Origin of the sequence: Microbulbifer flavimaris (assembly GCF_001641755.2) — a bacterium.
GTDB classification, from domain to species: domain Bacteria; phylum Pseudomonadota; class Gammaproteobacteria; order Pseudomonadales; family Cellvibrionaceae; genus Microbulbifer; species Microbulbifer flavimaris.
In genome coordinates, this window is record NZ_LRFG02000001.1 from 1,038,087 (window position 1) to 1,091,832 (window position 53,746).

General features: G+C 57.1%; 50 protein-coding genes and 5 tRNA genes (1 of these 55 running past the window's edge). 14 read left to right on the plus strand and 41 right to left on the minus strand.

What is annotated here, in order from left to right; genetic code table 11:
* The 17 genes from AWR36_RS04570 to AWR36_RS04645 all read right to left on the minus strand — a co-directional run.
* A protein-coding gene (locus AWR36_RS04570; protein ID WP_067081556.1) for a hypothetical protein crosses the window boundary here: on the minus strand, positions 1–1,277 show its 5' portion. The gene continues 475 nt to the left of window position 1, outside the view; 1,277 of the gene's 1,752 nt are visible here — the first part of the coding sequence; the start codon lies at positions 1,275–1,277; its stop codon lies off the left edge, out of view.
* A gap of 122 nt (positions 1,278–1,399) precedes the next feature.
* Positions 1,400–4,078, minus strand: coding sequence for a glycosyltransferase (locus AWR36_RS04575; RefSeq protein ID WP_082679378.1), 2,679 nt, complete (start codon positions 4,076–4,078; stop codon positions 1,400–1,402).
* 21 nt (positions 4,079–4,099) lie between these two features.
* Positions 4,100–4,384 carry a hypothetical protein gene (locus AWR36_RS04580; protein WP_067081562.1) on the minus strand — a complete coding sequence of 95 codons (285 nt, stop codon included), beginning with the start codon at positions 4,382–4,384 and terminating at the stop codon, positions 4,100–4,102.
* Positions 4,381–5,160: a hypothetical protein gene (locus AWR36_RS04585; protein ID WP_141398468.1), complete on the minus strand. Its 780-nt coding sequence runs from the start codon at positions 5,158–5,160 to the stop codon at positions 4,381–4,383. Before AWR36_RS04585 ends, AWR36_RS04580 begins: the two co-directional genes overlap by 4 nt.
* Complete coding sequence (locus tag AWR36_RS04590; RefSeq protein ID WP_067081569.1) at positions 5,157–6,014, minus strand: sulfotransferase family protein; 858 nt, start codon at positions 6,012–6,014, stop codon at positions 5,157–5,159. The genes AWR36_RS04585 and AWR36_RS04590 overlap by 4 nt, the downstream gene beginning before the upstream one ends.
* Positions 6,015–6,020: 6 nt before the next feature.
* Entirely contained in the window at positions 6,021–7,310 is a 1,290-nt protein-coding gene (locus AWR36_RS04595) for a polysaccharide pyruvyl transferase family protein (protein WP_082679379.1), read from the minus strand.
* A 30-nt stretch (positions 7,311–7,340) separates the two neighbouring features.
* The gene (locus AWR36_RS04600) at positions 7,341–9,176 is read right to left on the minus strand and encodes a glycosyltransferase (RefSeq protein WP_067081575.1); all 1,836 of its coding nucleotides are present in this window, start codon (positions 9,174–9,176) and stop codon (positions 7,341–7,343) included.
* Positions 9,177–9,216: 40 nt separating this feature from the next.
* A complete protein-coding gene (locus AWR36_RS04605) occupies positions 9,217–10,236 on the minus strand; it encodes a mannose-1-phosphate guanylyltransferase/mannose-6-phosphate isomerase (RefSeq protein ID WP_332835509.1) in 1,020 nt (339 codons plus the stop codon).
* Positions 10,206–10,373 (minus strand): hypothetical protein, encoded by a 168-nt coding sequence (locus tag AWR36_RS16460; RefSeq protein WP_332835510.1) that lies wholly within the window; start codon positions 10,371–10,373, stop codon positions 10,206–10,208. Before AWR36_RS16460 ends, AWR36_RS04605 begins: the two co-directional genes overlap by 31 nt.
* Before the next feature lie 104 nt (positions 10,374–10,477).
* Positions 10,478–11,350, minus strand: coding sequence for an NAD(+) kinase (locus tag AWR36_RS04610; RefSeq protein WP_067081578.1), 873 nt, complete (start codon positions 11,348–11,350; stop codon positions 10,478–10,480).
* Between the two features lie 404 nt (positions 11,351–11,754).
* Positions 11,755–12,861 (minus strand): dTDP-glucose 4,6-dehydratase, encoded by a 1,107-nt coding sequence (gene rfbB / locus AWR36_RS04615; protein WP_067081581.1) that lies wholly within the window; start codon positions 12,859–12,861, stop codon positions 11,755–11,757.
* Positions 12,854–13,783 carry a dTDP-4-dehydrorhamnose reductase gene (gene rfbD, locus AWR36_RS04620; protein ID WP_067104468.1) on the minus strand — a complete coding sequence of 310 codons (930 nt, stop codon included), beginning with the start codon at positions 13,781–13,783 and terminating at the stop codon, positions 12,854–12,856. The genes rfbB and rfbD overlap by 8 nt, the downstream gene beginning before the upstream one ends.
* 13 nt (positions 13,784–13,796) lie before the next feature.
* Positions 13,797–14,354 (minus strand): dTDP-4-dehydrorhamnose 3,5-epimerase, encoded by a 558-nt coding sequence (gene rfbC / locus AWR36_RS04625; protein WP_067081584.1) that lies wholly within the window; start codon positions 14,352–14,354, stop codon positions 13,797–13,799.
* A 2-nt stretch (positions 14,355–14,356) separates the two neighbouring features.
* Positions 14,357–15,256 (minus strand): glucose-1-phosphate thymidylyltransferase RfbA, encoded by a 900-nt coding sequence (gene rfbA, locus AWR36_RS04630; RefSeq protein ID WP_197409220.1) that lies wholly within the window; start codon positions 15,254–15,256, stop codon positions 14,357–14,359.
* Positions 15,257–15,359: 103 nt separating this feature from the next.
* The gene (locus AWR36_RS04635) at positions 15,360–16,310 is read right to left on the minus strand and encodes a 1-aminocyclopropane-1-carboxylate deaminase/D-cysteine desulfhydrase (protein WP_067081590.1); all 951 of its coding nucleotides are present in this window, start codon (positions 16,308–16,310) and stop codon (positions 15,360–15,362) included.
* Positions 16,311–16,351: 41 nt separating this feature from the next.
* Complete coding sequence (locus tag AWR36_RS04640; protein WP_096866611.1) at positions 16,352–17,149, minus strand: RES family NAD+ phosphorylase; 798 nt, start codon at positions 17,147–17,149, stop codon at positions 16,352–16,354.
* Positions 17,146–17,511 carry an MbcA/ParS/Xre antitoxin family protein gene (locus tag AWR36_RS04645; RefSeq protein WP_197409221.1) on the minus strand — a complete coding sequence of 122 codons (366 nt, stop codon included), beginning with the start codon at positions 17,509–17,511 and terminating at the stop codon, positions 17,146–17,148. The genes AWR36_RS04640 and AWR36_RS04645 overlap by 4 nt, the downstream gene beginning before the upstream one ends.
* Positions 17,512–17,713: 202 nt before the next feature.
* On the opposite strand from AWR36_RS04645, the gene AWR36_RS04650 reads away from it, so the two are divergent.
* Positions 17,714–18,694, plus strand: a complete 981-nt coding sequence (locus AWR36_RS04650) for a zinc-dependent alcohol dehydrogenase family protein (RefSeq protein ID WP_067081596.1) — start codon at positions 17,714–17,716, stop codon at positions 18,692–18,694.
* Between the two features lie 672 nt (positions 18,695–19,366).
* Here the strand turns inward: AWR36_RS04650 and AWR36_RS04655 are convergent.
* The 7 genes from AWR36_RS04655 to AWR36_RS04685 all read right to left on the minus strand — a co-directional run bounded on the left by AWR36_RS04655 (position 19,367) and on the right by AWR36_RS04685 (position 24,279).
* Positions 19,367–19,443 (minus strand) — tRNA-Asp (locus tag AWR36_RS04655).
* Between the two features lie 26 nt (positions 19,444–19,469).
* Positions 19,470–19,545, minus strand: a tRNA-Val gene (locus tag AWR36_RS04660).
* A gap of 149 nt (positions 19,546–19,694) precedes the next feature.
* Positions 19,695–22,058: a DUF6351 family protein gene (locus AWR36_RS04665; RefSeq protein ID WP_067081599.1), complete on the minus strand. Its 2,364-nt coding sequence runs from the start codon at positions 22,056–22,058 to the stop codon at positions 19,695–19,697.
* A gap of 970 nt (positions 22,059–23,028) precedes the next feature.
* Positions 23,029–23,655 (minus strand): adenylyl-sulfate kinase, encoded by a 627-nt coding sequence (gene cysC / locus AWR36_RS04670; RefSeq protein WP_067081602.1) that lies wholly within the window; start codon positions 23,653–23,655, stop codon positions 23,029–23,031.
* A 158-nt stretch (positions 23,656–23,813) separates the two neighbouring features.
* Positions 23,814–23,889, minus strand: a tRNA-His gene (locus AWR36_RS04675).
* Positions 23,890–24,106: 217 nt separating this feature from the next.
* Positions 24,107–24,183 (minus strand) — tRNA-Arg (locus tag AWR36_RS04680).
* Positions 24,184–24,202: 19 nt separating this feature from the next.
* Positions 24,203–24,279: transfer RNA gene (locus AWR36_RS04685), tRNA-Pro, on the minus strand.
* 313 nt (positions 24,280–24,592) lie between these two features.
* Between AWR36_RS04685 and folD the strand changes: the two genes are divergently transcribed.
* From folD to AWR36_RS04700, 3 genes are read left to right on the plus strand one after another with little or no spacing between them, the layout of a single operon-like run.
* The gene (folD, locus tag AWR36_RS04690; RefSeq protein WP_067081604.1) at positions 24,593–25,438 is read left to right on the plus strand and encodes a bifunctional methylenetetrahydrofolate dehydrogenase/methenyltetrahydrofolate cyclohydrolase FolD; all 846 of its coding nucleotides are present in this window, start codon (positions 24,593–24,595) and stop codon (positions 25,436–25,438) included.
* Between the two features lie 29 nt (positions 25,439–25,467).
* Positions 25,468–26,160, plus strand: coding sequence for a 16S rRNA pseudouridine(516) synthase RsuA (gene rsuA / locus AWR36_RS04695; RefSeq protein ID WP_067081607.1), 693 nt, complete (start codon positions 25,468–25,470; stop codon positions 26,158–26,160).
* A 41-nt stretch (positions 26,161–26,201) separates the two neighbouring features.
* On the plus strand, positions 26,202–27,239 hold the full coding sequence (locus AWR36_RS04700) for a class I SAM-dependent methyltransferase (protein ID WP_067081610.1): 1,038 nt from the start codon (positions 26,202–26,204) through the stop codon (positions 27,237–27,239).
* Positions 27,240–27,247: 8 nt separating this feature from the next.
* On the opposite strand, the gene AWR36_RS04705 is transcribed toward AWR36_RS04700, so the two are convergent.
* The 10 genes from AWR36_RS04705 to AWR36_RS04750 form a co-directional block, all read right to left on the minus strand.
* Positions 27,248–27,703 carry a hypothetical protein gene (locus tag AWR36_RS04705; protein WP_067081612.1) on the minus strand — a complete coding sequence of 152 codons (456 nt, stop codon included), beginning with the start codon at positions 27,701–27,703 and terminating at the stop codon, positions 27,248–27,250.
* Positions 27,704–27,773: 70 nt separating this feature from the next.
* On the minus strand, positions 27,774–28,544 hold the full coding sequence (locus tag AWR36_RS04710; protein WP_067081615.1) for a methyltransferase domain-containing protein: 771 nt from the start codon (positions 28,542–28,544) through the stop codon (positions 27,774–27,776).
* The gene (locus AWR36_RS04715) at positions 28,544–29,014 is read right to left on the minus strand and encodes a GAF domain-containing protein (RefSeq protein WP_067081618.1); all 471 of its coding nucleotides are present in this window, start codon (positions 29,012–29,014) and stop codon (positions 28,544–28,546) included. The genes AWR36_RS04710 and AWR36_RS04715 overlap by 1 nt, the downstream gene beginning before the upstream one ends.
* 249 nt (positions 29,015–29,263) lie before the next feature.
* Positions 29,264–29,731: a tol-pal system YbgF family protein gene (locus AWR36_RS04720; protein ID WP_067081621.1), complete on the minus strand. Its 468-nt coding sequence runs from the start codon at positions 29,729–29,731 to the stop codon at positions 29,264–29,266.
* Between the two features lie 139 nt (positions 29,732–29,870).
* Entirely contained in the window at positions 29,871–33,518 is a 3,648-nt protein-coding gene (locus AWR36_RS04725; protein WP_067081624.1) for an ATP-binding protein, read from the minus strand.
* Entirely contained in the window at positions 33,508–34,302 is a 795-nt protein-coding gene (locus AWR36_RS04730; RefSeq protein ID WP_231745241.1) for a DUF4194 domain-containing protein, read from the minus strand. Before AWR36_RS04730 ends, AWR36_RS04725 begins: the two co-directional genes overlap by 11 nt.
* A gap of 7 nt (positions 34,303–34,309) precedes the next feature.
* On the minus strand, positions 34,310–35,776 hold the full coding sequence (locus tag AWR36_RS04735; RefSeq protein ID WP_067081627.1) for a Wadjet anti-phage system protein JetA family protein: 1,467 nt from the start codon (positions 35,774–35,776) through the stop codon (positions 34,310–34,312).
* A 14-nt stretch (positions 35,777–35,790) separates the two neighbouring features.
* Positions 35,791–35,979, minus strand: a complete 189-nt coding sequence (locus AWR36_RS04740) for a DUF3012 domain-containing protein (RefSeq protein ID WP_067081630.1) — start codon at positions 35,977–35,979, stop codon at positions 35,791–35,793.
* Between the two features lie 81 nt (positions 35,980–36,060).
* Positions 36,061–37,437: a cysteine--tRNA ligase gene (gene cysS / locus AWR36_RS04745; protein ID WP_067081633.1), complete on the minus strand. Its 1,377-nt coding sequence runs from the start codon at positions 37,435–37,437 to the stop codon at positions 36,061–36,063.
* A gap of 268 nt (positions 37,438–37,705) precedes the next feature.
* Complete coding sequence (locus AWR36_RS04750; RefSeq protein ID WP_067081636.1) at positions 37,706–39,379, minus strand: glutamine--tRNA ligase/YqeY domain fusion protein; 1,674 nt, start codon at positions 39,377–39,379, stop codon at positions 37,706–37,708.
* Between the two features lie 241 nt (positions 39,380–39,620).
* Here AWR36_RS04750 and AWR36_RS04755 point away from each other — a divergent pair, with 241 nt between their 5' ends.
* Genes AWR36_RS04755 through AWR36_RS04765 form a run of 3 tightly spaced genes read left to right on the plus strand, consistent with a single transcriptional unit; the run spans position 39,621 to position 42,071 of the window.
* Positions 39,621–40,130, plus strand: a complete 510-nt coding sequence (locus AWR36_RS04755) for a peptidylprolyl isomerase (RefSeq protein ID WP_067081639.1) — start codon at positions 39,621–39,623, stop codon at positions 40,128–40,130.
* Between the two features lie 9 nt (positions 40,131–40,139).
* A complete protein-coding gene (locus tag AWR36_RS04760; protein ID WP_067081642.1) occupies positions 40,140–40,868 on the plus strand; it encodes a UDP-2,3-diacylglucosamine diphosphatase in 729 nt (242 codons plus the stop codon).
* Positions 40,869–40,916: 48 nt separating this feature from the next.
* Positions 40,917–42,071, plus strand: coding sequence for a saccharopine dehydrogenase NADP-binding domain-containing protein (locus AWR36_RS04765; RefSeq protein WP_067081645.1), 1,155 nt, complete (start codon positions 40,917–40,919; stop codon positions 42,069–42,071).
* A gap of 7 nt (positions 42,072–42,078) precedes the next feature.
* On the opposite strand, the gene AWR36_RS04770 is transcribed toward AWR36_RS04765, so the two are convergent.
* Together AWR36_RS04770 and AWR36_RS04775 are read right to left on the minus strand one after the other, a co-directional pair.
* Entirely contained in the window at positions 42,079–42,711 is a 633-nt protein-coding gene (locus AWR36_RS04770; RefSeq protein ID WP_067081648.1) for a malonic semialdehyde reductase, read from the minus strand.
* Between the two features lie 46 nt (positions 42,712–42,757).
* The gene (locus tag AWR36_RS04775; protein WP_067081651.1) at positions 42,758–43,246 is read right to left on the minus strand and encodes a DUF3429 domain-containing protein; all 489 of its coding nucleotides are present in this window, start codon (positions 43,244–43,246) and stop codon (positions 42,758–42,760) included.
* A 63-nt stretch (positions 43,247–43,309) separates the two neighbouring features.
* On the opposite strand from AWR36_RS04775, the gene AWR36_RS04780 reads away from it, so the two are divergent.
* The gene (locus AWR36_RS04780; protein ID WP_067081655.1) at positions 43,310–43,576 is read left to right on the plus strand and encodes a DUF3081 family protein; all 267 of its coding nucleotides are present in this window, start codon (positions 43,310–43,312) and stop codon (positions 43,574–43,576) included.
* Between the two features lie 14 nt (positions 43,577–43,590).
* On the opposite strand, the gene miaE is transcribed toward AWR36_RS04780, so the two are convergent.
* Entirely contained in the window at positions 43,591–44,214 is a 624-nt protein-coding gene (gene miaE / locus AWR36_RS04785; RefSeq protein WP_067081658.1) for a tRNA-(ms[2]io[6]A)-hydroxylase, read from the minus strand.
* Positions 44,215–44,287: 73 nt separating this feature from the next.
* Positions 44,288–45,049, minus strand: a complete 762-nt coding sequence (locus AWR36_RS04790; RefSeq protein ID WP_067081661.1) for a hypothetical protein — start codon at positions 45,047–45,049, stop codon at positions 44,288–44,290.
* Positions 45,050–45,228: 179 nt separating this feature from the next.
* Between AWR36_RS04790 and AWR36_RS04795 the strand changes: the two genes are divergently transcribed.
* Positions 45,229–46,176: a hypothetical protein gene (locus tag AWR36_RS04795; protein ID WP_231745242.1), complete on the plus strand. Its 948-nt coding sequence runs from the start codon at positions 45,229–45,231 to the stop codon at positions 46,174–46,176.
* Positions 46,177–46,233: 57 nt separating this feature from the next.
* On the opposite strand, the gene AWR36_RS04800 is transcribed toward AWR36_RS04795, so the two are convergent.
* The 3 genes from AWR36_RS04800 to AWR36_RS04810 are packed head-to-tail and all read right to left on the minus strand — an operon-like array spanning position 46,234 to position 48,110.
* Positions 46,234–46,674 (minus strand): hypothetical protein, encoded by a 441-nt coding sequence (locus AWR36_RS04800; protein WP_067081665.1) that lies wholly within the window; start codon positions 46,672–46,674, stop codon positions 46,234–46,236.
* Positions 46,671–47,609, minus strand: a complete 939-nt coding sequence (locus AWR36_RS04805) for a lipid kinase (RefSeq protein ID WP_067081667.1) — start codon at positions 47,607–47,609, stop codon at positions 46,671–46,673. The genes AWR36_RS04800 and AWR36_RS04805 overlap by 4 nt, the downstream gene beginning before the upstream one ends.
* A gap of 45 nt (positions 47,610–47,654) precedes the next feature.
* The gene (locus tag AWR36_RS04810; protein ID WP_067081670.1) at positions 47,655–48,110 is read right to left on the minus strand and encodes a DUF1289 domain-containing protein; all 456 of its coding nucleotides are present in this window, start codon (positions 48,108–48,110) and stop codon (positions 47,655–47,657) included.
* Positions 48,111–48,413: 303 nt separating this feature from the next.
* Here AWR36_RS04810 and acnB point away from each other — a divergent pair, with 303 nt between their 5' ends.
* The 5 genes from acnB to AWR36_RS16525 all read left to right on the plus strand — a co-directional run bounded on the left by acnB (position 48,414) and on the right by AWR36_RS16525 (position 53,556).
* Positions 48,414–51,029, plus strand: coding sequence for a bifunctional aconitate hydratase 2/2-methylisocitrate dehydratase (gene acnB, locus AWR36_RS04815; protein WP_067081673.1), 2,616 nt, complete (start codon positions 48,414–48,416; stop codon positions 51,027–51,029).
* Positions 51,030–51,484: 455 nt separating this feature from the next.
* Positions 51,485–51,886, plus strand: coding sequence for an MAPEG family protein (locus AWR36_RS16490; RefSeq protein ID WP_082679382.1), 402 nt, complete (start codon positions 51,485–51,487; stop codon positions 51,884–51,886).
* Positions 51,887–52,008: 122 nt separating this feature from the next.
* Positions 52,009–52,440: a hypothetical protein gene (locus AWR36_RS16055; protein ID WP_141398469.1), complete on the plus strand. Its 432-nt coding sequence runs from the start codon at positions 52,009–52,011 to the stop codon at positions 52,438–52,440.
* A gap of 14 nt (positions 52,441–52,454) precedes the next feature.
* Positions 52,455–52,916, plus strand: a complete 462-nt coding sequence (locus AWR36_RS04825; RefSeq protein WP_067081676.1) for a hypothetical protein — start codon at positions 52,455–52,457, stop codon at positions 52,914–52,916.
* A 175-nt stretch (positions 52,917–53,091) separates the two neighbouring features.
* Positions 53,092–53,556: a barstar family protein gene (locus AWR36_RS16525; protein ID WP_456299104.1), complete on the plus strand. Its 465-nt coding sequence runs from the start codon at positions 53,092–53,094 to the stop codon at positions 53,554–53,556.
* Positions 53,557–53,746 lie beyond the last annotated feature (190 nt).

A 53,746-nucleotide genomic window follows, 5' to 3' on the forward strand; every position in this document is an offset into this window, starting at 1 on the left:
ATCAGCGTGGGATGCACGGAGCAATACTCTTCCAACAGAGCCTGGTCGAAATTCAGTGGTAGAAGCCGCCGGCGCAAGCCCACAATGGCATCCTGGTCCCGTGTAAATGCCCAGTCGTTAGACAACTTGAACGTGTGAACCTGGTAACCGTCAAGCTCCGCCATCCCGATGAAGGTGGGGATGATGCCCTGTGATTCGAGCTCCGGGTAGAGCTCAAGTTCATTTTTGGCGGTTCTCGCCTTGTTCAACTCATATACCTTGAGGACCAGGGTCTCATCCGGAGCTTCCGCCCCTGCTGAGGCCAAGCTGCACTGGACAAGGCTCATCCAGGGCAAGGGCGACTCCACCCATCCGCACCCCCGCAACCGACCGGAATCCATACCCAGTGAATCCATTACACGGGCTACAAATGCCGGTAACGATTCTCGAGACACGCTGTCGATAAAAGCCCGCGATCTCCCTGCCCCCTGGGGCAGTGCGGCATGCCCACGGTAAAAGAGCTTCTGGATAGCCGCCTTCTTCTTCCTGAACCAGACAAGGTCCCCCACCTTCTGCGACAGTGCGGCCAGTAACCGCCTGCTGAGGATGATAGCGACGATCGCCTGCAAGAATTCCGGTGGCTGCTCGGAAAGGATGAATGCGTAAACCAGGTAGCAGAAGCAGGAAATAAAGACCAGGTTGGAGACCTTGCCCAGGACCGCCGGCGGGCGGGCGAGAAAACTTTCAGCAAACCGCTTCGAGACAGAAGCCAAAGCGATGACTCCCAGTACTGACAGAGATACGGCCAAAGCAAAGAACAGGAGGAACTCGGAATATACTAGCCCGATAACACCGCTCAGGGCGACAAGGAGTAACGAACCGCCTCGTGCGTCCACTATTCCAGTGTATACAGATGTCAGGAAGTCACTGTCTGCGAACCGGCCTTTTTTATGCTGAACGGCAAATTTCTCTGTGTAGCTCTCGGCAGACTTTTTCAGGTACCAGTCTGCTATTAGAACCACTATATGAAGCACAACAATAAGTCCCGTGAGGATCCCGGCCCATTCCGGCCGCGAAAAGCCAGGCAAGACCTTGTCAAACATAACCGGCATCTCTGGTGCGGCAATGATAAGGACAATCTTGATGGGCAGAATAAAGACAAACAGCTCGAGAATGCTTTTGACAAAGCCGACAACGACGTCAAAGAAGAAGCGTACCGGCGCCACGGCTACAAATTCCCGGCAGATCTTCCTGCGATTAGAGAAAAGCGCCGCGGTGTTCTTCGTTAGACGTATCATACAAAACCACTCATTTTATCAATGCCCCTAGGGCAAAGACACACTCAATCAAATAGCCAGGGCCTGTCTAATGACAGGCCCTGGGATTCGGTCAGAAGCTAACAGGGAACAGCCGGCGGCTCCTAAACCTGGCTTTCACAGGCAAAATGCTGCTCGATGGCTGCCCGAACGACACCAGCACCAAAGTATTTCGCCACATAACCGGGGCGTACCGCCAGTTGGCGCACGCACCGGCTTTCATCCGTGTACAGGCCAAGCAGCTTGCTCGCAAACTCTTCTGCCCCCTCGGCAATGTCCATTACCTGCTCGGGCACGGGGATACCCTCTGCGCCAATGGGTGTTGTAATCAAGGGTACCGCTGACTCTATCGCTTCCAGTACCTTCCCCTTAACGCCAGCACCATAGCGGAGCGGGACAACGCAAACTCGAACCGAGCGGTAAAGCGACTCCAGCTCCCCATCACTGACAAAACCATGTACGACAATGTTCTCTGACGCGAGATTACTAATCGCTTCTGGCACATTTGAGCCAACCACGTGCAGGCGTATATCCGGGTCAGCAAACAGGATCTGGGGCATTACTTCCGCGGCAAACCAGAGGACGGCGTCCACATTCGGCGTATGGGTAAAGCCACCCACGAAAAGCAGGTCCTTGCGGGCCGCGAAGTCGAAGGCATCCACATCCGGCGCGTTCAGCACATACAGCGGCAGCTGGGCGACATTCGTCCCCGGTGATATCTCCTGTACCGCCTTCACCTCTACATCAGAGGGGTAAAGCACTATATCCACCTGGTCAAAAATCCTGGTTTCACGCTTCTTCCAGTCAGCAGCTACCTTCAGCAACTTGTTGTCGTCAGTGATCGCGGCCTCGCGTTCAGTGCGCAGGTAGTGCAGATCGTGACCAAAATAGACCAGTCGCGGGCAATTCTCGAGCGACTTGATCTCATCGATGAAGTCTTCAGTGATGTGCGGCCGATGCAGGTAGATTACATCAATAGACTTTCCGTTCTCGTCCAACCAGAGCTTCCAGTTGCGCGCAAAGCGTTCACCATAGAGCACCTCTACCCCCAATTGCTGCAGGGTTTCGGTGTACGGCTGGTGAGGGAAAAAGTTCGCGCCAAGGAACTTCACCCGGTAGCCCATATCGACCATGCTTTTTACATAGAGGAATGTAGAGCGCGAGCCGGCATCCTTATCGTAGAAAGGTACATAGTGGTCAATAAAAAGTACGGTAGTGCCGCTGTTGTAGCGCTCACGGGCATCAAAGACGTCTGTACCCAGATCGCGGTTCCCGGTGAGCAACTCGCCACGCCACTTCTTCCTGAACACGCCCTGATTGATACGCTGCTGTTTCTTGATACCGGAGTTCAGGTCATTTCCGTGACTTACACCTTCAAAGTGAACCACTTCGGATGCAGGCTGGTAGATGGTTCGCAGCCCCAGCTTACGGATCTCAAACGCCAGGTCTGTATCCTCATAATAAGCCGGGCGGAACTGCTCATCGAAGCCACCAATACGGTCCCAGACATCTTTCCGGAATAGGATACAGGCACCGGAGATGTAATCGGTATCACGGACATAGTTGAACTCAGGGGCGTCCGCAGATTGGCCGCGACCATAATTCCAGCCACTTCCATCACGCCAGATGATGCCCCCAGCCTCCTGTAGTAAGCCATCTTCGAATAAAAGTTTTGGGCCAACGAGACCAACCCGTTGATGCTGATCAAATGTGTCTAGTAGAGCCGTTAACCAGCCTTGCTGGGGGTTGGTGTCATTGTTCAGGAGCAGGACAAACTCGCCACGCGCTTGGCATACAGCGGCGTTGCAGTTCCCCAGAAAACCTTGATTCTTTTTGTGGCGTACAACGCGCGCATTAATAACCCGGTCCGCAATTCTCGTCGTACTGTCGCTGGAACAATCATCTGCAATGATCACTTCATAGTCGACATCGGCAGTATTTTCGAGAACAGCCTGTAAGCACGAAATTGTCGTCGCATACTGGTTGTAAACGGGAACGACGATTGAAACCCGGGGAGAGTCAACACTGGGGAAAGTCAGTTGAACCGAAGGCGCCTCATCTTCAGTGACGGAAAACGTCTCTGGCTTCTTGCTCGTAGAAGTATCCACCGGAAAACGCTGGTCGATCCAGGAAAGGCTGTTCAGCGAGTCCGCACCTACCAGTACCTGAACCAATCTCTTGAGGCGGGCCCAATTAAGTAAACGTAAACTTGCGACAGGGTTTCGAACGAAATACCTCCAGACCTGTAGTAACATACCCAGGCGGCCTTTCATTTGTTTTTGCCCATGTGTAGAACCAGTTTCCTGTGCAAGCTGGAAGTCCTTGAGATCTCTGAAAAGTGAATTCAATGGTGCTGCTGAGGGTTTGCGCAACGTCACCACGTATAGCGCCAACTCGAAAAACTGAAGCAGTAGTCTCTGGGGCCAGGCATAAAGAGCATGGACTCTGGCATAAAAATTCTGGAGCTCGGAAAACTGCCGAGCGTTACGAGACTCCAGCTTTTCAAGGTGCGAATCATCAAGACTTGCTGGTAGCTTGGGGCCAGAATGTGCCCTGCGTGTCCTGACAACTACCGCTTCGAGCGCCGTCGGGTCCTGAAGGTAATTACGACCTGACAGGCGATCCAGATAACGGGACAATCGCCCCAATCGAGAGTCGGGTAGTGCCTTAAACAAACCTGTCAAATCACAGAGCTGAGCCTGTAGCCTGAGGTTGATCTCCTCTTGCTCGATCTTTTGTTGAGGGCAACTGGGCACCTTACCGGGGGATTCGTGACTACTCATATACCTATGCCACCGCGGTACTCAGTGTTTTCTACTATCGGCAAGTATCTGCTGAAAGTCGAGATCATGCTCCTTCTGAAAGCTCAGCGCTGCTTCGTAAAGCCGTGTCAGCTCGCTTTTCGCCGCGGGGCGCAGAGTCATGTAACGGAATGCACGCTCCAGGTGACCGACGAAGCGACCAAGAAGCGAGCGGCGGAAAGCATAAACTTTGGCGTAACCCAAAGCCAGCCTAGCGAAAAGGTAATCCCCCTTTTCCTGTTCCGACTTGCACCTATTTTTCAGCCACTCATCTTCGACAACCCTCAAAGCTCAACCTCCTTTGGAACAACATTCATGAATTTATCGGTAGCAAATTGATAAAAATCCAAGTCTAACTTATTACATGACTCCAACTTGCGAAACAAATCAGCACCCAATTCGGACTTAATAATAGAGATCTTTGAGTCTACAGAAAGTTCACTAACGTCCGTGACATTTATCTTTCGATGAACTATCTCAAGTTCCGGAAAATGATATTTTAGGTAAAAGTGCATTCGCTCAAGGGATACTTGAAAGTGCTCAACAAGCCCAAAGAATGGCAATGATTCGAGAAAAATCTTAGCAGCGCTCAGCCTTCTAAGGGGGTCCTCGCTTCGGACAGGCCACCGACTATCCAGGGAAGTATTGGCCATCTGATAAACGTGAAAATCAGAGATCGCTCCACCACTACCCGCCTCCAGCTTCTCCTCTACATACTCACCAAACGAGCCTTTAGGTTGAGCCAGATTCAATTGCCTTTGCCACTCAAAGAGGTATGCTGACTTGGCTCGAAGAATAGGATGACGAATAAAGATAATAGGAAAAACCTCAAAGTCACCGATCGGCAAAGGAGGGACAATCTGATGCGACGACAGAGCTTTAAGTTTCGGATTAGCATAAATCAGGCTAGCCAACTCAGCTGGCAGAATTTTTGCACCCGGTCGATCTTTATCAAATTCACACCAAGAGTCGCCCAGGAAACTACGCCTTAATATATAATCGATTGAGCTTCCAGCATTTTTAAATAAATGATAGTGAACAATGATCTTTCGCAACTCACTCACTCACTGTAACCCAAGCGGTCCATTAACGACCCGCAGTATTTATGTATTATTGAGAGGTCAGAACTTGATAGGTCACCTCTCCAAGAATCAACCTCTCCCTTTCTAATGAAGTTACTGCGCCCAGAAATTACTGACGAAAGCACATCACTCTCGGCACCTTCAGACTTCAAACGGCCTATAGAGCACTTTTCCACTGCAGCGTTGATGGATGCTTTAGACTCCTCAATTCCGAGCCAGCCATAAATATCCAGCAAGGTCTCAGTTGGCTTAGTAACCAGGAGCTCATACTTGATTCTCTTATGTCTTTCTTTACGCAAGTACTTAGCATGATCCCCTTTGATTACATAACGACACCAGGTTGCGCATATGTCAAAAATATTTTTTTGGGCCCATTTCCCCCAAGGCTCTTTTTGGGCGGCGCGCCAAGAGCTAACTACCGCCCTCGGATCTCTCACGATCTCTAGACTAACGAAAGAGAGATCTAGCTCTTTCATTTGCTCAACATAGCAAATGTTTGACGGGGTCTTTTCCAAAATTAGCTGCCCCTTCTTCGCGCCTATCGCATACCTTCTCAATACCGAATGCACAAAGGGGCGAAGCAAATCGGCCTCGAAAGATTTTTGGTCAAAAAACGAACTCAGACCATCGTTAGAGTGAAACAAGGCTTTTTCAGAGGAAAATAATGACCGCAACCTTTCTAGGTACACATCGAACAAATGGGTTTCATTAGGGCGAGAATAGATGAATAAACTCTCAGCCAGGAGCAATTGCAGCCATGTGGTTCCGCTCCTCGGGCAACCGCCAATCATCAACATCGGCGCCAAACCATTAGATAGCCCACCCATCTCAGTCATGCCACTTTATCCTTCGATTTGAACTGAAGAGATCCATGCCCCAAGCAGTCGTTTATCACCATTACCCAGGTATTCGTCTGGTGCAGATGGGTTCTCAAATGAGAAAGTCAACTCGAACTCACCATTTCCATCGCTCAATTCAAGCGGGACTTTAACCCATTGCGCCTCATCACCCCGCTTTAGCACGGCCGTTGATACTATTCGCCCATTGGAGGAAACGCGAATTTTTTCATAATTCCCATGCCCTTTGTGAAGAGTACCGGCCAGCAGCGAAAAGGTAAGACTTTTCTTCTCTTTCACACGTTCGGCCAAGCTAAAAGCGATCCTAGCCCGCTTTTCTGTTGACCAGGAACTCCCATTCCAAACCTTTGACCACCCACCCTTTAGGATCTCACTATAATCATCACAATCGGCCAAATTATACTGCCGCCCGATTTCAATCACGGGGTGCTTGGTAATATATTTCTTAGAACTGAGATCAACCTCCCCGCTTAGAGGAAATGACTGAATCAATGCCTCCACAGATCCCTTAAACTCGGGAACGTTAACCTGGTCAATTGCCTGCCCAACTGTTTCTATCACCGCCGGACAAGAACGATCAGTCCCCTCAAAATAATCCTCGTACTTTAAAATTGTTTCGAAGCGACTTTTAAATAGCGTTGCGGGTTTACCCTCCGCGTCAGCGAAAACCAAACCGTGCAAAGAGCTTGAAACGACACGCTGGGAAAGGCGAATATGTGCCGCAATTTCGACAGGATCCAGGGTCGGACTGAGATAAAGCCAGTCTTCTGGCAAAACTTCCCTCTCAGGAAAATAAAAACGTTCGTCATTAATATTCGGAATAAAAACAACTTTTGGCCTTGCCAGCCCGTGCTTTTCATAAAAGGCATCAAGCAAAAGTGCCTTTTTAGATATTTCATTATCATATAAAAAAGAGAAAAGCAAGCCTGGATCACCATAGGATTCAGGAACCTCAAATCCATATTGAAGCATTGCTTTTCGAGTCACAGGGCCGCGAACAGAATGAACCTCTATTTCTTTTTGAGACTCTAAATTCCTAGCCCAACACTTCCCATTAATGCCAGACCCCCAGACTTCATCTCCATTGATTGCCTCATGAAGGATAGAGCCAACTGACAACAGTTTATTTTGACTACCTTGCGCCGCCACCACATCTACGCTAACGCCAAATTTAGAAGCGAGCTTCTTTACAATCATGGGACCAATTTCATCCCCAAAATTGATTCCTACTTTCGGCGACCACTTATAGACGTTTAATCGATTGACTAAATTCATTCCCCACCCCACAACCTAAAAACGATATACTCAAAAATGACGATAAATTTTCTCATGCTCGGCCGCTACTGACACCCAGCTCATATACCTTTTCTTATAGAAGAAAGTCTCAGCCTCATCAATTATCTTTTCAGAAGGGCCCCGATCAAAAACTGCGAGTATTTCTCTCACTGCACTGTCAACATCACCTCTTTCATATAATCGACCCTTTGTATACTTGATTGACTCACATAAACTAGGTTCGTCGGGGCAGACGACTGGTACACCATAACTGTGAGCCAAATATACAACCCCAGAATTTAACCTCCCGCCTCTTGGGATCAATATCACATCGGCCTTTTCAAGCAATGAGACAACATGAGCGTTTTCGATGCGACGATGAAGCCTCAAGATTCTAGTATTAGCATTATTTGTAATGCTTTTTCGCTCCTTCCAGTGCAGCACTTCGTCAGACACAGGTCCCGCCAAAATAGTATTGTGGCCCAAATTCGAGAGCTGACCTGCTACAGCTAGGGATAGCTTGAGCTCGGCAGACTCCCTGATGCCGCCAAAGACTAGAACAGTTGAGCCTTCTTGAGCCAACAAATCGAGATCCAAGAGCTTCTCTTGACACAAAGATCTGTAGTAGTCGAAATCACCGTGACGAGCAACAAAGTGCTTTGAAAAATCACACCAACTTCGATCGCCATAGTAGCTCTGTATTTTAGAGACAGATTCACTCGAGAGATGCACAAACGCTGTACAATAGTTAGCGATCGTATCCAATAGATCAAAGCCTAAATCCGCAAAATCTTTTTTAGGCAAAAGATTATGAAAGGTTAAGACGATCTTTGTCGTCTTTGCAATCTCGCTCAATCGCTGCTCTATTGCGTTAATCAACTCTAATGTGGGCTTCTTCCATGCAGTTAAGACTTCGATCCACTGCATGTGAAGAACGTCAATGTTACTGTAGTCAAGTTGCCAAAAATTATCGACGCCGACACTAACCTCAGCACCAGAAAGCTGAAGAGATCGAACCAACTCCATTGTATACGGGTTGTCAGGATCACCTTTATTTAGATCCACACAGACATGAACTGCTAACGGCCCTTTCACAGGGCTTTTAGCGGGTCTGCTAACAGCTGGAAATCCACACCAAGCAAAATTAAATCGAGAAAACACAGATCCATCACCGCTAGCCCGCTGATACAAACAGGAAAGCGATGAATAGAAGCCTAGGCGATTATCGATAAAACCCTCACCTTTAGGCTTTGGCCGATTACAAATTTCCTCCCAAATCTTCTTCTCTTTAAATCCAAATTTATAATGCGCTCTCATTGGACCTGTATAATGACGAATATAATCCTTGAGCTCGACATCCCAGGTATTATTCCATCTTAAAGAAATATTTTTGTAGCGGGCATACTTTCGAACCTCATGAATTACGTATCCATTCTCACCCCAGCCGACTGTATCAATTTGGCTAAGTGGCTTTCCAAAATCCTGGAGAACACGCTCTAACAGTGCCTTGGATTCAGGCGTCGCCTTAACAATAATCACCCCTGAATTAGGCCGCCCCGAGTGTCCATTCGCAAGATAGACGTCGGCGTCATCCTCAAAAAGGTCCACAAAATTAGGACACTTCTTTTGAATCTCGGCATCCCCATCCACGAACATGACTGCTTCATAGCCTGCATCCATTGCCCCTATAAGCAATGGAATTTTTAACCAAGCGACTTCTCTCCCAAGAACATCAGACCCTGGGCCACTGATTAATTGATAGTCATGACCATACTTTCGTGCATAACGCTCATGAGTTTTAATAATTTTAGCAAATGCTTTATCGTAGTTATCTGTAGCTACCGAAAATACAAGAGTCTTCTTCATTCCTTCCACATTTTGTTTTGAATTTACTAAAAATTATTGTTCAGGCTCGGCCATAGGCATCATTAAACCTTACAATATCATCTGCACCTAAATAGCTCCCGCTTTGCACTTCAATCAGCTCCATTGGCAGAATGCCTGAATTAGTCAGGCGGTGTTTCGCACCGATCGGGATATACACACTTTCATTCTCTGAAAGCATTATCTGCTCCCCGTCTCTCTCTACAATTGCCGTGCCGGATACCACCACCCAATGCTCCGCGCGGTGGTGATGCATTTGAAGTGAGAGGCTCGCTCCCGGATTCACCGTGATGCGCTTTACCTGGAATCGCGGGCCGTTGCCGATGGAATCGTATTTACCCCAAGGACGCACCACCTCGCGGTGGATTTCGTGCTCGTCACGGCCGGCCGTCTTGATTTTGCTGACGATGGCTTTGACTTCCTGGACGCGGTCTTTTGGTGCAACCAGTGTCGCGTTCTTGGTGTCGACGATCACCAGGTCTTCCACGCCCACGGCAGCCACCAGGTGGTCTTCACCGAATACCAGTGAGTTCTTGCACCCTTCCATGATTACGTCGCCCACGGCCACGTTGCCGTGCTGGTCTTTGTCCAGCGCCTCCCACAGGGAAGACCAGGAACCCACGTCGGACCAGCCGCAGTCCAGGGGCACCACATAGCCACTGTGGGTCCTTTCCATTACGGCGTAGTCAATGCTGTCTTCGGGGATCCCTGCCACATCCTCGCTGCGGAGTTTGATAAAGTCGCTCTCCACAACCGCGTTGTCCATTGCTGTGGCTGAAGCCTCCGCAATTCCACCGGCGTGTTCAGCTAGCTCTGTCAACAGGTACCTGGCCCCAAACAGGAACATGCCGGCATTCCAGTAGTAATCGCCACCGTCGACATACTGCTTCGCGGTCTCGAGGTCCGGCTTTTCTACGAATTGCGCGATCTTGCAAATTGCGCCATCGCCGCCTTCGGCTTTCTGGATATAGCCGTAACCGGTCTCCGGCGCTGTCGGCACGATGCCGAATGTCACCAGGCCACCGTCGATGGATTTTTCCAAGCCAATATCAACAGCCTGATGGAACTGGTCCACGTCCTCGAGGAGGTGATCGGCTTGGCGAAGCCGCGAACACGCTCAAGGGTCTGTTGTAGCATGGTCTGCTCACCAGTCAGGCTCAGCAGTTGCTTGGGCAACATCTTCCGGGATTTGGGCCACAACCGGGTGCCGGAACCGCCGCAAAGAATGACTGGTGTAATACTCGTGTTACTCACGTTTAAACTCTATGTTCTCGTCGTTTTTTTTAATTGTTTTGCCAGTTCAGTTTTGAACGGCATGTCTCGTAGAAATTGTGGTCAATCGGGTGAATCAGGGTCAGCCGATGGGGTTTCTTATGGATGCGGATGACATCGCCGGGCTCAGTAATAATCTGGTCGTGACCGTCACAGGTCACATGCGGCAGGGCCACATTGTGCTCTCCTACTATGACTTTGAACTCACTGCTTCCCTCAACAACAATTGGCCTGCTGCTTAGCGTGTGGGGATTCAGGGGCACCACGACAATTGCATCCAGCTTTGGGTGCATAATCGGGCCACCGCCCGAGAGGGCATAGGCCGTTGAGCCTGTAGGGGTGGAGATGATCAGGCCATCAGAACGCTGGGTGTACACGAATTGACCATCAATAAACAGGTCAAATTCGATCATGCGGATAAATTCACCGGGGTGAATCACCACATCGTTAAGCGCCGAGCCCTTGCCGACTGGCTTGCCGTCGCGGGTGACGGACATGTCGAGCAGGAACCGGCTCTCCGCCATGTACTTGCCTGCCAGTACTTCGCCGACCTTCAGCTCAATTTCATCAGGGGTAATGTCTGTGAGGAAGCCCAGCCTGCCGCGGTTGATACCCAGAAGCGGCACACTGTATTTGGCGAGCGCGCGTGCAGCCCCCAAGAGGCTGCCATCGCCACCGACTACGATAACCAGATCGCAAAGTTCGCCGAGCTTGTCTCTGGTCGAGACCCTGGCTTTGTGGTCACTGACCCCGGTAGCCGTTTCCTGCTCCAGAACGACCTCGTAGCCTCCCTTTTTCAGGAAGGCCATTAGCCGCTTCAGTGACAGCACTGCGCTGTCACTCTCAGTACGACCGATCAGGCCAATGTTATGGAATTCTGACACCGTTCCCCCGAGGCGCCTGAACTAGATCAGGTCACTTAAACTGGCTTCTTCTTTCTTTTCTCGTGTTAGCCGAGACACCCCTACCCCAGCTCATTGCAAAGTCCCTGCCGGATAACCCCACCTGTCCGGCAGCGACCTACCAAGAAATGCCACTGCCACTGCCACTTCAAACAATCGAGCATTCTACCCCGGACACATTTTGTGACGCAATTATCAACTGGTGTCACGCCGCGTGCGGCCAAGTTAGAGCAAAACACACTCACATGGAGCAAAAATTAGCCAGCGTATTTGTGAGTTTGCATCCTGACTGATAACAGCGCGCTCTTTTTTGCAAAACGCCACATAATGCCGGGCCGCTTAAGAAGCCTGTAGCAAAAACCGAGCCATCGCCGTCTTGAAGCCGGTTACCGCACAACTAGTGGTCGCCACCAGTCTGCATTGGCCAGATACCAGCTGACAGTCTTCTTAATGCCGGACTCAAAACTCTCCTGAGGGGCATAACCCAGCTCTTCACGACTCTTGAGTGCATCAATCGCGTAGCGGCGGTCGTGGCCCGGTCGATCGGTGACATATCGGATCAGGTCCCGGCTCCTGCACTCAGAGGCTTTCTTGGCTGACGGGTAACTTTCCGAGAGCTCCTTATTTTCAGCGAATTGCTCATCCATCAATTGGCACACGAGCTTTACGATCTCAATATTGTGCCACTCGTTATGCCCCCCGATGTTGTAGTTCTCACCGACCTGCCCCTTTTTGAGTACAAGCTCGATACCTCTCGCATGATCCTCTACATACAGCCAATCCCTGACCTGCTTGCCGTCGCCATAGACCGGGATCGGCCGGTCATGGAGGATGTTGGTGACAATCAACGGAATGAGCTTCTCGGGGAAATGAAAAGGGCCGTAGTTATTGGAGCAATTTGAGGTAGTCACCTGCAAACCATACGTATGGTGGTACGCTCGAACCAGGTGATCTGATGCTGCTTTACTCGCCGAGTAAGGAGAATTAGGTGCGTACGCCGTAGTTTCAGCAAATGCCGGATCATTAGGCTCCAGGGTGCCGTAGACCTCGTCTGTACTCACATGGTGGAAGCGATGACCCATGGGCGGCAAACCATCGGCCGCAGGCAGGTCGATCCAGATTTTCTTCGCCGCCTTGAGGAGGCTGTGTGTACCAATGATATTGGTTTCGATAAACGCATCCGGCCCACTTATCGAGCGGTCCACATGGGATTCGGCCGCAAAGTGGACAATGGTGTCCAAGGAGTACTCCAGCAGCAATTCCTCCACCAGACTGGTATTACAAATGTCGCCATGGACGAAGGTAAATCCCGGATGTGACTCCACGGAAGATAGACTGGCCCGGTTGCCGGCATAAGTAAGGGCATCCAACACTACCACGATATCGTCGGGGTGCTTTTGCAGCCAGTAGTGGACAAAGTTGGCACCAATGAAACCCGCCCCCCCAGTGACGAGAAGTCTTCTGGTGGCTCGACTTGCTATATTCTCAGACATATTCGTTCTTTTTCTCTTTGCTCTCTACTTGCGCGACCAGCTCCTCCAACATACCGTCAAGCTGCTTGCGCCAATGCTTGGTCTGGCACCGGTAGAGTTCTTCAAAGCCGGATTTATCCAGCACACTATATTGCGGTCGCTTGGCAGGAGTCGGGTAAGCCGTGTGCAGGAGCGGACGGATGGGCATTGCTGTCTTCAAAAGCTTTTTCTGCAGCGCGAGCTCTTGAATAGCCTCAGCAAAGTCATACCAGGAGGCGACGCCCGCGTCGGTCCAATTCGCTATCGTTGTGCCGTTTACGGATTGTCCTGTGACCATCGACTCCCCGGCTTTCCATATCGCCTCCGCGAGGGTCTTCGCCCATGTAGGGCTGCCGACCTGATCACAGACAACAGCAAGCTGTTCCCGCTCCGGGTCGCCCATCAGGCGCAACATGGTCTTGACGAAGTTTTGCCCATGAGAGGAGTACACCCAGGAGGTGCGCAAGATCAGGGCGCAGGCAAGCTCACGGCTGCGGATTTCCGCCTCTCCCGCCAACTTGCTGGCGCCGTAAACGCTGAGCGGGTTTGTGGGATCAGTATTGGTATAGGGACTGGAATGGTTACCATCAAAGACGAAGTCCGTTGAGATATGGATCAACGGGAGGTCAAACTGCTTTGCAACATCCGCGACTGTCGCTACTGCTTGCTGATTAACCTGGTAAGCCTGCTGAACTTCGGACTCCGCTTTATCTACCGCGGTATAAGCTGCCGCATTAATCAGCAGGTCGGGATTCAACTCGTTGACGGCGTCTTGCAACTGGGACGGATGATTGAGGTTTAACTCGTTACGCCCACAGGCAGTAGCCTTCCAGCCATCAGGGCAAGTGCGCACCAGCTCCCAAGCCACTTGGCCGCTTTTGCCTAAAATCAATGCATTCTTCACAGCTGGTCACTTCTTAATATTGGAGCGGCAGTCGGGGCGCCTGCGCAAGTGGCAGACCGTCCAGGTCTTTGACTGACAACTGAGGTTGCTGCCCTGCCGGCACTGGCCAGCCGATACCGATGGTAGGGTCATCCCATTTGACGCTAATTTCGCTCTGGGGATGGTAGTAATCCGTGCATTTGTAGACGAACTCTGCGGATTCAGTGGTCACGTAAAAACCGTGAGCAAAGCCGGCGGGAACCCAGAGCTGACGACCATTTTCCGCAGAGAGATATTCGCCAACCCATTGACCGAAAGTCGGTGACCCCTCCCGCACATCCACCGCCACATCGAAAACCTCTCCCTGCACGACACGCACAAGTTTGCCCTGCGTGTGCTCGGTCTGGTAGTGCAGCCCACGCAGGATTCCCCTGGCGGATTTCGAATGGTTATCCTGCACGAAGCTTACATTTGCTACCTGCTCGCGGAACCAGGCATCGCGGAAGGTTTCCATGAAGAAACCGCGTTCGTCACCGAACACTCTGGGCTGAAGCAACTTGACGTCAGGTATCTTTGTATCAATCAGCTCCATGATCAGAACACCCGGTCTTCGAGTACCTGAAGCAGATACTCACCATAACCACTCTTGCGCAGAGGCTCAGCCAGTCCTTTAAGTTGTGCGGCGGAGATATAGCCCATCCGGTAGGCTACTTCTTCAGGACACGCTATCTTGAGCCCCTGGCGGGCTTCAATAGTTTGCACAAAGTGATTTGCTGCGAGTAGATTGTCGTGGGTCCCTGTATCAAGCCACGCCGCACCGCGACCGAGTAACTCCACCGTCAGGGTGCCGGCCTCGAGATAAGCCCGATTGATATCAGTAATTTCCAGCTCGCCACGGGCAGATGGCTGGATAGACTTGGCAATCTCTACCACCTGATTGTCATAAAAATAGAGGCCGGTGACGGCATATTTTGACTTGGGCTCTGCGGGCTTTTCTTCAATGGAGAGCGCTCTGCCTTCCTCATCAAACTCGACCACGCCATAGGCGCGGGGATCATTGACGTGGTAACCGAACACAGTTGCGCCCTGTTCTCTGGATGAGGCGCGTTGCAGCAAGCTCAGGAAATCATGGGAATAAAAGATATTGTCGCCGAGCACCAGGGCGCAGCTATCATCCCCGATAAAGGATTCACCGATGATGAAGGCCTGAGCCAGCCCATCAGGAGAAGGTTGCTCCGCATAGGAAAGGTTTACACCCCAGGACTCACCGGAACCGAGAAGCCGCTCAAATGCTGGCAAGTCCTCTGGTGTGGAGATAATCAGGATATCCCGGATGCCCGCCAACATCAGCGTTGTCAGCGGGTAATAGATCATGGGCTTGTCATAGACGGGGATCAGCTGCTTGCTTACCGCCTTAGTCAAAGGAAAGAGCCGGCTACCCGTCCCCCCCGCCAGAATTATTCCTTTGCGCACACATCCCCCCAGGAACATCATTCTTATGACTATCTAGCTAGCCGTACTCAAAACAATCGCCAATTATGCAGCACAGAGGCACCCGGGTCGAGCTTGCCCCAAGGCGAACGCCACGATGGACTGATTATTTTTTGAACTTCCCCATTGCCAATCCCCGCCTTCCCTGCAGTCCACCGGAGTGCAGCAGCAGGATTCTTGCGCCTGGTGAGATCTTATCTGCCTGCAGCTCCCCGTGGAGCGCATAAGCTAACTTTGCGGTGTAAACGGGATCCAGAGGCACACCAGCCATCCGCTCAAAAGTTCTCATAAATGCTTTCAGCTCAGGCGTCATCCGAGCATATCCGCCGCAGTCGTAGCCCTCTCGCAATCGCTCCAATCGGGCATTACTGCTCAACTCGTGCAGCCAAGATACAGCTTGTTCGAATATTGATCGACCTGCTTTCAATACTGGCACTCCAACGACTCCTGTCGCTTCAAGCCCCGCTTGAACACCGGCCAAAGTCAAACCCGTGCCGCATGCCAGCCAGACCTGACCGAACCGCACCGGAGCCGTTTCATCGATGATCCGGCCAAGAAACTCCGCGCCACGCGCGCCTTTCAGGTTCGCGCCACCTTCCGGTACAAAGAAAGCGCCCCGCTCTTGTAATCCGACCTCACTCAGGAAGCCGGACTTGCTGCGCTTACGGTAGAGATCACGGGACACAAAGCAAAGTTCCATACCAAAGCGTTCGGCGTCCTGAAGCGTGGCACTGAGGTGCTTTGGGCGCTGGCCCCGGATGATGCCGACAGTCTCAAGTCCGAATCGACGGCCTGCTGCGGCAACAGCGTGGATATGATTTGACCAGGCGCCACCACAGGTGATTATTTTTTCAGCACCCTGGTCGCGAGCCTCTAGCAGGTTGAACAACAACTTGTAGGCCTTGTTGCCGGAAATCAGCGGATCAAGTAGGTCGTCCCGGCGAATCCAGACCTCGATCCCGGGAAACAGCTCGTCGGGTAGACGCTGATAAGGTACTTCGCGAGCGGCCCGCTCGAGCTCGGGGAGAGTCAGTTCTGAAAGGTATCGGAGTGTCACCGGATTTTCCGTCTACGGGGATAAGATCGGGTGGGGGAAGATCAAGCGGGCTCGGGGAGCCGCCCCTCGACCACAAAACTGGCGCTCTGGAACTCGTGGGTCTCCACGCGATCCGCGCTCTTGATCAGGAAAGTGACTCCGTCTTTGTTGGTTTCAGCAGTCACGTCGGCCTCCTGAGCGGGGGGACGCTTGAGGAGACAGGTAGGCTCGAAAAGCGCCACATTGATTCCCTCAGTGCCCTCGATATCGCCTTCGGTGGGCAGACTGCTGAGCCCCGACTGGATCGCCCGGGCGGAAATAGACTCTATGCCTTCGATACCCAGCCCCCGCAATTTTGCGCCCAATTGCTGGGTGAAGCGATAATCCGCCGGGTCACTCAGCTTTTGCCAGTGCGGCCGCCAGCCAGCATCCTGCAGTGCCACACCCTGGTGGATGCGATACTTGGCAGAGAAGATATTGTGGTAACTGGTGATCGGACGAGGTGGCGGCTCAGCCATATCGGAGTAGAAGCGCAACCGGTAAAACGCGGCCTCCGCAAGTACTGTGGTTACGCTTTTGCTGCCATAGAAAATGCCGTTCTCTGCAACACGCCCGAACCGGGAGCCCCAGGGCAACGGAGGGTAACGGAACGGCGTGGCCAGCAGGTAGTGAAGGCCCTCACTTCCAGGCAAGCTTTCCGGCTTGCTCCGCTCCAGCAGACTTTCTAGCACCTGTTGTTTCTGGAGACTGTCCACCAGCCCCCGGGTAGCGACCTCCTCCTGAGACTCCACAATCCGATAGAGCTTTCCCAGCAAGCGACGTCTTGTGGTGAGGATGAGATCAGTCAGGGAGTCGCTCACACCTTGCCCCGCATGGCGTCCAGGTAACTGACAACACGAACCAGGCCGTCAATTCGGGTAGCGATCTCTCGGGGTACACCGTTCAAAGCCCGGTTCTCAGTCTGGAACCAGTGGCGGGCGCCCTCCTCTCCACCCATCAGCACAAAGGCAGATCGATAGGCGCGCACCAGCAAAAGTCCCAGCTGACCCGGCGCACTCTCCGGATCGAGCTCGACCTTGCGGCGCAGGGTGCGGTCATCTAGGTGAATGATGTCCCCGAGCTCCCGCTTTCTCAGCCCGAGCTGCTCACCGGTGCGCAGCAACGCCTCCAGCAGGACGGCGCCTTCCGTTGGACTGGATTTGACTGAGGCTGAGATGCTCACTGCAACACTCCAATTGCGCTTTTGTCCGAAACTTAGTGCTAAACCGGACATTTTGCAAGGCGTATAGCCAAGTTAGATCAAATCGGGCTGTTATCAACTGCAGTGATGGCTGGTCATCATGACAGGTGAGTGGTCTATGGTCATTTTCTTGATTTAGAGTCCTACCCAACCAACCAACGCCCATAGGAAAAGGAAACCAGCAATGTTGAAAGCGGAATATCAAGAGCGCGGCCCAGTGCCGCAGAATGTAATCGAGGCGGTGCCATTCGAAAAACCGGCTCTCGGGGAGGGGGAAGTACTCGTGGAGCTGCTGGCAGCCCCCATCAATCCATCCGATGTGCTGACACTGACCGGCGAATACGGGATGTTGCCGCCCCTCCCTGCTGTGGGGGGGAATGAGGGCGTTGGCAAGGTGGTTGAGCTCGGCCCTGGTGTCGATAAGCCTGCTGTTGGCCAGACAGTGTTACTCCCGGTGGGCTGCGGCACCTGGCGAACACACCTGGTTGCCCAAGCGGACAAGCTGATCCCCCTGCCCAATGAGGCAGATCCGCAGCAATTGTCGATGATCTCCATCAATCCGCCCACGGCATCACTGCTGCTGAGCGAGTTCGTGGATTTGCAGTCGGGGGACTGGGTGATTCAAAACGCGGCCAACTCCGGCGTCGGTAGCTACCTGATCCAGCTGGCAAAGATCCGCGGCTTCAAGACAGTAAACATCGTGCGCCGCGAGTCTCTGGTTGCACCTCTCAAAGAAGAGGGAGCAGATGTCGTGCTGGTCGATGGTGACGACCTGGCAAGCCGCGTGAAGGAGGCGACGGGCGGCGCTCCAATCCGTCTCGGCATCGACGCCGTGGGCGATACCGCGACCGGGCGCATCGCCGATAGCCTGGAGGAGGGAGCAACCCTGGTTAACTACGGCATGATGAGCGGCAAGCCGTGCAAGATCTCGCCTGCTTCGCTGATCTTTCGCGGAGTCTCCCTGAAAGGTTTCTGGCTGGCGAAATGGTTTGAGAACGCGTCTCCGGAGCAGCAGATGACGGTTTATGGGGAGCTGACCAAACTGATTGCCGCGGGAGAACTCAAAGCACCGATCGACAGCGTGTTCAGCGTGAAAGATATCAAACGCGCGGTGTCACTGGCTGCGGAGGGAGAGCGGAATGGGAAGGTGTTGGTGACGGCTTGAGCTCGAAAGCGAACGTAAAAGCAACTGAGCTCGTTTACTGCATTACCTGCGTTGTTTCGTAGTGTTGTAAAAACCTCACTGCTTGGGCTAGATGGGCATCCAATGGCAACGCGTTGGGGCCACCCAAGGCGCCTCGACGCTTCAATCATTCCAGCCATTCTGTTGAACGGTTTTTGGTGTTGCTATCCCAGAAATGCGAATGAACTAGCCGGTTTAAGTGGCGTTTCAATTTGATGGAATAGTAAATTCTGGGGCGGGACTGGCTAGTGCAATGACTCGCCACATCCATGTGGCTCGGCCTTCGGCCAGCTAAAGCTGCCCAAATCCGTTCCTGACGAATTTGTCGAACGAGGGTACTGATTCGGGCCATCCCGGCCCTCACCCTACGGGCAGTGCCGCTGCGCGCCACTGTCCAAAATTGTTCCGGACATTTTTGTGTCACGCCGATCTGAAAGATACAAAAAAGCTCAGCTCTTCCAACTGAGCAAATCAGAGCTTCGTAGCGGGACGGGACTGACTCGGGCCATCCTGGCCCTCGCCCTGCGGGCGATGCCGCAATGCGGCATCGTCCAAATCGGCTTTCCTGCCGATTTGTCGAACGAGGGTTCTGTCACGACGATCTGACAAATACAAAAAAGCCCCCTCACTTTCGTGAGGGGGCTTTTTTGTATTTGGCGGACCGGACGGGACTCGAACCCGCGACCTCCGGCGTGACAGGCCGGCATTCTAACCAACTGAACTACCGGTCCTCGGTAGTGCACCTCCCAAAAGGAGATGGTGGGTGGTACAGGGGTCGAACCTGTGACCTACGGCTTGTAAGGCCGTCGCTCTCCCAACTGAGCTAACCACCCATTTCGCTTTCGCGACGCTCTGTGGTTTGGGGCCTTGCCCCCTCGAGCGACGCGCATCATACCCGATGGAGTTCGGGTGTCAACAAGAAACAAATACGCGCCAGCGATATTTTTCACCGGCGCTCAAAGTGCAAGCAATCTGCTCAAATTCAGTCCCGCGCGCCCTGCTCCAGTGGTAGCGAAACCGGCACTGGCTGCTCGAGCTCCTCCTCCGCCAGCTTATCGCCGGCCTGACGATAATCGGGCGAAATCAGGTGACCAGCGATGCGAACCGGTTCCCGTGCGGGGATCAGGTCTTCGCTGGGGCGGGCCAGGTCCGGTTGGCTGTAATTGCAGACACCTGTCGGGAAAATCCGCTGCATGTCCACCATACGCTCCGCAATGGCCTCGCTGCTCGCCCCATAAACGCCACTGGTCAGGGCCTGCTCCACCGGCTGTAGCTGACACTTGAACACATCGTCCGTGATTGGTGCACCCGCCACCTGACGAGAGGTGCGATAGACCGGATACTCCTCCATACACGCGCCGGTGGGCCGGCTATTCCAGGCGCCATCCCAGACGTCCGGACCGACCGCAATGATATTGCCCTCCTGGTCATAGCACTGGTCACCGGCATCAACCGGCCGATTGGCAGCAACGCCGGCTTCCGGGTTGTCCATGATATTCAGCATCCAGCGGTCGATGGTATCGAGGGCCTCGTCCAGCGGCGTGTAGTCTTTGTGTGCCACCCAGATAAGCTGATTGTCGGCATGGCCGCGGGCCCGGCGCATGCGTTCGCGGGCAGAGAAAGACGCCACGCTGTGGTGCATGTCCAGCTCGTCATCCAGGTAATGGCGCAGATCGATAATGGGGATCTCCGCGTCTCCAAGAAATACGTGACCGGACCGGTAGATGCCCTCAATAGCCTCCATGCTGGCCCGACTGCGCGATGCCGGTCGGTCGAGGCTGCCGATCCTCATGTTCTGCTCGCTCCAGACCGAGAGCTCTGGCGGAAACAGGTCGCCGTTCAGGAACCACAATTTTTCCCCGGCCTGGTTAATCGGATCCTTCCAGCCACCGATGCTGGCATTCAGGCGCAGGAAGGTGTCGACGGAAATCTCGCCATCTGCCAGCGCAGCCAGTCCGTACTGGACACCTTCGTTGTCCCAGGCGCTGTTTGCGTAACCGGAGTCACCGGCACCGTAAAATTGCCGCAAGTCTTCCCAGTGGGTCCAGTGAGTGCGCTCCGCTACCGCATCGTCAAAGTGCTTCTCGAAGTGAGCGAAATTGGGGTTGTTGACCAGCGGCACTAGCCCCCGCCAACCCTGGGTACATTCGGTGGCACCCTCCGTTCCGTCTCGGTAGCGGCCATCGAACAGAGCGGCAGCTGTCTTCAGGGTGCTGAAGCGACTCTCTACCTCATTACTGGCGGAGAGACCCTGGATCACCGTGCGCTCGCGGGCATCCTTCCAGCGCGGGTTGCCAACATCCAGCACATCGAAAAAGTACTCCAGCGGTTCGCAGTCAAAGACATAGATGGTCTGGGTGACCATATCTGGGTAGGAGTAAAGGGGAATGGCCGCGTCCAGCAGGCCCGGGGCATTCTGGGCGAAAAGGTATTGCTGGATGGCACCGCCGGAACCGCCCAGCCCGACTGTGTAGAGGGGCTCGCCATAGAGCGCCGTAAACTGCTTCTTCAGGCGACGCGCAGTGTCTTCCGCCAGCCAGATGTTGTAGTGGTTACTGGTCTGGTTGGCTGTGGAGTAGACGATGGCATAGCCACGGGCGAGCTGGTCCGCGCGCCTGGAGACAATATCGCCTTTGCTGATGTCGCCCTGCCGACGCCCTACCCCGACACCACCGCGCATCTGGTAAATCAGCCGCCGATTCCAGTTGGAAGGACTGGGCCGGGCCGCGGTTTCAGCGTCCCCTTTGAGGGCAGCGATCGCATAGTGATAGCGGTTGATGGTGCCGGTCTCGAGCCGCACGATAAAGTCGGTTGTACGGCCATTCACCGTGACCTGATCGATATCGCCATTGGCCTCTTCCAGCAGGCGAAAATCGCCGTCGATGGTACTGCGGTAGTAATAGGTCACTGCAGTGGCGTGGCTGCAGTCGCGGCTGTAGCCGATGACCTCGTCGGTCAGTTCTCCATCCTCCCCTTCCGCGAACACCGGCACGCCCTCGCCGTCATGGTTGTCGATCAGCGGCTGACGCTTGGTGACGCTATTTTCGTCACAGTAGAAGGGGTAAGTTGAAGGACCGGCAAAGAGGGTTTCCACCGGGCCAATCTCACCGATGGTGATGGGGAAAGGGTAATACTCCGGGGGTCTTGGCATCACCCGCGGGTGCGGTCCATCATAGGCTGGCTGAGGCCGGTGGTTGAGAGCGCCCTCCGGTACCCCAACCACGGGCGCCTTGGGCACTCCGGGGATTCTTGGCAACTCCTGGTAGCCATACCAGACCCCGGCACCCAGCGCCAGAAAGACCGCAATCACGATGCCAGAGAGTATCTGTCCTCTCCGTCCTGACATATCTGCCTCCAGACTACTCTCACGCCCTCGATATAGTCTGAGTATATGTGGCCATCGCCATCTCCACCGTCGGTTGGCGGATCAAACAACATGTCCGCAGAGATACGCGAAGCGATGGCGCGGACGAACTTAGGCGAGAGTGAAACGCTGCCTGTTGTGGGATAGTTCAGGGCAGGAAATTACGGTCGGGGTGACGACTGAGGTGGCAGTTTCCCCCGTCGTCATGCCGGCGCAGGCCGGCATCCAGAATAGATTGACGGAAAGTGCTGTGGGGCGTCGTTACTCAGTGGCTTATGGACCCCGGATCAAGTCCGGGGTGACGACTGAGGTGGCAATTTCCCCCGTCGTCATGCCGGTGCAGGCCGGGATCCAGAATAGGACTGGACGGGAAGTGCTGTGGGGCGTCGTTTCCCAGTGGCTTGTGGACTCCGGATCAAGTCCGGGGCGACGACTGAGGTGGCAGTTTCCCCGTCGTCATGCCGGCGCAGGCCGGCATCCAGAATAGGATTGAACGGGAAGTGCTGTGGGGCGTCGTTACTCAGTGGCTTGCGGACCCCGGATCAAGTCCGGGGCGACGACTGAGGTGGCAATTTCCCCGTCGTCATACCGGCGCAGGCCGGCATCCAGAATAGGATTGGACGGGAAGTGCTGTGGGGCGTCGTTACTCAGTAGCTTGTGGACCCCGGATCAAGTCCGGGGCGTCGACTGAGGTCGCAATTTCCCCGTCGTCATGCCGGCATCCAGAATAGGATTGGGCGGGAAGTGCTGTGGGGCGTCGTTACTCAGTAGCTTGTGGACCCCGGATCAAGTCCGGGGCGTCGACTGAGGTGGCAATTTCCCCGTCGTCATGCCGGCGCAGGCCGGCATCCATAGACCATCACGCGGGGCATGATTACTGAGCTGCATCCCGGCCTTCGTCGGGATGACGCAGGTGGCCGGGACAGTCTGCTTAAGAGGTGTAAGGACCGGATCAGGCGATGATGCCGCGGGCCTGCAGGTTGGACAGGATCATCTCGACTTCTTCCTCGAGGGTCATCTTGTCAGTATGCAGATGCAGTTCCGGTGCCGCCGGAGCTTCGTACGGGTCATCAATACCGGTGAAACCACGGATTTCGCCGGCACGGGCCTTCTTGTACAGACCTTTCGGGTCGCGGGCCTCGGCCTCTTCCAGTGCGCAGTCGACGAACACCTCGAGGTAAGGCAGGTCAGCCTCGACATGCATGCGACGCACCATCTCACGGTCTTCACGGTACGGGCTGATAAAGCTGCTCAGCACCACCACGCCGGTATCGGCAAACAGCTTTGAGATTTCGCCCACACGGCGGATATTTTCCTGCCGATCTTCAGCAGAAAAGCCCAGGTTCGCATTGATGCCGAGGCGGATATTGTCGCCATCGAGACGGTAGCTCAGCACGCCACGGGCCATCAGCGCCTTCTCGACCGCCACTGCAACGGTGCTTTTGCCGGAGCCCGACAAGCCGGTGAACCATAGAGTCACGCCCTTGTGACCCAGCATCTTGGCACGGTTCTCACGAGTGACCTCGCCGTCGTGCCAGTGAACATTGGTTGCTTTGCGCTCTAAAGTGGTCGTGGACACCGGATACCCTCTAATTCGTTGGTTGTTCGTTTTACAAATGAGCGGCGGATTTTACCACCAAATACGACAGTTTGCCCCTGGGGCACGAGAGCCGACAAACAGGCACAAAAAAGCCCGGACAGTGCCGGGCTTCTCTGTGGTCCCGAGGGACCGGTATATGGGGTGGCCGACGGGGATCGAACCCGCGACCTCAGGAGCCACAATCCTGTGCTCTACCAACTGAGCTACGGCCACCATTAATCGTGACAACTGTAACGCCTTGTGGCTGCGTTACATTACATCGGACCTGCCAGATCTCCACCCGGCAGGGTCGAAGCAGACGATTGCAAAGCACTGCTTTGCGTCTGTTTCGACGCCCATCAGCTGTGCTGATGGGCCGGGATAGTCCTGCGACTTCTAGCTGGCAGCGGACTCTATCGATTCTGCCAAACTATAGCCACCTTCAAAAGGATGGCGCACCCGGCAGGACTCGAACCTGCGACCATCCGCTTAGAAGGCGGATGCTCTATCCAGCTGAGCTACGGGCGCAAGGAAACCCGATCGAATCTGGTCGGGGCAGAGGGATTCGAACCCCCGACATCCTGCTCCCAAAGCAGGCGCGCTACCAGACTGCGCTATGCCCCGTTCTCTTCAGGGATTGCCTGCGAAAAGCTGCTTAGCGCTGTTTTCCGAAGCTCGCCTCCCTGACGAGGCGCGCATAATACTCAGGGTCCCCGGGGGAGTCAACGGCGCTAAGCTATTCTTTTTGCAGAGATTTCATTGTAGCGGTCAACCGGTGACCAGATAGGGAAATTATTCGCGGCCTGTGACAAAATAGCGCCCCTCGCAACCCCTGCCGGGATCGCAAGCGGGCTGCTGCCCGAGACGGTGGCAAGCGACGTTCCGCGTTTCCCCCGGCAACCGCCCAAGATCGTTATTTACTGTTTGAGATATCCGTATGTCTGCACTGGTTCTCGATGGCAAGGCCCTGGCCCAAAAGACCGAGGAAGAACTCTCCGCTCGCGTGGTCAAGTTAAAGGAAAAAAGCGGCGGCCAGACCCCGATCCTGGCCACCATTCTCGTTGGCGATGACCCCGCCTCCGCTACCTACGTAAAAATGAAAGGCAACGCCTGCCGCCGGATCGGCATGGATTCGCTGCAGGTGGAACTGCCCTCTTCCACCACCACGGAAGAGCTGCTGAACAAGATCGAAGAGCTGAATGAAAACCCGAACGTGCACGGCATTCTGCTGCAGCACCCGGTTCCCGAGCAGATCGATGAGCGCGCCTGTTTCGACGCCATTCGTCTGGATAAAGATGTAGACGGTGTCACCTGCCTCGGCTTCGGCCGTATGGCCATGGGAGAAGAGGCATACGGCTGTGCGACCCCCAAGGGCATCATGCGACTGCTGGAAGCTTATGAGATCGAGCTGGAAGGCAAGCACGCCGTCGTTGTCGGGCGCAGCCCGATTCTTGGCAAGCCCATGGCTGCCATGCTGCTGAACGCCAATGCCACCGTCACCATCTGCCACAGCCGCACCAGGGATCTCGCAGACCACATCCGTCGCGCGGATATCGTGGTCGGCGCCGTCGGCCGGCCGGAGTTTATCAAGGCTGAATGGATCAAGGATGGCGCGGTGGTTGTCGACGCCGGTTACCATCCCGGCGGTGTCGGCGATATCGAACTGGCCCCTCTGGTGGATCGCGTGGCTGCCTACACCCCGGTACCGGGCGGCGTGGGCCCCATGACTATCAACACCCTTATTTACCAGTCCGTCGATTCCGGCGAGCGCAAGATGGGCTGAACGGCTTGAGCAGTAAGCAGAGCAAAGCGATGCGGCTGGATAAAGCCGTCAGTCAGGTCACCGATCTGTCACGGGCCGAGGTCAAGCGCGCAGCCAAAGCCGGGCTCATCACGGTCAACGGCGAAGTGGTGAGCGACCCGGCGACAAAAGTGCACGAGACAGATGAACTCTGCCTGGACGGCGAGCCCCTGCAAGAGGCGGGCCCTCGCTATTTCATGCTGCACAAGCCGCTGGGTTACGTGAGCGCCACCAAGGACAGCGAGCACCCCACGGTGCTCGACCTGATTGACGAGCCCAACAAGCACAAGCTGCGGATCGCCGGCCGGCTGGATATCGACACCACCGGCCTGGTGCTGCTCACCGACGACGGACAGTGGTCCCACAAGATCACCTCACCCCGTCACCATTGTGAGAAAACCTATTACGCCCTTCTGGCAGAGCGGATCGACGAAGGTGCAGTGGAGAAGTTTGCCAAGGGCATCTGGCTCGAGGGTGAAAAGAAACGCACCAAACCGGCCAAGCTGGAAATCCTCTTTGCCAATGAGGTGCAGCTGACGATTGGAGAGGGTCGCTATCACCAGGTAAAACGGATGTTCGCCGCCCTCGGTAACCGCGTTCTGGAACTACACCGCGAACGCATCGGGGATATAGTCCTCGATGAAGACCTGCCCGAGGGGGATTACCGCCCACTCTCACCCGAGGAAATCGAGTCCGTCACCTGAGCCCGGATCAAACACCTACAGTCGGATAGCCGGAAGTCACCATGTCCACCCTGCTCCAACAGCTGCTTATGGAGAACCCGTCGGAGACCCTGTGGATCGCCGATGAAAACAGCAAGTCTCTGCTGTTTTCCGGGTTCTCCTATAGCGGTGACCTGCTCACCAATCGCTGGGATATCGCGCGGCTCGCGGAAGGAAAGGTGCGGCACAGTTTCTTCAATGATTTTCGCCTGGACGAAACCGAGCGGCACTATCGACGCATTGTTTACCCGGTCTCAAAGGAAAAAGCAGTCGTCCATCACGTGATCAACGAATGCCACCGCGCGCTCGGGTTGGGCGGCGAGCTAGCCCTTTTGGGCGGCAAGCAAAGTGGTATCAAAACCTACGCTGCGAAGACCGCCAGCTGCTTCGGCTCTTCAAAACAACTAGAAAAACACGGCAGCGAATACCTGAGCCTCAACATTCTCCACAGTCCCCTTTCCGCAGAGAACCGACTCGACGAAGACAATTATCCTGAACTGCGCGCTCTGGAGAAAATCGATGGGCTATGCAGTAAGCCGGGACTATTTGGCTGGAACAAGGTAGACACCGGCAGCGCGTTACTGGCTGGCACTTTTGACGAGCACAAGCCCACGGATGGTGCCAGCGTGGTGGACCTGGGCTGCGGATACGGCTACCTGAGCACGGAGCTGGCCAAGTGTGGGGATTTTCACTTTACCGCCACGGACAACAACGCCGCGGCCTTGATTGCCTGCCGGGAAAACTTCAAGAGGCGTGACCTTCGCGGTACCGTCGTCCCCTCCGATGCCGGTGCTGAGCTGGGTGACGGCATCGCCGACCTGGTGATCTGCAACCCTCCCTTCCACCAGGGGTTTCAGATGGAGGGCGACCTCACCTCGCGCTTCCTCAGTAACGCCGCGCGCTTGCTTCGCCGCAGTGGCCGCGCCCTGTTTGTGGTCAACGAATTCATACCTCTCGGCAAAAAGTCGCTCCACTATTTCAGCAGCGCAAAACTGCTGCTCAGGGACAAGGGCTTTTGCGTTTACCGACTGGACGGCCCGCTGGATGGCACCGCCAAGTAGAGCCGAACTCAATAATCCCGCAGGTTAAACAGATTCATCGAGAGAGTGTGCTCCTCGAGTTCCTCCAACTGCAGCAGGCGCTCGAAGGCCTCCCGGGCGGACGGTGTATCGGCATCCAGCAGTAAATCCCGATAGTGGTCGGCCAGGTAAACCTCGATATCCATGGCAAGCTTGGCAATTTCATCCAGGTCCTGCAGGTCCACATTACGCAAACGTTGAAGAAATTCCGGCTCACGACCTTCGGGGGCAAACTGAACCCAGGTTCTCAGTGCGCCCGGGTGCACATCGTGGAGAAGGTTATCGAGGGTATGGGCCATCGCCTCTTCGCGGCGGTGTAGCTGATCCAACAGCAGCTCGATACGCTTGTCTGACACCAGCTGCTCGTACTCCCCATACTGCTTTGCAAGCTGCGCATGGAACGCCTTGTCTTCTTGAATCACCTCGCCGACTGTTTTGTAGCGCATGCACCTACCCCGAAAAGAAATACCTCCCGTTCAGTATAGGCACGGCGACTGATAAGCCGCCAATTAACCCTTAGCAACGCAAAACCCGAAGTTGACTGCTGAGTCGACAGCTCGCGTAGGACGGATTGATCTGAGGCGGCGCCGATGCTGTCAGCTGCCGCCGCACCAGGGGCCCGGCACTGGCCGCCAGCACGCAATTCTCGTAGCCAGGCAGCTCCGCAGACCAACTGCTGTCCAGCTTCTCGCGGACGGCGGGCGAACGCCAGGCGCTGGCCTGCAGTTCACGGCGGCTACCGAAGTTCGCAATCACCAGCCCGGGATCAGCACCTTCCCCGCCGCTGCCCCTGGCCAATTGCAACAGCTGCCGGCACCAGCGCTTATCCGCATCAACGGCCCGCACGGGAACGCCGCCACTGTGCCCGAACAGGTCATCGATCACGAGGTCAAAGCCGGGGCTGGAGGGATCAGCGAGGTAGTCGGCAACAAAGGACCGGGCATCGGCACAGACCAGCTCGGCATCGCGGACACCGAAATACCGGCGGGCGACCGTGAGATGGGTAGGATCCAGGTCCACGCCGATGACGCGCTCGGGATTCAAAAAACGCTGCAACAACCGGATCAGCGCACCGCCACCGACTCCCAGCAGGAGGACGGAGCGGATACGCTCCTTGGGCAGGAAAAAAGCCGGCAGGAAAAGCAGCTCCCAGAGGGAGCCTTTCAGAGGATCGCGTTCATTCCACTGGGAATGAAAGACACCGTTGCTGTACAGGCGGATGCTGGCTCCATGGCAGCGCACCTGGTAGTGGTTGCCCCCGGACCGCTTTTCCCACACCAGCGCCATCAGGCACCGGACAGGTCGCTGCTATGCAGCAGCACCTCAGCGAAGCGTTTCAGCCCCGCCAGATCCTGCTCGGAGAAACGGCCCACTGACGGACTGTCGATATCCAGTACACCCAGGCACCGATCACCATCGTAAAGGGGAATCACCACCTCGGACGCGGAGACGGCATCACAGGCGATGTGGCCCGGGAATTCGTGCACATCCTCTACCAGCTGGGCCTCGCCTGTGGCCACCGCTGTCCCGCAGACACCGGCACCCACCGGGATACGGGTACAGGCTGGCTTGCCCTGGAACGGACCAACCCGCAGCTCATCGCCATGGAGGAAGTAGAAGCCGGCCCAGTTGACATCGGGCAACTCCATAAAAAGCAGCGCACTGGCATTGGCAGTGTTGGCCAGCCAGTCGCGCTCGCCTGAGAGCAGGCCTTCTAGTTGGGCGTTTAGAGAGGCATAAAAGTCGGTGGAGGACATTGCAGGGCACCCCTGAAACCGGTATCAGTGGGATACCGGATTGAAATTCTGAATTCTCCGCGGCTCTCTAGTCGACTTAGTCGGCGTTCAGCGCTCAGCGCCCGGCTCGCTTGCCAGGATGCCGCGGAAGCGATCAACTCAACAGAATGGGGGCACCGACCAGGGAATCAAGGGCTGAATCCGCCGGCGGGAGAACCCTCGGAGAGATCCTTAGGGGGAGAAACTTGGGCCAACCGTTGCCAAAAGGCATTACTGGTAGGGGTCGACAGCCTCTGTGTCATCGCCGGCATTACCGCTCAGGTCTGCGCGACGATACTCCTCGGCATCAACCGTGGGCCGATTCCACTCGGAGTCCTCGGCATCGGCGTCCTCACGGCGAATGGCCGGTGGCGCGCTGGTGACGTCAGATGCGATCAGCGCCCTTTCCTCCCGGCTGGGGGCCTGACGCTCCCGGGCGGTGTTGGTGACCTGCGCCTGCTGGGTTCGACGCGAGCCAGCGGCCATTTCCCTCAGCCCGGGGCGTCGCCGCTCCGCCAGCTTGTTCGCCTCCAATTCACCGCGAAGTTTGTTGACCTCGGCCTGCAGGTCGCCCAGCTGCGCCTGCAGCTCGGTGATCTGGGTCAGCACACCCTTCACCTTGCGGCTTTCCTGCTCGTACAGCATGGCAGCACCACCGAAGGCGATCACAAAAATCACGAGAATTGAGAAAACACGCATGGGCTCTCCAAGGTTATCTTCACCGCCGGTATTCAGCGGGGAACACTAAGTCTGCTTGTCGCTGGCAGTAATAACCGAATATTTTCGCATAGTCCATGATCAACCGCACACTTGGCTAGCCCATGCCAGCTAAGCACGCCTAAGCCGGCTCCCCTTCTACCAGCTCCATAAAGTCCAGGGAAGCCTGCTGACGAATGGTGCGGCGATGATTGGCCCACAGCTCTTCGATCCGTTCCCGGTTGCAGACCTTGCGATCGACATAAACCCGGGTGTTCAGCTGGCCGACCGGCGTGGGGCTCGGGCACTTGCTGAATACAAACTGGTTGGAGATCAGGTCCATAAACGGGCCGGACTTGCTGCTGGGCATGATGAACAGCAACTGCAGCCCCAGTGTTTCGGTCAGGTAGCGGATCACTTCCTTGGAGCGGGTCTCATCCATTTTCGAGAAGGCCTCATCCACCAGCACCATCTGCAGGTGGCTGCTGCCCTCGTTGAAACGGAAAGCGGAGGTCACCGCCGCGGAGCGGATGATATAGGCCGGCGTCTCCAGCTGACCGCCGGAACCGGTACCGTACTGGCTGAGGGCAATGGGCTCCTTACCCTCCGGCTCCTTGTAGATCTCGTAGTTGCGGTAGTTACGGTAGTCACTGATACGATCCAGTTCCCTGCGCGCCACCTGCTCGTCTTCACTCAACAGCATACCCAGCAACCGATCGCGCACCTTCTGGTGGCGCGGATCCAGGTCCGCGTCAAACAGGCTCTGCTCCTCGCCGAGGTTCGGCAACTCGATCACCGCACGGAAGAAATCCCAGTACTCCTTGAATTCCGGCACCCAGCGATAGGCAAAACGAAAGCGCTCCCGGTCCGCGCCAAAGCGATGGTGCTCCAGCTCCTTGTTGAGATCATCCAGCACCTGCTTGCCATCATTGATGGACTGGTAGATCGCATGGCACAGATGGGTCACAAAAGTGGTATTGAAGGATTTCTTCAGACCCAGCAGCTGCTCGTGGCGATCCACCAGCAGGTTGTTCTTCAGGCGATTGCGCAGTGCCTCTACCTGGTCGTAGAGGCCACAGACAAGTCTGAACAGCCGCTCATCGTGTCCGGCGGTCAGGTCCGGCTCAAATGCCAGCGTGTCACCGGCGGAGGTGTCGGCGTTGTACTCCATCACGCCACGATCCAGCTGGCGGCAGTATTTCTCGAGTCGACCCTGCCACTCCTCCAGCTCTTCACCGAAATCGAAATTGTCACCAGCCCGTTCGGCCTGCTCGTCGGCCTGCTGGAGAATCTGCTCCGCGTCGTAGTCAGGCGTTATCTGCGCGATGCGCTTTACCGCCGCCTCACAGTCCGACAGCGCTTCGTCGAGGGTATCCAGCTCAGCAGAGAGCGCCTTGAGCTGTTTGCCGGTGTTCTCCAGGTCCCGCTCCAGCTTGCCCGCATCGTGAAGCAGGCTGGACTGCTGTTTCTGCTGCGCCTGCGATTGCTCCCGGAGCTCCGCAACCTGGGCTTCCAGGTGCTGGCTGTCTGTCAGGTCCAGGTTTTCCAGCGCCTGCTCGGCGCTGCGCCATTCTCGCTGGGCCGCCAGCGCCGCATCCACTACCGGGCTCAGCGCGAGCTGCTGTAAATCTCGCATGGCGCCAGCCACGCTGCGGAACAACCGGTACTGCTCGTTGACTTGCCCTGCTTCCGCCAGCAGCTGCTCCAACGCGCGCTGCTGCGCTGCCAGCGCCCGCGCCCGGGCGCCCTGGCCGAAGACCAGCTCACCGTCATCGATATCGCATCGCCACATACTGTAGCTACCGCTGGCAACGCCCTCCGCAGTCAATCCCCGGCGGGTGCGACGCAGCTCTTCTTCGTCGGCCACCTGCAGTACAGAGCCGTAGGATGCGCGCAGGTAATACTCGGCGGTCTTGTGGTTGAACGACATCAACTCAACGATCGAGCCCTGCGGCGGCGTGGCACGCTCCGCATCCCGGCGGGCCTTGTCCCCCTGAATCACCCGGGCGCGGCTGCTGCGCCCGGACAGGTTGCGCACGATCCGGATCGCCGCGGCCTCATGTTCCGGCTGGACGATGATGGCGAAGCGTGCACCGCCCAGGTAACCCTCGACGGCCATCTGCCAGCGCTCATCCAGCACCTCCACATAATCGCAGAGCACACGCGGCTCCGCTGCGGGGCACTGTTCCCGAATCGCCGCCACCGCCTGCTCTACCGATTGCGGGTAACGCACCCGGTTGGCCTGCAGGTGGTGAATACGATTTTCCTGAGCGTGCAATTGCTTCTGCACCTGCTGTGCCTTCAATTCCCAGCGGGAAACCTGCTGGGCAAGCTGCTCGCGCAGGGAGAGGTTGTCGCTATCGCCGGCCCCTCGCTCGCCAGAGATCTGGCGCAGCAACTGGCTGTGAAGACGCTCACTTTCTACAGCCCGCTCACGCAGCGGATCCAGCGCAGACAGGTCGATCCAGTCCTTACCCAGTAACTTGTGCAGGTCTGGCAGCTCATCCTCTTTTGCCACCTGGCGAATAGACTGAACCAGGGACTTGTCCCGCAACGCGGGAATTTCCAGTTCCGCAGCGGAGCCGCTCAAAAGCTCAAGCAGTTTTATCGCGGCATCGCGATTGCGCTGCCACTGATCCTGTGCGGAGGACAGCGGGCCACCCTGCGCCGACAGCTCCCGATGCGCGCGACTGATACGCTGCTCCAGCTCATCTTTACTGCGCAGGGCATCAATACCCAGTCTCTGGGCCTGCAGCTCTACCAGCTGGCGGCTCAGCTCCTCGCTGCGCTCGCCGGCCAGTCGTGTTTCACGCTCGTTGCCTTCCAGCTCAGCTCGCAAGCGCTGCTGGTTTTTCTTGCCCGCGAGATAGGTTTTCTGCACGCGCAACTGCCGGTGCCGCGCCTGCAGGTATTCCTGCACACGCAACTGCAGCCACTGTTCCCGGTACAGGGACGCGGACTGGGCGAGCTGCTCCAGGGAAGAGACACGATCGACAATCTGCCGCGCTTCCTGTTCCATGGAGTGAATGGTTTTCATCAACTCGGAGACCGAGCGGATGGCTTCGCCCAGGTCGCGCTTTTCCAGCACCTCCTGGGCGACAAAGTCGTTGATGCTCTTGACCGGTTTGTAGGCCATAAAATTGGCGAAGGTGCGCGCGGCATGCATGGCCTCCCGGTCCGGCACGGCATCCCGGCGGCCTCGCAGCGCACCGTAAAGGCGGCGCAAATAGGCCTTCTTTTTGTCGTACTGCTCGACCTTCTCAAACTGCTTGCCGAGCACCGAGTAAAACTTATCCAGGGGCAGCAGGTGACGCCCATCCTGGTACTCGCGGATAAAGTCGCTCATGGCGAGCTGCTCGCCGGGAAACAGGAAGAACTTCAGGTCGCTCTGGCGCGCCTGGGCCGGCTTGCTGCTGGTGTCCAGGTGGGCGCGAATTGCCATCACCGCCGTAAAGGGATCGCCGTCTTCACCGCTGGTCGGGTAAAAAACACCAGCGATGTAGCAGTCAGTGGGGTCCAGTCGCGCGTAGCTGCCATCGTCACAGCCCAGCACATATGAGGCCAGAGTCCGCACCTGCTTGCCGCCACGGCCGCGCTGGGTCGTTTCATCCTGGCCGGGATTGAAGGTGAACAGCGTGTCGTGGGCGGCCGTCATCAGGGTCTGGATGGCGTCCGCGGCCGTCGTCTTGCCGGAGCCATTTCCGCCGGAAAAGAGATTGATCGGGCCGAAATCGTACTCCAGCTGTGGAATGTTGCCCCAGTTAATCAGGATCAGCTTCTTAAGAAACACTTTCCGCCTCCCCTTCTGTAACCGTCAGCTCATGGTCGGATGCCTCTGCTGTGCCGTCATCTGCAAACAGGCTGTGGTCGCCGCTTCCCGGTGTAATTCTTTCAATAGCTTCAGCCCGCGCCTCTGCCTCAACGGGCTCTTCTCCATTAGAGGAGCGGTTCTCCTCCGCGGGCAACTCTTCCTCAAGCAGCTGCTGCAGCACGCTCTCACTGACAAAGTGTGAAATCGTGGGTCGCACCCGTAACCAGATCTCGGCGAGGGACTCGGTCTCTTCACCGGAGAATTGTACCAGCCGCAGCTGCCGCAGCCTCTTCAGTAGATTGCGCCGCTCTGCCAGCCGGTCCGGCAGGGACATTTTCAATAAGTTGCGCAGGCCCAGCTCTAGCGCCTCGAGAGACAGCGTCACGCAACCGGCGTCGTCCACCTGCCCTTCACGCAGGGCCTTATCGTACTCCACCCGCAGCACGAGGATCGCCGCCACTTCCGCCTGGGACAGACGAGCCCGGAAGCCGCCGTGGTGGGGTTCCTCCTGATCCGGCATCGCCGGCACCTCAGCGCCGGGGGGATACAGGCGGATAAACTGAAAGCGGCTGTCGTGCTGCAGCCGCAGGCCGAGTGGAGACAACCATTCGCGGATCAGCGCCTCGCAGCGCTGGAAACGATCGTAGAGTGTCGCCTCCACCTGGCTTTCATCCCGGCAGATCACGCCGTAATCCATCAGGCGCACCAGCAGTTCGGAGAATTCCCCGCGGGTCACCTGACACTGTGTCAGAGCTTCTTCCAAGGCCTGTTCAATCACTGTCTTTCAGCTCAAGGTAGTATTCGTCAAATTGGGCAAAGTAATCGTTGCTGGCCGTCTCGCCAGTAAACTCGACCGCGATCCGCGGCCCATCACCCTGGTTCACCGCCGCCGCTTCAAGGGCGTGGCTCATGGCGAGCAGGTCACGGGCATTGTCCAGCGGCAGGTCACGGCTGTTGATGCGACGGCCGCTGCCGAGCGCCGATTGCAAATAGTCGCGAAGGTCGCCGGAATTGAAATTGAAAGCCTGATCCAGCATCTGCTGCAGAAGAATCTCGCGGCGATTGTCTTCCGCCAACGGCTGCTCTTCCTCCACCCGGGTATTGACCGGCTGACGTCGCTGGCGCTGCCAGAGCTGGGTCTGCTTCGGGTCAAACAGGCGCAACTGGAAACTGCCCATCTGCTGGCCCAGGCGGGTCAACAGTGCATTCCGCTCGGCGCTCTCCCCCAACTGCTGACACAGGTCAGTGAAGGCACCCTGGGACTGACTGTGCAGGTAGCTGAGCTGGCGGATGATGATGTCGGCGCGCTTGGTGAACCCGTGCAGGGCGTGACGCAGCGCGGGCAGTTTTACCTCACAGGCGCGGCGCATCCGGTCTTCGATGGTATCGAGCATCCACCACAACAGTGAGCGGCCCTCTTCCACGAAGTCCGGCAGCAGCTGGCGCAGTCGGCGCTCCCACTCTGCTTTCTGGCTTTTTTCCTTGCGTCGAATGCGGGCGATCACGCGGCCAATCGCATCCCGGTGCTTCTCCACACTGTCGGCGGACAGCCGGATTGCCAGATCCGGCTGGAAGCGGCTCTCCATAAAGGAAAAAAATTCATCGGTGGCCTGCTGCACCAGCAACTGGGCCTCCACTTCCCGCACCAGTTCGCGCTTGCGCTCTTCCAGCTCCGCGATCATGTCGGTGAAGTCGGCAACGATGCGCTCGGAATATTCCCAGGCATCGATCAGGTCATGGATTTCCCCACGACCGGCAAAGGCTTCCAGCGCATTCAGCGTGTTACGGGTATTGCGGTGGCGGGTGCGGACACGGGTGCTGTTGACCTCCACAAGCGGCTGGGTAAACAGGCGGCCGCGCCGGCTGAAGGGATAGGTTGCCACCAGGGTGGCGCTGTCCACCTGCTTTTCGAGCCAGCCATACTCCGCCAGGCTGTTGAGCACCCACACGGCCTGCTCCCGCAGGTTACGGAAACGGTGCTCTTTAGCGCCTGCAGCCCCGGCAACCTTCTGGTGGACCGCACCTTCCGGGCCATCGTCGTTGTCGTCCAGCTGGGGCGCACGGGTGAGTGCCTCGCTGAAGATTTCGAGGATCTGTTCCCGCGTCAGGGACTCACCGTAGTCCGCCTTGGCGGTGTACAGGCGCTCATACAGCAGGCGCAGGCATTCGACTACCTGCTCGCGGTATTTACCGGTGAGGGGCCGGAAAAAATGCTGGTAATGATCGGCGAAAAACAACCGCTGATTACCGCTTACTGCTCGTCCGGCTTCTGGTTCAGGACACAGTACTTGGTGTAGTCACCGGCATCCTCCAGAGTCCACTTGCCCTTGGGGATTTCGTCCATTTTCTTGCACCAGGCATCGGAGCCGCGCTTGGGCTCACAGCCGGTCATGGCAATCAGGGCGGAAAACGCAGTGACGAGGATCAGTGTTTTTTTCATGGGGCTTACCCTTTTCTTTTGCAGGATCTTGTTGTTATCGGGAGTGTTCGTTCTTATTGACTGGCTGCTAGGGCCGTGGCGCTATTCCCTGCGCCACTTGGTGCCTTCACGGCTGTCCTCCAGCACAACGCCTTGCGCCTTCAGTTCCTCGCGGATCTCGTCGGCACGGGCGAAGTTTTTGTCTTTCTTGCTCTGCTGGCGCTCCGCAATCAGCGCTTCGATCTCGTCCTCGGAGATGGACTCCTCCCCTCCGCGGGCCTGCTTGAACCAGGCTTCCGGATCCTGCTGCAGGATGCCCAGCATTTCCCCCGCTGCCAGCAACAGGCCTTTCTGCTGCGGCTTGTCTGTTTCGTCGGTGCGATTCAGCTCCTTGGCCATCTGGTACAACTCGCTGATGGCGACCGGCGTATTGAGGTCGTCCTCCAGTGCTGCCAGGAAGGCGCCGCCACTCAGGTCTGAATCCGCCGCAGTCACATCCTCCACATCGCGCAGGAAGCCGTAAAGGGTGTCGAGACTGCGCCAGGCCTGATCCAGCAGGTCCGCACTGAAATTCAGTTCCGAGCGGTAGTGTGCGCTGAGCAGGGCAAAGCGCAGCACTTCCCCCGGATACTGCTGCAGCAGGTCATTGACCATGCGGAAGTTGCCCAGGGACTTGGACATCTTCTCGCCTTCGATATTCACATAGCCGTTGTGCATCCAGTAACGCACGAAGTCGGTACCATTGGCGCAACAGCTCTGGGCCCGCTCATTTTCGTGGTGCGGGAACGTCAGGTCCCGGCCGCCACCGTGGATATCGATGGTATCCCCAAGGTGCTTCTTGATCATGGCCGAGCACTCCAGGTGCCAGCCCGGACGACCGCGACCCCAGGGACTGTCCCACCCGGGCTCTTCATCCCTGGATGGCTTCCACAGCACGAAATCGCCAGCGTACTTTTTATAAGGTGCCACCTCTACCCGGGCCCCGGCCAGCATGTCATCCAGGGAGCGCTTGGACAGTTTGCCGTAATCCTCCATGGAGTCCACGGCGAACAGCACATGGCCTTCCGCTGCATAGGCATGGCCCTTTTCCAGCAGCTTTTCGATCATATCGATCATTTCCGGCAGGTGCTGGGTGGCGTAGGGAATGATGTCCGGCTCCAGATTGTTGAGCGCGGCCATGTCCTCGAAGTAGGCTTGGGAGAAACGCGCTGACAAGGTGTCGATCTCTTCACCCTGGTCGCGGGCGGCCTTCATGATCTTGTCGTCGATATCGGTGATATTGCGCGCATACATCACATCGCTGTAATTGCGCTTGAGCAGCCGGTAGAGCGTGTCGAACACCACTGCCGGGCGCGCGTTACCGATATGTACCCGGTTATAGACTGTCGGGCCGCAGACATACATGCGCACCCGGTCTTTCACCAGTGGCTCGAAGGTTTCTTTCTGTCCGGAGAAAGTGTTGTGAAGCTGTAGTGCCATAAAATCCGTTTGCGTTTGTATGCGTTTCTGACTGTGCTGCGCGCCGGGCCGTTCTAGATTCCGGCCTGCGCCGGAATGACGCGGGGCCGGAATACTCACTGTCGTCATCCCGGACTTGATCCGGGACCCAGTTACCCCAGGGGCTCCGATAACGCAGTGGCCCGTGGATTCCGGCCTGCGCCGGAATGACGGTAGGCTGCCGGTCATTGGCAACGCCTATCGTCATGCCGGCGCAGGCCGGTATCCAGTATCTATCTAATCTGTGCGGTTATTTGTTCTGTTCCTTGGCCCAAGAATCCCGCAGGCCAATGGTGCGGTTGAACACCGGCTTTTCCGCACTGCCGTATTTGTTGTCGCGGCAGAAGTAGCCGTTGCGCTCGAACTGATAACCCTGCTCCGGCTCGGCATTTGCGAGGCCGATTTCCGCCTTGCAGCCCGTGAGCACTTGCAGGTTTTCCGGGTTCACATGGTCGAGGAAGTTCTTGCCACCGGCGTCCGGGGCGGGATCGTCAAACAGGCGATCGTAGAGGCGCACCTCGCAATCCACGTTGTCTTCAGCAGATACCCAGTGAATGACGCCTTTCGGCTTCACGCCATCGGCAGGATCCTTACCCACGGTATCGAGGTCAACAGAGCACAATACCTCCACGATTTCGCCGGCATCGTTCTTGACCACTTCTTCCGCCTGGATCACATAAGCGTTGCGCAGGCGCACCTTCTTGCCCAGCACCAGGCGCTTGTACTTCTTGTTGGCCTCCTCGCGGAAGTCTTCTTTTTCGATGTACACGGTGCGGGAGAACGGCAGCTCCCGGGTCGGCAGGTCCTCACGCACCGGGTGCCCCGGGGCGGTCAGCATTTCCTTCTGCCCTTCCGGGTAGTTGGTCAGGGTCACCTTGAGTGGCTCCATCACGCACATGGCGCGGGGGGCATTCTTGTCCAGGTCATCACGGATGCAGTATTCCAGCATGCCCACATCCACCACGGAGTCGGAACGGGTGACACCGATCATCTCGCAGAAGTTGCGGATCGCCGCCGGGGTCACACCGCGCCGACGCAGGCCGGAAATGGTCGGCATGCGCGGGTCGTCCCAGCCGTCCACATGCTTCTCGTCCACCAGCTGCTTCAACTTGCGCTTGGAAACCACGGTGTAATTCAGGTTCAGGCGCGCAAACTCATACTGGCGCGGGCGGGCCGGCACCGGCAGGTTCTCGATAAACCAGTCGTACAGCGGCTTGTGGTCCTCAAACTCCAGGGTGCAGATGGAGTGGCTGATCCCCTCGATGGCATCAGACTGGCCATGGGCGAAGTCGTAGCTGGGGTAAACGCACCATTTGTCACCGGTCTGGTGGTGCGCCATCTTCTTGATGCGATAGATCACCGGGTCGCGCAGGTTGATGTTCGGCGCGGCCATGTCGATCTTGGCGCGCAGGCTGCACTCGCCCTCTTCCATCTCCCCGTTTTTCATCTGCTCGAACAGCGCCAGGTTTTCCTCGACACTGCGATCGCGGTAGGGGCTGTTCTTGCCCGGCTCGGTCAGGGTGCCGCGGTGTTCACGGGCCTGTTCCGGATTCAAGTGGCACACGTAGGCCTTGCCCTCGCGGATCAGGTGCAGCGCCCACTCGTGCAGCTGGTCGAAATAGTCAGAGGTGTACTTGGCCCCGTCGGCCCACTCGAATCCCAGCCAGGAGACATCCTGCTTGATGGACGCTACATACTCCTCTTCTTCCTTGGCCGGGTTGGTGTCGTCAAAGCGCAGGTTACAGCTACCGCCAAACTCCTCGGCAAGGCCAAAGTTCAGGCAGATAGACTTGGCGTGACCGATGTGCAGGTAGCCGTTGGGCTCCGGCGGGAAGCGGGTCACCACCTGGGACACCCGGCCCTCGGCCAGATCTTCGCGAATGATGTTCTGCAGAAAGTGAGCGGGTTTGCTCTCGGATGTCATAAGATTCTCTACATACAGCTGCGGCGGGGAATGGGCGTTGCGTTCTGCCATTCCGTGGGTCTGGTTAAGCGGTGGATTATAGCGCAGTTGCAGCGCATAACACCGGTTGACACAGCATCCATAGCATGGCGAATCTTCCATGGTTACTTTTTAGCCAGAACAACGATTGGCATCCCGATTCTTTTGATCCCCCGGGGCGACGAGGTATGATGCGCGCCGAGTTGAACCTTTAGGACGTTTTATGATCACCCTGCACACTACTCACGGCGATATCGCCATCGAACTCGATTTCGACAAGGCCCCCAAAACCGCAGCCAACTTCCTGCAGTACTGCCGCGACGACTTCTACACCGGGACTATCTTCCACCGGGTGATCGATAACTTCATGGTCCAGGGCGGCGGTATGACGCCGGATATGGAACAGAAAGCCACCCGCGAGCCGATCGAGAACGAAGCCGACAACGGCCTCAAGAACGACACCGGCACCCTGGCCATGGCCCGCACAATGGATCCCCACTCCGCCAGCTCCCAGTTCTTTATCAACGTAAAGGACAACGACTTCCTGAACTTCCGCAGCAAAGATGCCCAGGGCTGGGGTTACTGCGTGTTTGGAAAGGTTGCCGACGGCATGGACGTGGTCAACAAGATCAAGAGCGTCAAGACGGGCAGCAAAGGCTTCCACCAGGACGTACCGCTGGAGACCATCGAGATCACCGGCGTGACCATCTCCGACGCCTACGCGGACAAGTAAGGCCCGGTTTTGACGGCATATATCATCTCCGACCTGCACCTGGACGAGAGCCGCCCGGCCATCACGGCGGCTTTCTACGAATTCCTGCGCACCAGAGCCGCAGGAGCCGAGGCCCTGTACATTCTCGGCGACTTTTTCGAGGTGTGGGTCGGCGATGATGACGACTCTCCGCTTGCCCGCGAGGTAGCAGAAGAGTTGAGCCGCTACAGCGGCACCGGTGCCGAGCTCTACCTGATGCACGGCAACCGGGATTTTCTGCTGGGCGAGGATTTCGCCCAGCGCGCCGGCGCAGTGCTGCTGCCGGACCCGAGCCTGGTGACCCTCGGCGGCCGCAAAGTGCTGCTGATGCACGGCGACAGCCTCTGCACCCGCGACGCCGAATACATGGCCTTTCGCGAGCAGGCGCGCAACCCGCAGTGGCAGGCGGCACTGCTGGCCAAGCCTCTGGAAGAACGCCGCCAGATCGCCGCGCAGATTCGGGCAGTCTCCAAGTCCATGAACAGCCGCAAGGCGGAGGACATCATGGACGTGACCCCGGACGAAGTGGAGCAGGCCATGCGAACCCACGGTGTCCACACCCTGATCCACGGCCACACCCACCGCCCTGCCCGCCACACTCTGAACGTCGATGGTGAAGAGGCCGAGCGCATCGTACTGGGTGACTGGGGTGACAACGGCTGGTGCATCCGCGCCGACGACAAAAGCCTGGAACTGATCCACTGGCCCATCACTTCCTGATATTCTCGACCTGCAGGGAACCAGCCGACAGACGGGAGCAACGGGGGCATGGTCAGGAATTACAGAAAACGCGTCCTCATTCTGGGCGGCTACGGCAGCTTTGGTGCGCGCATCGCACAGATGCTCTCCAGCGAGCCGGAGATCCAGCTGATCATCGCCGGGCGCGACAAGTTCCGCGCCGACCTCTGCGCCTCGCGCCTGCCTAACCTCGCCGAGGGCCTGCGCCTGGAGCGGGACTCCATCAACCTGGCTGCGCAGCTCAAAGCCCTGCACCTCGATCTGCTGATTCATTGCGCTGGTCCCTTCCAGGACCAGGACTATCGCGTCGCCCTCGCCTGCATAGAAGCGCGCACCCCCTACATCGACATTGCCGACGGCCGCCGTTTTGTCTGCGACTTCCCGCGGCTGTCCGCAGCGGCAGAGGCCGCGGGTGTGCCGCTGGTAACGGGCGCCAGCAGCCTGCCGGGCCTGAGCTCCGCTGCGCTGGCAGAGCTCGCCGGGAACTTTGGCCGCATCGACAGCGCCTGTATCGAGGTGGCCCCGGGGCACCGTATCGAACGAGGACTGGCCATGGTGCGCTCGGGGTTTGAGTCTCTCGGCCAGGGCTTCCCGGTTCTGCGACATGGACAGTGGCGGGAAACCTTCGCCGGCAATCGCCTGCGCCGCGCACGACTCGCCCACCCCATTGGCGAGCGCTGGATCTGCGATTTCAATGTTCCGGACCTGGAACTCTGGCCACGGGCACACAAGAGCCTGACGGATATGCGCTTCGGCACTGGCGTACAGCCGCGCCCCTTACAGCTGGGGCTGGCGGCCTGCGCCCACCTTGCCCGCCTGCACCTGCCGGCAACTGGCTCCTGGTTCGCCAGCCTTGGCCACAAACTCGCCGCCCGCTGGCCGGGGGGCTCACCCCACGGAGGCATGCAGGTTCGCGTTCACGGCCAGGACAAGAGCGGCAACCTCCTGGCGCAACAGTGGCAGATACTGGGGTTGAGTGGCGACGGCCCCTGGATTCCCGCCGCGCCGGCAGCGGCGCTGGCGCGCAAGATCCTGCAGGGCAAGGGACCCGCCGCCGGCGCGGCGGTTTGCTGGCAGCTTGTCAGTGCGTATGAAATCCTGCGGGAACTGGCGCCCTACTCCGTGGTAACCGCCACGGAAACCCTCGAAGAGCAGACAGGCCCCGCGCGACCGGTGCCGGCCTGAGGCGCGCTCAGATCACCTTACACACTTCCCCGAAATCGAAGCGCGGTCCGCGCGGGTGGAGCAGATCCGGCTTTCCGTAACCGAGGTTGCAGAGGAAATTCGATTTGATGTGGCCGCTGGTACAGTGCTCCTGCTGGAATGCCGCGCGGTCACTGTCCTGGCCGAAGAATTCCTTGTCCACCATGTCGTTGTCGAACCCTGACATGGGACCACAGTCGAGCCCCACTGCGCGGGCGGCAATAATGAAATAGCCGCCCTGGAGCGAGCCGTTGCGAAATGCCGTCGCGGCCGCCAGTTCGGCGTCATCCTTGAACCAGTCCTTGGCCGGTGCATGGGGGAAAAGCCGGGGCAGAAAGTCATAGAATTTCATATCGTGGGCGATGATGGCCGTCACCGGTGCCGCCATGGTCTTGTCGACATTGCCCTCGTTCAGTGCCGGGCGCAGGCGCTCCTTCGCCTCTTTGCTGCGCAGAAAAAGGAGTCGGACCGGGCAGCAGTTGGCGCTGGTGGGCCCCATCCGCATCAGGTTATAGAGTTGCTCAAGCGTCTCGTCGCTGACCGGCTTCTGCTGCCAGTGACTGTGGGTGCGGGCCTCGGTAAATAACTGACTTGTGGCTGCCGCAGATATAACGTCACTCATCATGCTCTCCTTTTGCGAATATTGGGCCTTTTCCCTGCCGGGCAGCTCAGGCCCCCGGGGCGCGCCACAGCAGCAACACCAGCATCACCAGGTGACAGCCTATTACCAGGTAACTGACGCGACTGCGGGTGCGAAAGTAGTGCCGCAGGCGCCGGGCATTGGGATTGAGGCGCGCCTCCTCCCAACGCACGTAGGCAAAGCCAGCGGCCAGTAACAGCAGCCCCCACAAGCTCACCGTGGAAACCAACAGACCCAGCCAGGCCACCAGGGCCACGCCGTTACTCTGCAAGGTCAGCCCCAGCCGGCGCGGATGATCGGGGCGGTTCAGGGCACCAGCCCACCAGATGCCGCCGAGGAAACTCAAGATACAGGCGCTGTAGCCGGCAAACAGCAAACGGCCATCGATGCCCAGCACGACTGTGCCCTGCCACACCATCCAGATACCGACCACAAATGGCAGCACACCGGCGTAGGCCAGGCCATCAAAAAGAGGCGTGGGCTCGGTGGGCGAGGGAGTGTCGAGGGAATCCTTCATGTGCGCTAAGCTGGCAGGCGGAACGGAAGAATAATCTTAGCGCAACCAGCAGCGGGAAAGAGCGTGGAAACGGAACACAAAATAGACGTCAAGCAGGCCCTGCGGGTATTCGACAAGGCCACCAGGGAGGGAGAGAAACGGGATGACGGCTGGCACTACCGGGGCCTGACCTGCAGTACCGACTTCGACGGTTACACCGTATTCATCAGCGACGGTAAAGTCGTGCTCACCGTGTTCTTCCACAACAAATACACGGTGGATTACGGCAACCCGCTGGAGCTACAGCAGTTCGTCGACTTGCTGGCGAAAGTCGACCGCGCTGGCGACTGAAGGTCCGCCAGGACTTATGCCGTGACTTGCGGCGCGCCGCTGTGAAAGCGGAATTCGCCATCCGGGCTCTGCACCAGAGACCGTTCGAGCTCCAGTAAAGCCTGCACCCGATCAGAAATATCCTCACCCGCTACCTTTTTGGCCAGAGCCAGGTAATCACGGAAATGCCGCGCCTCCGACTTGAGCAGGGAGAAATAGAACTTCTGCAATTCCTCATCGAGGTGCGGCGCGATGCGCGCAAAGCGCTCGCAGGAGCGTGCTTCGATAATCGCCCCGCAAATCAGGGTATCCACCAGCCGCGCCGGCTCCCCGTTGCGCACCTGCTCCCGCAATCCCGCTGCGTAGCGGGAGGCGCTGATGTGTGGGTACTTGATGCCCCGCTTCTCCATGATCGCCAGCACCTGCTCGAAGTGCCGCAGCTCCTCCCGCGCCAGCCGTGACATCTTGTTCAGCAGCTCGAAGTCATCCAGATAGCGAAACATCAGGTTCAGGGCCGTGCCAGCCGCTTTCTTTTCACAATTGGCGTGATCCACCAGCATCAGTGCCGGCTCCGCGAGCGCCGCCTGCACCCAGGCATCGGGAGTCGGGCACAGCAGAAAGTCGTGGATGGCGGAAAGATCGGGTACGGCTTGGGTCATAACTGGCTCTTCGCGCCGTCGCGCGGTAACACATCAGGATGAACGGGCGGCGGATTATAACCGCGCTGCCCACTCAAGCCGAGTGCCGCCAGGAGCCAGGCTGCGGTGAAGCACCCGCCGGGACCAGTCCAACCTTCTCCGCCAGTTCATCTCGGTAATGCAGCCAGCCGTGGAGCACCTGCCCCATCCAGTGCAGCACCTGGGGCCGGGCCTCCTCAGGGACCAAGTCCAGCATCAGGTGCCAGGCTGCCTTGCGCTGCGCCCGATCGCGCCCGTGATGGGTACGGGCCAGGGCCAGACTCTTCAGCGGCAAGCCGTAGAACCGAACCAGCGGATGGTCCACGGGGCGAACCCGCGGGGCGTCGCTCACTCCCGGCTCCAGCCCGGCCCGGGCATAGGCGTTACCCTCAAGGAACACCATGGTCACTGCCGCCCCCACTTCCCAGCCGTGACGACCAGAGGCTTCCAGCAGCAATTCATGGAATCTGGCAGCCTCAGGCGACAGGCTGACATGACGAAAGCGATCGGTGGAAAGCCCCAGCCCGGCAACAAGGCTCAGGAAAAGCTCCGCATTACCATCCGAACCCGTGAGACCACCGGTCTCCTGCTCGTAGAGCTCTTCGGCGATGATTTTTCGCGCCTTGGGCGACTGGCATTGGACGAAGGCGAGGCCGAGCAGCAGGGACAGGTCCCGCACATGGCTCCCGTATTCCTGCTCGAGCAGGATATGCAGGCGACCCCGGGGGATCTGGCCAGCGGCAAAAGCTGCCTCGGACCAATGGACTTTGCGCTCCATCACCCGCAGCAGAGCCTCTTTGAATTCAGAGCGATTCATGCCCCCATGTTAGGCCCGCTCCCGCCGCCCCGGTATCCCCGCTTCTGGTTAACCAAATGGGTCGATGCCCCGAAAGGGATGCATTGGATGGAAAACCACAATATGATAACGACTTATTAAATTGGTATTCACTTGGCAGACCAGGCAAGCCGAATTCAAGCAAAGGAACCAGACAAGTCATGGCGGACGAACCAATGGCAACCGGCGAGCAGCCACCACAAAGTGCTGCACGGAGGCTTCCTCAATTACTGGACGAACTGCATCGAGCTGCCAGCGCCCTGGAGGAGCAACTCCAACCCCTTGAGCAGCGTCCACGCCCCTATGAGCACTATCTGCTGCAGCCATCGTTTGCCCGGCACGCCGCCGAAGAACTGGAGGGGAGTTTTGAGCGGCCCTTTGCCCTGGCCGGCGCCCTCTTCGCGCGCCTCAGCTACGGCGAAGACGCAGGCAGTGATGCACGGACCACGCTGCAGATCCCGGGCCTGCTCTGCGTGCCCGCAGAAACAATCGCCCTCGCCTCGCGCCTGAACGAGGTCAAGCTGGCATTCGCCAGTACCGTCAAGGATTTCCGCGAGGCAGGCAAGCCTCGGCCCGACTACGACCGCGACCGGCAACTGCGGGACTTGTTTGCGCAAGCCGGCTACCCGCGCCTGCATCTGCGCCAGTGCTACCGGCAGATTCTGCTCTGCCCCGAGCGCCCGGATGCCCTGGCACTGAGCTGGATCAAGGCGCGCAAATCGATCCGCAAAGTCACACCAGACTGGTGTGAACGCAAGCTGGTCCAGATCGATCCGCAGGGCGCGGACCCGGGTATCCAGTACCAGCGCCAACTGCTGGCGGGGTTACACCCCAGCCAGCACGAAGACCTGCGTCAGGTACAGGTCCAGAGTCGGCCGAACCTGCAGGTGGCAGAGATATTCCGGGGGGAGGACGGCGAGCGCTACCATCAGGTAGGTTATGCAGCGATGCCCGTTTTGGTGGTCAGTGATGAGAGCAGAGAACTCCCGGACTACTCCCGGGTGGGCGATGAGCCACCGGAAGGGCGGCGGCGCCAGCGGCGCGACCTGTCACTGGACCGGGAGCCTTTCCTGCCGGCACTCAGGGTGCACCTGCGGCATCGGGCATGAGTGACAAATTTATGGGCCCGGCTCTGCAAGCAGAAGTTACTAGCCCGCTCACCCCGCTCAGCCGATTCGCTCGCCCAGGGCGCGAATGACATCGTCAACACTCTTGCGACAGCGTTGCTTCAGATCCGCATAATGCTCATCCAGCACAGCCATGTCCGGCTTTGCGAGTAACGCCCGTAGCTCCCTTTCCGTATCCAGCCGCTTCTGCAAAACCTCCCGGGTCTGGTCGGCAGAAAAAAGCCCCTCCAGCCGCTCCAGAAGCTCCTCGCCGGCTTCCCGATCCCGGTCCGGCGCCGATGGCAGCTCGCCACTCTCTCTAACTGCTTGCTCCACCGCATTGATCAACTGCTCGCGTTCGGCGGCAACCTGCCGGCAAAACTCGCTCGCCTGCTCATCCTGCAGAAACTTCGCCGCGTCCAGGTAATGGTCACTGCTGCGCTGCAGTGCCACGTGCAGATCGTTCAATGCCACCTGCGTGTCGTTGCGGATAATGCTCATTGCTGTTGGCTCTCCTGATCCTGCAAAACCGCTGCACCGGGGGCCACGATGACCTCGAGTGCAGCGGGTATCACTTTGAACATAGCCGGCGTTTCCGTGACCGGCTCACCATCGGCATGGATCGCCATACCCGCCGGCCAGGTGCGAATATTGATCTCGCGCCCTGAGGTATTGAAGACGCGCCTCGCCAACCGGTGCTCACCCCGGCGCAGCAGCGGTGCCAGGGATAGCAGCTCCCACAGACGTTGCGGCCGCAGGCTGTAGAGGGAAAGCTTGCCGTCGTTGATACGCGCATGGCGATCCACCACGTTGCCGCCGCCATAAAAGCGACCGTTACCCACCGCCAGCTGGATGGAGCGGAACCGATGGCAGTGCCCGTCCACCTCGGCCTCAACCCGGAACTGCTCTGCACGGGTAAGCGCAGCCGTCACCGCTTTCAAGTAGGCAAACACTCCCAGGCGCGCCTTCGCTTCGGATTCCAGCTCTTCGGTGACCTTGGTGCCCAGCCCCAGGTTGGCGGCGTTGAAAAAATACAGTCCATTGACCTCCGCCAGGTCAATGCGCTGGCGTTGGTCGCGCTTGATGAGTTCGAACGCATGGGAAAGGCCGCCTTCGATCCCGAGGGAACGGGCCAGGTCATTGGCAGTACCGAGGGGCAGAATGGCAAAGGGAAGCTCGCACTCGAGCAGCGTGCCGGCGACAGAACTGATGGTGCCGTCCCCTCCGGCGACAATCACCAGATCAAGGTCATGGCACCGATCATGAATCGCCTCGCGGGAGGCCTCGACGCCTTCAGACTCCACTACCTCGATCGCCATGCCCGCGGCGCGCAGGGACGCCAACCCCTGCTCAAGATCCGCCCCGGCACCCTCGCGGCTGGCGGGATTGATCAGCAACAGTGTGCTGCGACCGGTGCCATCAGATTGGTTGCTCACAGTCCCTCGCTCGATATTGCTCCAGCGCCCCGGAGCGGACGCGGGTCAGGCTTGTTGCAGGCCCGGCGCTACGTAGCGCTGATAATAGGCCACCGACAGCGCATAGAAATCCTCATCGATGCGCCGGCGTATCTCCACCAGCGCCACACCCCGAGCCTGCGGCGTCGGCTGCAGGCCATAGTCCAGCGTATTCTCGATCTGGCTCGCGCCCGCCCGCAGCAGCTCAAACACCCAGCAATAGGGGTTCTGCTCTTCATCGAACCGGATCTGCTGGTGACGCAACTGCGCCAGTAACAGATTGCGATCGATAATCTCCAGCTGGCTCCTCACCGCATTGACCAGGTAGCTCTCGCGGCGCTCGGCAATGATGCGGCGCTGGTCCTCACTGTACCCATTCCAGTCGATCACTTCGTGGGCAAAGCGCTTGCAGCCACGACACACGTCATCACCGATACCGGTTGAGCAGACACCAATGCAGGGAGTGCGGACTTTCTTGTACATCAAACGACCAGTTATTCGGCCACCAGAAATGTCACTGGCAGCAGTGGAATCATTGCGGCGCTAGACTATTTTGTTTGCATTCTGAAAGGAAGTCCGGCGCCTGTTTTTCAACCAGAATTCACCAAACAAATAATGGTAATTCGCGTAAGTTATTGATTTTTCAATAAACTTAACAGCATTAGGCCTTTACTGTAGAATTCGCCACCCGCCTCCAGCGGCCACGAACAGAAAGTTTGGCCGGCAAAACCGGACAAGACTTCGCCAGCTGTTGGTTTCACCCCACATACTAAGAGGGACTTATCCGTGCTTGAAGCCTATCGCAAACACGTCGCAGAACGCGCCGAACAGGGTATTCCGCCCAAGCCTTTAGATGCCGAACAAGTGGCCGGGCTGGTAGAGCTCTTGAAAAATCCCCCCGCCGGCGAAGAACAGGAACTGGTGGAACTGCTGACCCACCGCGTACCGCCGGGTGTGGATGAAGCCGCTTACGTGAAAGCTGGCTTCCTGTCCGCGATCGTCAAGGGTGAGGCCGAGAGCCCGCTGATCGACCGCGAACACGCCACCAAACTGCTGGGCATGATGCTGGGCGGTTACAACATCGCCACTCTGGTCGAACTGCTGGACGACAGCAAGCTGGCCGAGCTGGCCGCCGAGCAGCTGAAAGGCACCCTGCTGATGTTCGACGCCTTCCACGATGTGGAAGAGAAAGCCAAAGCCGGCAACGAGCACGCCAAGGGCGTCATCGAGTCCTGGGCCGAAGGCGAGTGGTTCACCAAGCGCGACAAGGTGCCGGAAAGCATCAAGGTTGCCGTGTTCAAGGTGACCGGTGAAACCAATACCGACGACCTCTCCCCTGCCCCCGACGCCTGGTCCCGCCCGGACATTCCCCTGCACGCGCTGGCCATGTACAAGATGAAGCGCGACGGCCTGGAGCCGGAAGAACACGGCGTAACCGGCCCGCTGAAGCAGATTGAAGAAGTCAAAGCCAAAGGACTGCCTGTCGCTTTCGTCGGCGACGTGGTTGGTACCGGTTCCTCCCGTAAATCTGCCACCAACTCCGTACTGTGGTACTTCGGCGAAGACATGCCGGGCGTACCGAACAAGAAAGGTGGCGGTATCTGTATCGGCGGTAAAGTGGCGCCGATCTTCTACAACACCATGGAAGACGCCGGCGCCCTGGTGTTTGAAGCACCGGTTGACGACCTGAACATGGGCGACATCATCGAGATCCGCCCGTACGACGGCAAGATCCTGGCCGAAGACGGCAAAGTACTGTCTGAATTCGAACTGCGCTCCCAGGTACTGCTGGACGAAGTCCAGGCTGGTGGCCGTATCAACCTGATCGTCGGCCGCGGCCTCACCAACAAGGCCCGCGAGTCCCTGGGCCTGGAGCCCACCGACCTGTTCCGCAAGCCGGAGCAGCCGAACGACACCGGCAAGGGCTTCACCCTGGCCCAGAAGATGGTCGGCAAGGCCTGTGGTATGCAGGGCGTGCGCCCGGGTACCTACTGCGAGCCGAAGATGACCACCGTCGGCTCCCAGGACACCACTGGCCCGATGACCCGTGACGAACTGAAGGACCTCGCCTGCCTCGGCTTCCAGGCCGACCTGGTGATGCAGTCCTTCTGTCACACCGCCGCTTATCCGAAGCCGGTGGATATCGACACCCAGCACAAACTGCCGGATTTCATCATGAACCGCGGCGGCGTCTCCCTGCGCCCGGCGGATGGCATCATTCACAGCTGGCTGAACCGCATGCTGCTGCCTGACACCGTGGGCACCGGTGGCGACTCCCACACCCGCTTCCCGATGGGCATCTCCTTCCCGGCCGGTTCCGGCCTGGTAGCGTTTGCCGCAGCCACCGGCGTGATGCCGCTGGACATGCCGGAATCCGTTCTGGTGCGCTTCAAGGGCGAGATGCAGCCGGGTATCACCCTGCGTGACCTGGTCCATGCCATCCCCTACTACGCGATCCAGCAGGGCCTGCTGACTGTCGAGAAGAAAGGCAAGAAGAACATCTTCTCCGGCCGTATCCTCGAGATCGAAGGTCTGGACAACCTGACCGTGGAGCAGGCTTTCGAGCTGTCTGATGCTTCCGCCGAGCGTTCCGCTGCCGGCTGTACCATCAAGCTGTCTGAAGAGACCATCGCCGAGTACCTGCGCTCCAACATCACCCTGCTGCGCTGGATGATCGCCGAGGGCTACGGCTCCAAGCGCACCCTGGAGCGCCGCGCCCGCGCCATGGAAGAGTGGCTGGCCAACCCGGAGCTGATGGAAGCCGACGCCGACGCCGAGTACACCGAAGTCATCGAAATCGACCTGGCCGAGATCAAGGAGCCGATCGTCTGCGCCCCGAACGACCCGGACGACGCGCGCCTGCTGTCCGAAGTGGCCGGCGACAAAGTAGACGAGGTATTCCTCGGTTCCTGCATGACCAACATCGGTCACTTCCGTGCCGCTGGTAAGCTTCTGGAGCAGGTGAAAGGCAGCGTCCCGACCCGCATGTGGATCGCCCCGCCCACCAAGATGGACGAGCACCAGCTGATGGAAGAGGGTTACTACAACATCTACGGCCGCGCCGGTGCCCGCACCGAAATGCCCGGCTGCTCCCTGTGTATGGGTAACCAGGCTCGTGTGGCCCCGAACAGCACCGTGCTGTCCACCTCCACCCGCAACTTCCCCAACCGCCTGGGCGACGGTGCCAACGTATACCTGACAAGCGCGGAACTGGCCTCCGTGGGCGCCATCCTCGGCAAGCTGCCCTCGCCGGAGGAATACCAGGAGTATGCGAAGAACATCAACTCCATGGCGGCAGAGATCTACCGCTACATGAATTTCGACCAGATCGAGGAGTTCCAGAAGTCCGCCGAAGAAGGCCGACGGATCGCCGCGACCGAGATTCAGGAAGTCAGTGTTTAAGCGCTAGCCTGAGCTGAAACAAAAAGCCCTGCCCTCACCGGCGGGGCTTTTTTTTGATCAGAACCACGCCATGCCTAAAGACTCACTGCCCCAGCTGTAAAACACACCTCAATAACACAGTCGTCCCCAAAAGGACTTCTATTCCCTCAACGAAAAATGACCAATAGCGCCCCAGGGTTGCAGTCGTCACGACTGTTATTTCTCAAGGGGAACCTCAACACCCTGAAAAAAGAAGCAAAATCAGATGGTTACGCCAGACCACCGTTACCAGGGATAGTGGTCGTAGCGACCGTTTTGCTCATTCCTGTAATGCAGTGTAATTACGCGAAACCTTGACGCCCCGGGGCTTTGGGCGCATTCTGGCGGGAAATCTATTTTGGGATATGCGTCGGTGGGATAGTCGTCCTTACGACCAAGATACAAATGTTATGCTCAAATGAATTCGTGAGGGAATCATGAATATTGTTGCAATATGTTTAGCATTGTTGGGACTGCTGGTTTTTGCCGGAGGTTTCTATGTTTCTTTGTGTAGAGATCGAGAGAAGCAGGTCGCAGGTTATCCTGAAGATCCCTCCAATCGCTTACATAAAGCAGTTCGGGCGCATGCGAACGCCATTGAATATGCCCCGTTTATAGCTGTACTTATATACGTTACGGCCCAAATGAGTACTGCTACATGGGTGCCCTGGGTTATGGTAGTTTTAGTTTTGGCCAGATACCTCCACTTCGCCGGAATGGTACTTTCTCCTACTATAGCAGAGCCATATCCTCTTAGATTTGTTGGGGCACTTAGTACGTATATCTTTGGTACTCTACTGAGCCTGTACCTGGTATTTGTGGTTCTTACCCAAGCATAACAAACAGCGGCAGAGCGACAGCCAACGCTACGCACCTTTTGTGTTACTCGCTGGCGCTCAAACATTAACACAAAAGGCGCTCCGCGCTGGCTGCGCCTGCGCTGGGCGTTAATGGGCCTAGGATGAGAAGTGCGCAAGGAATCATCATTGGATCAGTCGGTGCGGCCGTTATCGCCACTTTAGGCATGGCGGTAGTATCACCTGAAGTGCCTTTTAACCAGATTCCCGCTGTTGTTTTTGTGTACTCCTTGGTTGGTTCGATCTTCGCTGTTGTTTCTGCTTTTCTATTTGGCTGGCCGCTTTCACTGCTCTATAAACGGCTAGGATTCGCTAGCTGGTGGCAGTATTGTTTCGGCGGGGCTTTTTGCGCGTTTCCATTCTGGGTCGCATGGTTCTATCCGTTTAATGGTGAGCACTGGGAGGTCTATCGAGTGAGTAACAGCGTATATTTCTACAGCGTTGGGATCATCGCGGGTTATATCTATTGGTGGTGCGTTGTGCGGCCCATTAACAAGTCAAAGCACATGGACGGCGCAAGCGCCGCCAGTGTTTGAAGCGTTATGGTTCAATGAAAAATATTTTTCTAGCAATTTCTGTTTTTCTTGCAAATTATAGCTTTGCATGTGAAAAGTCGAGCGTTGACGTATTTATTCGGGATGTGAAGGTGTATCAGAATCAGGCGCAAACGTGCACATCCTTTCAGATGCTTCTCAGTGAATTTGTAGAGGGTGAAAACCGGTATATTGATTCAGCGTACTTAAACATTATTGATGAAAACAATGAAGTGGTGGCTCAACTTGCTCCTGAGTTAGAGCGTCCAGCTTTTGGCAACCTGATTTTATCTATGTGCCTTTCAAAGGAGTACATAGAAAATTCGCGTGTTTTTCTTAATGTAAAACCACTGCCATCGGTAAAATTAAAAGGCGATGGAGTGGTAGCTACCGGCGGCCATTTGTGCCTGGATACACGTGAGCTGGTTCTCTCCAAGCTCGTAAAGGACGGTGGTGAGCAGAAGCTCCGTGCCAAATAACCATAACAAACAGCGGCAGAGCGACAGCCAACACTATGCGCCTTTTGTGTTACTCGCTGTCGCTCAAACATTAACACAAAAGGCGCTCCGCGTTGGCTGCGCCTGCGCTGGGCGTTATGCGTACGGAGAAATATGATTGAGTCGGAATGAATTTGATCAGACGTACAGCAATTACTTGAAGCTTCACCGTATTAGAGAGGATTGGTGTAGAACAAGGCCCTCCAGAAGTCCTGACGTTTGCGGCTTCGAAGTCATCTTAGATTGTGAAAAAATTCACGACATTCCAAGTCTCTTTATAGAGTGGGGTAGTCTAATTAACGGTACAGCGGGCTACTATGGTGCGTGCTTGGATTCACTGGATGACTGCCTGTGTGGAAGTTTTGGAGCGCGGCCGCCTTTCACAGTTACTGTGGTTCAAAAGGAGTTGGGATTTGCATCTACATGTGGGGATGCGGAGCACAATTGGCATCTATGTTGGGAGAGGAGAGCGGTTGACAGAGGCCTGCTAACGGGGCAGGAATTGAGGGATCTAGGTTATCCAATTGCTGCCAACTCTCCTCAATTCGAAATGAGCCCTTCATATCTGGAGAGGTTTCTAGAAGTGCTTCAAAGGCGCGGAGTGCAGGTCAAGTATATGTAGCCCGCAGCTATCACGCATAACAAGCGGTTGTAATCGCCGCGAAAGACGCGGCTGGGACGGCCTACGCTACGCTCCAGCCGCCCCTAAACCGAGCGTTATGTGCAAATACGATGATTGAGCTCTTCGTTGGGATAGTGGTAGGCGGGCCAGCACTATTTTTGAATTACTTAAGCCCAGTCGTAACCGTAGC

Excerpts from the sequence above, each read along its gene's own strand:
- AWR36_RS04790 (WP_067081661.1), bottom strand. The coding sequence starts at position 45,049 with ATGAATCGCTCTGAATTCAAAGAGGCTCTGCTGCGGGTGATGGAGCGC.
- AWR36_RS04650 (WP_067081596.1), top strand. The coding sequence starts at position 17,714 with ATGTTGAAAGCGGAATATCAAGAGCGCGGCCCAGTGCCGCAGAATGTA.
- AWR36_RS04750 (WP_067081636.1), bottom strand. The coding sequence starts at position 39,379 with ATGACATCCGAGAGCAAACCCGCTCACTTTCTGCAGAACATCATTCGC.
- rfbC (WP_067081584.1), bottom strand. The coding sequence starts at position 14,354 with ATGGAGCTGATTGATACAAAGATACCTGACGTCAAGTTGCTTCAGCCC.
- AWR36_RS16055 (WP_141398469.1), top strand. The coding sequence starts at position 52,009 with ATGAGAAGTGCGCAAGGAATCATCATTGGATCAGTCGGTGCGGCCGTT.
- AWR36_RS04720 (WP_067081621.1), bottom strand. The coding sequence starts at position 29,731 with ATGCGTGTTTTCTCAATTCTCGTGATTTTTGTGATCGCCTTCGGTGGT.
- rfbB (WP_067081581.1), bottom strand. The coding sequence starts at position 12,861 with ATGTCTGAGAATATAGCAAGTCGAGCCACCAGAAGACTTCTCGTCACT.
- AWR36_RS04740 (WP_067081630.1), bottom strand. The coding sequence starts at position 35,979 with ATGAAAAAAACACTGATCCTCGTCACTGCGTTTTCCGCCCTGATTGCC.
- AWR36_RS04775 (WP_067081651.1), bottom strand. The coding sequence starts at position 43,246 with ATGAAGGATTCCCTCGACACTCCCTCGCCCACCGAGCCCACGCCTCTT.
- AWR36_RS16460 (WP_332835510.1), bottom strand. The coding sequence starts at position 10,373 with ATGTTGCCCAAGCAACTGCTGAGCCTGACTGGTGAGCAGACCATGCTA.
- AWR36_RS04705 (WP_067081612.1), bottom strand. The coding sequence starts at position 27,703 with ATGCGCTACAAAACAGTCGGCGAGGTGATTCAAGAAGACAAGGCGTTC.
- AWR36_RS04795 (WP_231745242.1), top strand. The coding sequence starts at position 45,229 with ATGGCGGACGAACCAATGGCAACCGGCGAGCAGCCACCACAAAGTGCT.
- AWR36_RS16490 (WP_082679382.1), top strand. The coding sequence starts at position 51,485 with ATGAATATTGTTGCAATATGTTTAGCATTGTTGGGACTGCTGGTTTTT.
- AWR36_RS04710 (WP_067081615.1), bottom strand. The coding sequence starts at position 28,544 with ATGGCGCTGGTGTGGGAAAAGCGGTCCGGGGGCAACCACTACCAGGTG.
- AWR36_RS04810 (WP_067081670.1), bottom strand. The coding sequence starts at position 48,110 with ATGTACAAGAAAGTCCGCACTCCCTGCATTGGTGTCTGCTCAACCGGT.
- rfbA (WP_197409220.1), bottom strand. The coding sequence starts at position 15,256 with ATGATGTTCCTGGGGGGATGTGTGCGCAAAGGAATAATTCTGGCGGGG.
- AWR36_RS04595 (WP_082679379.1), bottom strand. The coding sequence starts at position 7,310 with ATGAATTTAGTCAATCGATTAAACGTCTATAAGTGGTCGCCGAAAGTA.
- cysS (WP_067081633.1), bottom strand. The coding sequence starts at position 37,437 with ATGGCACTACAGCTTCACAACACTTTCTCCGGACAGAAAGAAACCTTC.
- AWR36_RS04825 (WP_067081676.1), top strand. The coding sequence starts at position 52,455 with ATGAAAAATATTTTTCTAGCAATTTCTGTTTTTCTTGCAAATTATAGC.
- AWR36_RS04700 (WP_067081610.1), top strand. The coding sequence starts at position 26,202 with ATGTCCACCCTGCTCCAACAGCTGCTTATGGAGAACCCGTCGGAGACC.
- AWR36_RS04770 (WP_067081648.1), bottom strand. The coding sequence starts at position 42,711 with ATGAGTGACGTTATATCTGCGGCAGCCACAAGTCAGTTATTTACCGAG.
- AWR36_RS04600 (WP_067081575.1), bottom strand. The coding sequence starts at position 9,176 with ATGAAGAAGACTCTTGTATTTTCGGTAGCTACAGATAACTACGATAAA.
- AWR36_RS04575 (WP_082679378.1), bottom strand. The coding sequence starts at position 4,078 with ATGAGTAGTCACGAATCCCCCGGTAAGGTGCCCAGTTGCCCTCAACAA.
- AWR36_RS04800 (WP_067081665.1), bottom strand. The coding sequence starts at position 46,674 with ATGAGCATTATCCGCAACGACACGCAGGTGGCATTGAACGATCTGCAC.
- folD (WP_067081604.1), top strand. The coding sequence starts at position 24,593 with ATGTCTGCACTGGTTCTCGATGGCAAGGCCCTGGCCCAAAAGACCGAG.
- miaE (WP_067081658.1), bottom strand. The coding sequence starts at position 44,214 with ATGACCCAAGCCGTACCCGATCTTTCCGCCATCCACGACTTTCTGCTG.
- AWR36_RS04765 (WP_067081645.1), top strand. The coding sequence starts at position 40,917 with ATGGTCAGGAATTACAGAAAACGCGTCCTCATTCTGGGCGGCTACGGC.
- AWR36_RS04755 (WP_067081639.1), top strand. The coding sequence starts at position 39,621 with ATGATCACCCTGCACACTACTCACGGCGATATCGCCATCGAACTCGAT.
- AWR36_RS04665 (WP_067081599.1), bottom strand. The coding sequence starts at position 22,058 with ATGTCAGGACGGAGAGGACAGATACTCTCTGGCATCGTGATTGCGGTC.
- rsuA (WP_067081607.1), top strand. The coding sequence starts at position 25,468 with ATGCGGCTGGATAAAGCCGTCAGTCAGGTCACCGATCTGTCACGGGCC.
- AWR36_RS04590 (WP_067081569.1), bottom strand. The coding sequence starts at position 6,014 with ATGACTGAGATGGGTGGGCTATCTAATGGTTTGGCGCCGATGTTGATG.
- AWR36_RS04715 (WP_067081618.1), bottom strand. The coding sequence starts at position 29,014 with ATGTCCTCCACCGACTTTTATGCCTCTCTAAACGCCCAACTAGAAGGC.